Source organism: Neiella litorisoli (genome assembly GCF_014773395.1).
GTDB lineage: Bacteria > Pseudomonadota > Gammaproteobacteria > Enterobacterales > Neiellaceae > Neiella > Neiella litorisoli.
Genome location: NZ_JACXAF010000009.1, coordinates 113664 through 170337 on the forward strand (window position 1 = coordinate 113664; position 56674 = coordinate 170337).

Sequence of the window (56674 nt, forward strand, 5' to 3'; positions counted from 1 at the left end):
TCAATGCGCGACCAGCCATTTCCATTGAGGTTTCGAACAGGCCTGATAGCTTCATCCGCTTGCGGTTGTACTGACGCATCTCAATGGTTTCAACGCCATAATCCGACGCGAGTCGGGCTTCGACATCAACAATAGAGCCAATGGTATCGACCAACCCTAATTCTTTGGCTGTTTTGCCCGGCCAGAACAATGAGGAATAGACCGTGTCTCGGTCTTCGATCTTGTCGCCGCGAGAAGCATCGACCGCATCAATGAAGATGTTGTACAGCGGCAGCATCATTTCGCGGGTCACGATTTCCTTTTCTTCGGTATCGTAGGGCAGGTACGGATCGAGAATCGTCTTGTATTGGCCCATGCCGAGAATACGCTTCTCAACACCGACTTTTTCCAGCGCCTCATTAAAGCCCCACGCATCCATACGGACGCCAATTGAGCCGACAATGCTGGTGGTGTTGGCATAGATTTCATCTGCGGCCGATGCCATCCAGTAACAGGCGCTGGCACAAGCATCACCAATGCTAACAATCACTGGCTTGCGTTCTTCGATTGGGATAGCGCGGTATTCCATGAGTCGGTTATAGACAATTTCGGCATGAGTTGGACTGCCACCGCCGGAATTGGCTGCGACCACAATCGCCCGAGCATGTTCGTCGCCAATCGCCTGATCTAAGGCTTTGACGATCAGTTGACCATCACCGGTAGGCGTACCCTCCATGATGGCGCCTTTGACTTCAATGAGTGCCACATGGTCGGTATCTGAACTTTCCAGCAAGGCGCCGATTGATGAGTTGAAAACTGCAGTAATGATGATCACACCAAAGAACAAGGTTTTGGTGTTGCTCTGCACGATTTTTGCCCGAGCAAGACGACGCAACGTTTGTACGAGTGCTTCGTCGCTGGTTTCGGCGGCTGCTCCTTTGCTTCCGGGTAGCAGGGCTCTGAGACGGCTGATAATAGACATGTTCATCCTTAAAAACTTTTTTGGAAGTTGGACCACAATTGGCCAATCACCAAACCCATACCAATCAGCAGAGCTGGAGCATAGAGAGTGGCAAGCTTAACGGTGACCGCAGGCAAAATGACGTACAACGTTGCGAGAAGTGCCAGTGCCACCCAAATCCGGCTCCAGATCTGGTACCGGTTGGTCGACACATGGCCAAAGGTGTAGCGCTTGATATGCCATTGGTAATAGCCATCGACCATAAAGCCGATGATTAAAGGTGCCATCAGTAGCAGCCAATACAGCAAAACGCTGGCCCGAAAACACACTTGATAAAACAGAATTTGAGAGTTGTGGGCGACGTTGTAGACAATCCCCGAGTACTTGCTGGTGGCATGCGAAAGGCTGTCACTGGACTCATCAGGAATTAACGTGCGCTCAATGGCGTTTTTGACGCCGCTATCGACCATCAAGAACTGGTACCACTCACCAGCTCGATAGGTGATCTTGTGCCAGTTGGACGAGGGCACCACATGACCCAAGTAACTGACCTCTGATTCAACGTAATGCTGAACTTTGGCAGGCTTACAGAAGAAGAACAGCCAGCCCAATATGGCACAGCAACCCACCAGCATCAGCGTGTGGACTAAGGTGACATGTTGCCCTGGTTCGTTACTTACATCTGTCTCTGCCATTGCTTCTATCCTTAGTCGTCAAACGAGAGTACGGCTGATTTACCGATCTGAGGGAAGTTAAAGAACCGCAATTCTTGGCGCGACATGATGTGATGCGAGAGCATCATGCAGATGTCACGGAACATGAGGTCTTGAACGTCTTGGCTCAGGCCAACGTATCGATACTGAATCGATAAGCCCTTGTCTTTAAATTGCGACGCGAACTCCGGCAAGGTCATGCACAGGCAGTCCCATTGTTCGATCTCCGGTCCTAAATCCGAATTGAAACGTTTGTCGGTGCGCTCGACGTAGACTTCCCACTCCAAAATCTTGGGCAGTTGGTAGAGCACGGCACGCAGCAGCGTCTTATAGCGCTCACCAATGGATGTATGGTGAGGCACCTCCTGCCATGCAATCACCGCTTGTGACACCACATATTCAAACATGCTGGTGTCTTCCGAGCATTGCGGTGCAGGTAGCTTGCTGCCAAGAAACGACAGGAGTCGCTCAAAGACATCAGTGACTTGTTTCATGTCCTCGCACATCACTTGATAGTGCCGGTGCATGGTGGCGGATAACGCTTCTCGTACGTCGCTCTGCCTGGCTTGTTGATTGGTCATCTGACCGGTTTGTGTATCCATGTGGTATTCCTAATCTCAAATTCTGTTATCAGTGCAATATGAATGGGATCCGTCCCTTCAAGCGTCTGCCGTCCGCAAGACGCGCCACGTATTGTAAGTTAGGGAGCATTCCTAATAAAACTTTAGGAAAAGCAGGCATCTGCATTCTGTTAAGTCGCTCAGAGTAACCGCCACTGAAAGCCCCTATGTCGTTCGCGGTACTGGAGCCATGGGACACGGTAATTTGCTGATTTAACACTTGCGCCTCGCCAAAGTTGTCAGAGACATATTGTTGGGTGCGATCGTCATTCACCCGCATACTGAAGAAGTTGTTGCACAAACCAAGGAACCGCTGCGCTGTTGCCGGCGAGGTCTTGGCTTCTAAATCTGGAATTGTTTGGGTCGCCAGAAACATCTGAAACGCTGCTGCACGTCCTTGTGCTAGCATGTTGATCAACCCTTCATTGCCCGAGACGGCTGCATGCACCTCATCCACGAAGATGCTTACATGGCGGCCGCCATTGGCTGCATAGTTATAACGGTCACCTGCGACGGCGTTTAGATCGGCTAGGAACAATTTACAGAGGTAACCGGCTGTTACAGGATCGCTTAGGGAGTCGAGTGACATGTAAATCACCCCACCGTTCTGTGCAACCGATTTCAAATCGATGATCGGCGGTCTGTCAGAGTGGCCAAGGTCATCCACTGGTGAAATGAGTTCATCCAATGGGGAAGCTGTGAGCGCCGTAAAGAGTGGCAGCAAGGATGCGGTCATGCGCTGGTAGTGCGATGGGTCGCGTTCGGCTAAATCAATAGCACCTTCCACTTCTTTAGAGGGGTGCATCGCCGCAACACTTGAGCGATAGAAACCAATGAGCCGCTCTAAGTAATGGTCACCCTCGGTAATGGTGTCACGCCATGAATCCCGCAACTCATTATCAAAGTGCACTTCCAACGCCTTCTGGCACAGCTCATTCTTGCCGACGGTCAGTGCTCTGTGAATGCCGGTAATTTGTGGGCGCTGACCAATAAACAGCATCGCCTCGACGATTTGTTCGATAACCTGCCAACCGTATGCTTTAAATGGGTCGTTGTCGCCATCTTTGGTGGCTTGGAGGTTGCTGAGTCGCGCCGCAATCTCGGTGTTGCGGTTAAAGTTGCGCAGCGGATCAATTCGAACCGACTGGGATGGCTCGGACGGGTCAAAATAGTAAAACTTGTGCAATTCGCCCCGAGCGGCCATTTCAGCTTGAATCGCCTTGCGCCAATCTTTGTCTTTCTTAGGGTCCAAGATCACCAACGTGTGGCCGTCCAGATGCAACATTCCCAATGACAGCAATTTCATCAAGGTTGTTTTGCCGGTACCAACGTTGCCGGCAATGAATGTGTGGCCGCAGAAGCTGCTCGCCAGCTGGAAGAGTTGTTTCTCTTGGCCAAGCCCATGGATCCACGGACGACCGCACAGCTTGAGCGTTTCTTCGCGCCAACGCTTTTCAAACGGACGTAACGCAAAGGGCAATTGAATCTCGGTGTAGTCGGTGGTCATGGATGTGACTTGATAGGCTCGGTTGGCATGCTCAGTGCCCCAGGGAAATCCATCACCGATGTAAACTTGTCGCTCGGATTGTTGCTCGGCCAACTTACTCAGTTTGCGCTCCAATCTGCGCTGTCTGTGATCGCTTGGTTCGTTGTGCATTTGCGCATCTAATTCGCGCATTGTTGTTCCGCGACGCGCATTCTCGACGGCGTTGTTTAACTGACGAAGAGCTGACAACGGAATCGTTGTGACTTTGTTACGAAAGAGTTTTATCTGCTGCGATATGAGAGGCCACACTTGATAGATTCGTGCAAAGCCCATCGCTGTCATAAAGATAAAGACGTAGTAGTGCACGCCACCTTCTTTCAAGCTGGCAAACCCACCACTGCTTAATACCATACCTGCGCCGATTAACCAGACATACGCCGCTCGCATCTCCAGCGGCGGACGGAATAGATTTTCTTGGTAAACCGGATCCGATTTACTGGTCATCGAATACCTCCTGATTCAGATATGCGTAATCCCCATCCATGGTCGTGAGGGACTGCAGTGCATCGAATGCTTGCCGGAAAGGGATGGCTCCTTGAATAGCGAGCATGAGTTGCGGCAGGTTCGATGTCCGGTAGCGACCGTTGTTTGTCTCAAGCAGACCTTTATCAATCAGGTCGGTCAGTTGTTGTTTGAGTGACGCTTGGACAGCATCCACCACCTCTGATGTCTCGGACGTCATGGTTGTAACAGGTGATGATGGTTCATCTGCCGTGTCATTCTGCTCAACAGGTGATTCATCAATGTCTTGCTCTGACTCAAGTGAGTCTTGGGTGTCAGTCAGGTTGCTTGGTGCTTCTTGTTGTTCTTCCTGCGCCTGGCCAAGCGCTTGCTCGATATCTAACGCTTTGGTCATCGGCCCGGTCAGGTGGAGACCTTTTAGTGAATGTCCGTCACTGTCCTTGAAGGGCACGAGAAGCGCCATTGGTCTGCTCATGTCGAATTGAATCAGTTCGGCTTGCTTGAGTTGTCCTGTGACATCCGTGGCTTTGACATTGAAAGCGGCTGCAAATGTTTTTGCGATTAAGTAAGAACTCTTACCTTGATGGTAAATGCCGTAGTCGGTGAGTTGCTTTTGTCCCTCTGAGACACGAGTATGGACTTGGTCGAGCATGTCACCTATTGCACCTGCATCGCGGCGATGCCACGGTTGCTTAATGGCGACTGGCTTGGTGTCATCTCCAGGCTGTACGGTCGCCTCCAACTGCTGCGGCTTCTTAGGTTTGCCTCGAACTGCTGTAAAGTTGCCTGCTGGTGGCTTTTCCAATTTTGGCGCCGCTGGTGGTGCTTCGAGCTCCATTTGACTTTGGCTTGGGTTCGCCGCTGGTTCGGCCGGAAGTGGTTCGGATGGGCTGTGATTGTCGCGACCGGACTCCGGTGATTCAGGTTGCTGCGATTTTTGTTTCTTTTTCGCTTGGCGGCGTTTTGAGCGCTCAATCTTGGCTTGCTTTGCTGCTTCACCTTTTCGTTCAAGTTCGCGCTGCTTCTCTAAAGGTAAAATCTCGCGCGCTTCAGCCTCAACGTAATGAACGCCGTCAAAGTTCTCGTTTAGCTTGAGGATGCCTTGAGTATTCGCAGGCAGCACGTCGCCATCAAATAGATAATTCGCCCATGTCAGGCGGACAACAGGTACCCATTTGTCGGTCTGTGGATTTTCTTGAACAATGGTCACTTCTTCTTTGGTGAAGTTGCCATGCATGAATAGGCTGTAACGTGCTTCTTTGTCTTCTTGTTTGGTGATGTCGTTATCACTCAAAAAGTCGCGCATCCATGAAGCGGATTGAGGGCAATTTACACCGGATTTGCCTAAGTAACTCACGATGTCATCCATCGCATGAGGGTAGGCAAGGTACGCTTCATTACCGAGCATATAGACGCGGCTTTTGGTGCCCGGATCGTTAATTTCCCACTGCGCTATCAAGTGGCGCATGGCGCGAATGACATTTGTTCGCAGTGATGCATTCTTCGGGCCGAGGTGCGGATCGTAGACAATCCGTTTGTCAGCGGCGACGCTTCTGGCATCGGCAACACGAAGTGCGTCCGTTAGAAAGTGCTGGAAGTGCTGGTAGTCGTTGAGCGCCACTCCAATTAGTTGGTGTAGGTTGTCGCCCGACTCTATCAAGTAGTTTTTCGCGGCGTCCGGCAACAACTTATCCAATAAGTATGCTGCCTGCGTTTGGTGTTGGTTGTGTCGGCGACCGCGGCTAAAGTGTACCTTGTAGTGGGAGACATTATGCTCTTCGGCCCAGTCCAGCAACGACCCAATAATTGGCTGCCATTGTGGTGCGCGACCTTGTACATCAATCACTCGCATGTCGGTGAACAATTTACCTGCGTCATGCATTAGGCCGACCAGCCACGCTGCATAAACCCATCGAGGGCGCCGAACTCGTTCAATGTCGAGGTAGTTGGTTGCTGTTAACTGCTTGCTGCGGGCATAACGGAGTGCCAACGAGCTCACTTCTATTGAGTGGCGTAGTAGTCCGCCGACAGATTCATGATGGTCATTCTCAGACGCAGGGATGCAGTGTATGTAACTGGTAATGCGCCGGATAACTTCCAGATATAAGGTATCGAAGTTCGCCTGTCCGAGACCGACAGTGTCGTCTAAGTCGGGCGCGTTGTGACGGATTTCGGCAATTAAATCTTGCTGTTTCGACAGCAGAATGTCGACATCGACAACAGGGATGCCGAATGCCAATGGCGGATGACTCAACAAGTCGGCCACGGTCACCCGCTTCCCATGAATGTCGAAGACAATGGTGTCAGCTTCCGCTGCGTCCATCAGCTCGCTGGGCGGGTTGTCATATTGATCAGCCCGTTGCTTCCAGAAATGTCGCTGAATGAACTCGACTGACACTTGCTTGAGTCGCTCCACTACCGTCACGCTCATTTATGCTGCCTGTGAGTCTTTGTCTGACGGAATAGGATCAGCTTCGTCCGGTAGTGCAACAACTTCCTCTGTGTCAGGTTGCGCAGAGACCACCTCAGTATCGCCAGCTAGTATCTTGGGAGCCGCTGTGCCCGACAGTCGTGACATGAGTGCTTCCATACCACCGTCGGTTTTTAATGCAGCCAAGAATTGCTGGACAGAATAGGGGCGGTTTGCTCGCTTGCCTGGCGACGTCACCATGAAGATTTTCTGTTGGATTCGGTTGAATAGCGAAACTAGCTGGTGGCGTGCATGCTCGTGCTGCTCTGTTGGTAATACCGCAGCTAAGTGAAGTAGCTCAATTCGGCTCATCACTTTATCTGCACGTGCCATTAACCCAATTAGCTTCCAAAAAATTGGGTGCGTCACCTCTATCACTAATTTCTGGTTATCTGGGTACTGAACTTCCGGTAGCTCCATGGCTAGCATTTCTTCAGCTTCATCGGCCTGAGCTTCAATGCTGATGATTTCTTCTTCGGCAATAGCGAACACCTGCTTGTCTAAGAATTGTTCAATATCTTGATTGATCGGAAGCGTGTCGCTGGTATATCGAAGCAGTACGGCTGAACGCTCGATTGCGCCGAACAGGGTGCCGCCTTTTGAGTCTAGAAATCGATACAATACAGTCGACTCAAAGTTCTGCGGTTGTAGCAATGCTTTGCGCTTCTCGGGTTGACGGCTGCGTGCTTGGCTGCGTTTTGGTTGCTGTTGAGGACTGTTCATCATCTCTCCTTTCGTTTCGACGAATCTCTACTTTGAACTTGTGAATGGCATCCATCTCGCCTCGAATCGACGCAAGCTTTTGTTCTGTTTGGATGACTTTGCTTAGCTCCCATCGGCGACAGATGCGCTCAAAAAGCTTTTGTGTGTAACCTTTTTTTGTTGGGGTCACATGTCGACCGTATGAGCGATTTACATTCTTGCGAATGCCGCTTCCATCGAATCGCTTCCATGTGATGTACCACTTGTCCACATTCTTTTTGTATTCCATTACGGGCGCGACCGAACCTAAACCTTGCACGTCATCCGCCTTGACGCCGGTCTCCATCAGCTGAACGCGCAACTTGTTCTCTGCTTTCCACCAGACGTAGTACTCATCGACGATGGCTTTAGCGTCAATTCGCAACCGCTCCATGCGCGCTTCAAGCACGCTTGCAATCTCCGGTCTCATATCTGCCTCATTTATCAGTGTGGAAATAGTCTGACGGAGTTGCTGGAACAAAGGCGGTCACTTAAGCGTGTTTTTGCACGTGCCAATTTGCCTAAACCCTACTTTTCGATTTCTGGAGTAGGTGGTGAAGAAAGGAAAGGGTCATAAATTTAAGACTTGAAACTTGTTTCTGCGTCTTTGTTTGTTCGCAGGAATGGGTTTCTGTTTTAGGTGTTCATCTCCCAATAAACGTGTTTCTGCGAACAAAGACCGCAGAACTATGTTTTCTGTTAATTGCAGATGAAGGCTCACCGACTGAAATCTCAGAAGTACAGTTTCTGCGAACAAATACCGCAGGAACCTAATTACTGTCATTTTTGAGTGGTATTGCTGGCTTCTTTCGCTACAGAAAGAGGGGTTCTGCGAACAAAGACTGCAGGAGACGTGTAGCTGTGTGTCGTACCGATTATTCGGTATCAGCAATTCCGCCTAAGCAAATCTACGTGGGTTATTCCGAGGTTGAACTGATTAGGTCATTTATGGAGTCAATTTTGACTGACGATTGACCATTTTTGGGAGTTGGTTTGAATTACTATTCGTACCACTAAACGTCCTTTAGGACTTCTGGCGAACCTCTTAACGCATTTTGGGCTGAAAATAAGCTGATTTGAGAGTGCCAGGACTTCTGTAGAACTTTTAACTGTATTCAGTAGGTGATTTATGGAACAAATTGCACGCTCTATTGACATAGGATTTGGAACACTGTCATGCGTAACCGATCTGCAGAATGGCTTACCAACTGTTGAAACCATGCCGGCAATCGTGTCTCGCAAGCATTCTAACGACAGTCTCGCAGTTGCTAACTACACAAGCGCGAACATGGTGTTCAACATTGATGGGCAACTTGTTGAGGTGGGCAAAGATATCGGGCTGACATCTGGAACGGATGTTTGTCGCGACTTGTCGAGTAGTTATGTGGAGTCGCTTCAATACAAGGCTTTGTTTACTGCGGGGTTAAACTTGATGAACCTGCCAGATAACCGAGTCGATATCTTAGTCGGCGGATTGCCGGTTGAACGAATGAGTGAGAAAAAAGCACTCGAGCACTATATGCAGGGACAGCATAAAGTCGGTGATCGGCTGATCACTGTGGAGCGAGCAATTGTTATTGCTCAACCGCTTGCAGGCTTACTTTGCTATGCGCAACAAGATGGCGGAGAGCGAATGAACCACTTAATGCGAAACCAATGCGTATTGGGCGTTGATCCAGGTTTTCTTACCTTCGATTGGTGCGTGTTGAACCGTGGTAAGCCGGTGGACAGCATGAGTGGCAGCAATGAATTTGGTTTGTCGAAAGTGATTGATGCTGTTTCCTCTGTTATCAAGCAAGCTTTCTCAGTTTCAAGCGTTCCATCCATTGCTATTGAAGACGCTTTGCGAACCGGCAGTCTCCGCATGTTTGGTAAACAATACCCGTTCCCAATCTGCTCCGGCGAGCAACATGATGTCAGTTTCGATGCGACCACGGCTATACAATCTGTCTGTGATATGGCGATGACCGATCTTAAATCTCAAATTGGGAATGGTAGTGGTGTCGACTTAATCGCGCAGATGGGCGGGCCTGCATCGCTGTATAGCCCAGCTCTGCAACGTGCATTCCCTCGACATCAACTCTCTATGGCGAAAAACTCGCTGCAGGCTGTCGTGATAGGTATGCAGATATTTGCGAACAACGAACTATCGAAGCAACTGCGAGCGGTGGCATCATGAGTGGTAACTTAATCCGTTCTAACGTCAAGGTCACCACTGACCATGCTGATCTATTTGAGCACTTAGCGCCAATTAACAAACGAAAACGCGCTGAAGAAATCCGAGCGCTGGCACGAATTGGGTTGCTAGCGAAACGGCAGAATCTAGTGCCCAATGAGATCGATTGTTCAAATTCTGGACAACATCACATAGATGACAACAAAACTGACCAATATGATTGCTGTTCAACCGATAGATCTGATACTGCTAGCGCCTCATTGCTAGATGTGCCGTTTGACCTAAGTGATACGGTCCTAGCATGAGTTGTTTTTGTAGAATAATTATGCAGTTTTTAGGTATAATTATTTTGTCATAGATAGAATAGGTATTGATAGATATTCAAATCGCTGCGATTGGAGTGCTGCAGATTTGACAACATGGAGGTGGCGTCGTGACCACATCAACAGATTCGAATTCTCGTGATTTGGCGTTGGCCGATGGTCTTGATGACAGTTGGACCAACATACTTGAGTTGCAATATCAGCTCATAGTCAACATGCACCAGATGTGCGTTCTAGATCCTGCGGCGGCGTCAGTCATGCTCGGAATGTCTCTGAAAGATGCTCAAGAGTTTGCTGCGATCCCTCACCACAAACTATCCAAACTGATCAATACAACCCACTGGTTTTTACAGTTTCCGAAAACCAATCTCGCCGGCACGCCGATGGGATTTATCCAATATGTCAGTCATGTAGTCGACAACAATTTAGGTCCCTCGATGATGGATCTTGAGTTTGCGCGTCAAAGCGTTAATCCCAGAGCTAAAGGAGTTAGCTGATGACAATGCCATGCGTAATTCAGTCCAAAAAACTGCAATTACAAGTTCAGTTGATTAAGGCCGTGGAGTTCGGCTTGGTTAGTAGTGTATTGCGTGAGTATCACGCGTTCGCTAACAAAAAAGCACTCGCTGTGTTTATGTCATGTGTCGAACCTGCCACTAGTGATGAGGGCCGACGAACTAAATCGAACTCGACAGGATTCTCGTGGATGAAATCAACCCTCGGGTTGTTCTGCGCAACGGTGATTTGTCAGATGTATGCGCAGTGCACTGATGAACACAAGCGCTGGGATCGCCTTGAGTTGGCTGATTTACTCCGCGTGACAGATGCGTTTCGTCGCAAGTATCCGACCTACTTCCGAATGCCTGATGACCCAAAGACCGCTGAAAATATCATCGATATTAACCGTATCTATGCGTGTTTGCGGCACGGCATGATGGGCGCTAAATTCTCGATTGAAAAATGCGACACTCATGGTTGCGATGTCAAATACGTTTCGGTGGCTACTTTTTCACGTAAAAAATGCCCGATGTGTCTGATGAAGGCAAAAATCAAACCGCAAGATGAAGTGGTCGATGGTTCTGCACCGGCGCTGGTCGCCGTAAGTGCTTAGCAAAATTTATGGTGCAGTTTGTCAGTTGCGCCAAGAACGACTCATGTTATCTCTATAGCCAAGATACATACATGAGGTTTGATCGATGAGTATTGTTGGTTCGCTTTTCAGTGCCGTGCTGTTGTTATCCAGTGGCACGGTTACTGTCAGTGTCCCGGTTGTATCACAGCCGCAATGGGAAACGAGTGCCTTCTCCGTTAATGGTCGTGTTGTAGAGCCTGCCTCTGCTGGCGGCGCTCTGATGATTGCTGCGAGTAATTATTTAACGTTGCCCAAGTCATCGTTGAGCTCTCCTCTCGTCGATAAACTAGCACTCCCCCCTATGATTATGGCGACGATTGAATCGCTCCCTGAATATCGTTTATCGATATTGACATTGGAGCTGCCTACCGAGCAGGTGAATTTGCATCGGCCGTCCGCAACGCGAGCGGGTTACATGTGGGAATCTGCTTATCACAAGCTCAGCAATGAGATTGACGGTGTGCGAATTCGCTATGTACGTCAGGTCCAATACAAGCGCGGTGAACAATGGTATGTCGCGGCTTCATGGGATTTACCAATTGCGTCCCGCAGTGGTCGTGGTCGCAGCGCAGCGGTGGGGATGGCTGATGCTCTTGGACAAGATCGTAACCGTCAACGGCTTAACACAGGTTGGATTATTACCATCCCCGATCCAAATGTGACTGAATATCGCATCATCCACGGATATGGTGCATTTGCTGATCGTTAAAGCGGTTATTTTCCCTCGAAAACACATCCATAACTGACCTGATAACACCACTATTTCATTGCAAACTTTGTCCATTACGATGGATTGGAGTATGCAGTGAAATTCTCGATGGCTGCTTTGGGCTTAACGTTGCTGTGCGCATCAGCGCTCGCAACAGACAATTTGACAGCTTATCCAGAGCCTGAAGGCTATTACTGGTACAGCACAGAGCCTACCCCGGAAAAGAAGTCGGAGCCTGAAAAGATCCCACCATCGCCTGCTTCGCCCGCGGCACCAGCCCCACCGACCAAAATTGATACAGCTTGGCTACGTGAACGCTTACCCAAAATGCTTGATGCTGCCATTGATAATCCGACAGACGCCAATATTGCTAGCTACTTTATTGCTCAGCGAGTCGCGGCCGATATGTCCAGCCGGTTCCAGGATGCCACCCGTGAATTTTTCATGTTCAATCCTGAAATGAGTGAAGACAACCGCCGCCCGTCATCAAACTTTGTTCTTAACCAAACGCATGAACAACGCATGAGTGACACCAAGGAAGTCATGGCGGACTTAGGATCTAAAACGGGCCTTTGGGCATTCATGTCGTCGACCTGCGGTTTCTGCCTCAAGCAAGTGCCTGCGCTTCGAATGCTCAAGGACAGCTACAACCTCCCCATCGTTTTGATTTCAATGGATGGCAATATCGTTCCTGGTACCGAAGATTTTGATTGGTCATTTGACAATGGCCTGATGGCCAAGCGCTACCAAGTGCAATACACGCCATCTTTGTTCTTAGTCGATCAGTTCAATGGCACCTCTCAGCCGCTGCAGCCTGGTCTTCGTTCATTTGGCAACATCATGCAAACAATCGCTTATGCGGCGCGGCGCAAAGGATGGATTGATGCCAATCAGTTCAATGCCATGCGACCAGTAAAACAGTACAGCGTCCTTGATGGTAGTGGCGTCATCGAACTGGATGCTGATGTTGCCAGCGATCCAGAGCAGTTCTCAGAAGCGCTCTTGCAGCGACTACAAGGTACGCCTATTCCCGGTACCGCTCCGACCAATTCCCCCACACAAGGGACATTCTAATGAATGCAATCAAACGTTCCTTATTGCAATGCACGCTCTTACTAATGTTTGGCCTAGCCACTCTGCCAGCCATCGATCCAGTTGCTGCTAATCCTATGCAGGAATTGTTTGACGCAGAGATTTCATTTGTCAGTGGATCCTCCTACAAATCTCAAAAGCGCCGTGGAGTCGCATTCGGTAGCGCGCGCTATCGAAACAATCTCGTTCAAGAGAACTTAGTCGCTTTTCGTCCGCCATCAATGACCGCCGGTTGTGGGGGCATTGATTTCTACGCAGGCAGCTTCTCGGTTATTAATGGCGATCAATTGGTTCAAATGGGCCGAGGTATTATGCAAGGCGCTGCGAGTTACGCATTTGGGCTTGCAATGGATTCCATCTGTCCTTCGTGCGCAAAATACATGTCGGACATCCAAGAAATGCTCAACAAATTCAATCTTGATAGTCGCGAGATGTGTCAGAAAGGCGCTGAGCTAGTGACCAATGCGGCCTTCGGAGAAGATTGGCAAACGAAGCTATCAAATAACCGTTTCAATAACTTTGTCGACGGATTCTTAGAGGGAGCATCTCCGGATTTCAACGGCAGCCTCGATAATTTGTTCAATTCTGGCGGCAAGGTCGATTCGACGAACACAACTAGTAATACCATCAACAAGTACTACAACACCAACGTTGTTTGGGATGGCTTGAGCAATGCTAACGTGAATAACTGGTCAGTTAGTCTACCCAGTATCTCTGGCTATGCTTTCCAAGAGTTATTGATGAGTGTTATCGGAACGACAGTACTGACCTATGACGAAACATCAACCGCGGATAAGCAAAATGCCGTAGTAAACACGCATGGCGCAACCATTACCGACATGAGCGACTTCTTCGAAGGCTCAACGAATGACAAGAAACTCGAAATATTAAAGTGCCAGCCGGATACAGCAAATGGCGATCCCACTGGCTACAGCCAATGTCTTGATGTTTCCCCAACAGAAATGTCGTCTTGGGAAGGCTTACGCAAAGTTTATGAAGACCACATTCTTGATGCCACGAATGGGTTAATGAACAAGGTTTATAGCAAGACAATCAGTGCAAGCGAGCAGCAATTTCTGGACCACGCATCAGTCCCCGTAATGACGATGCTCGAATCAGCTGGCTCCGACGAAGCGGCACGCAGAACAATGGCAATGCGAGCCATTGACTACTTGCTGTTACAGGACGCTGAACTTTTAACCTTCTTGGTCAAGCGAGCTGTTGCCTCTAGCATGAGCGGTCAGCCAAAAGATGGTAACGCCCAGCAACATAAAGAGTTCATTCACGCTGCAACCGAAGCCATCAAGAAGATCGAATCATTTCACGCCCAGTACGCTAGCAAGATCCACGATACCGTTTCTTTGGAAACCAATATCGTTAACTACATGAAAATGCTCGAGCAGCGAACTAAATCAAACACCGCCAACTAGAAAGGTTACTCACCCATGAACTGGACATTCCAATCTCTCGGCGATGGCGATTTTATGTATGAGGTCCTACTCGGGATCTCCTACTTCTACAATATCGGCTCCGATTACACAGCAATGCTCTTTCTTGCGTCCTGTTTTGCATTGCTTGGCGGCTTCTACATGACGTTTTTCTCGGGCGGTAAATTTTTCCCAGTAAAAGATTGGGCGATAGGCTTAATCGCTTTCATTCTGCTCATGGGGCCTGCGACGACTCAAAGTGTCGACATCGAAGAAGCAACGACCGGCGCCTATATTGGTCGAGTTGACGACGTTCCGTTGTTGCTTGCTCTGGGCGGCACGATGTTCACCAATTTTGCCTATTCGCTCACTGAGAATTTAGATGTCGCATTAAGTCGGCCATCGGGTAACTCCTTGGCAAGTGGTGCACGTTTATCTGGTACCCGCTCGATGGCCGCACTGCGCTCGTTTTATAATGCTGAGCCGGAAGTTTCATCCCTAGGTAATGATCCGAAAGCCTTCAACTTAAGAGCGTCCTTAATCAACTATCTGGTGTTTTGCGTGGACCGCGATCGCTCTTTAAGCTCGCCCAATCAAGAAACGTCGTTTAGTCAGATTTATTCTGCTCAACCGAAAGATTTGTGGGGTGCAATGCAGGTCAATTACGCTGCTTGGGAAACTCCTGTCCTGCTAAAAAATGTGACATCCGCAACCGGCTCAGTTACCGACAATATCGAATACAAAACATGTCCCGATGCTTACGTGGAGTTATCCAAATACATCGTTAACAACGACACGACTGCCGGTGGTAAGAACCTTGAAGGCGGGCTTCAAACACTACTCGAAACCAAGGGCGGTAATGTCGATTCCCTCGATCAGCTATTGCAGTTCCAACTAAACTCGTTGACGGTCACCGGCGATGCTCATGAATTAATGAAGGCTCGTTTTATTCACGAAGCACTCGACTCAGCCCAAGCTCAATTTCCGGGAGGTAGTGCTGCCGAGTTGGCTGTATTTCAGGCACAGCAACAGCGGCGAGTGCAAATGGCATCTGATTCTGATTTGTGGTTAGAAATGGCGCCAGCACTCATCACCTTTATTGAAGGGTTCGTCTTCTTCCTTGGGCCTGTTATTGGACTCATTTTAATCATGGGTGGTAAGGGCATTACGGCCGCTATTACCTATTTCGGAATTCTACTGTGGGTCAACCTGTGGTCCGTCATCTTAGTGCTTGTGAATCTGTTCACTGAAATGACGCTGGAGAATCGTATTGGTGATATTAGCGCATCGGGCAGGGCGGTATTTAGCTACGGCGGCTTCGACGCCACGATGGCCACAACCGAGACTTACCTGGCTGTATCCCAGACTGCAGCAACCCTTGCTCCCGTGTTAGCACTCTTTGTCCTGTATCGTGGTGTGCACACGCTGCTTCAGGCTGAATCGAAGATGGCACCAGATACACGAGTTAACACGCAGTACTCCGCGCCCGACGTCACTTCTCCCCACACAGCAGGTAAAGGTACTTTCGGAGCAAACACCGCATATACCACGCCAAGTGGCGACATGCTCTACAGTTACGCTGGCTCTAGTCACCATATGCTTGCTGGCATGAGCACCAACAGTACTTATGGTTCAGGTGTGACCCAGCATACGCAACTAGCTGAACAACAAATGAAGGCTGCTACAGGTCGACAAATGGCTGCAATTAATGACTCGCTGACGTTTGGCAAAACCAAGCAGCATCAAATAGAAACAAAAGATGGCGAAGTGGCTCAACGAACATCGCTCGAAGGCGTCAATAGCGATTTTGTGACAACCTACGGTCAAGGTATGACCAAGCAGGAGCAGGAGTCCTTTAATAATGTGATGCGGGCTATGGCTGCGGGGAAAGTCGAAGCGAATTTCCGGCTCCAAACGCCTCAGTTTAGGGACAGCACAGGAGCGGATGGCACGATTGGGGTTGGTAAATTCGTTGCAGGGTTAGGTGGAGGTATTGAGGGACAGGTTAATAATTCTGTCGATATGACACGGTTATCGCAAGACATGGACGTGGTGAACAAACACATCCAAGATACCCATCGAGAAAATAAAGTCGATAGCGCTGGCTATAATCGACTCAAAGAATTGGCAACATCCGACGCTAGAATTGATCGAATAGCGGCAGAGGTTGACCATGAAACAGGAAGATCATATGAGCAGTTATACCAAGAGGGCAAGACAACCGTTGAAGCCGTAGCTGCCGACTCAACCATTCAGTCGCAACTTGGCACTGAGCACCGGCTGGATGGTGGTCTTCAGATGAAAGAGTGGGCGACGGCTGCTCGGCATGGAATGGGCGTCGACAACGTTTTTGATACGACCATTGCCAACATGCGTGACAACGCGGCTCAGTTAATGGCCGACAATCCAATTGGCTCAGCGAACTATGCCGAAGGCCAACGACTCAACGCTATAGCGGATCGTTTGGATACGATGCTGCAAAACAAAGTTGGAACTGACGGCAACGGCAATCTCGATTGGGACGGCTATCTGGACACTGTGCGGCATAAACTAGGCCCTGCTGCGTCTGCGCAAGGCGTCAATGAAAATGGTCTTGTTCACGCCACGGCCTTCCAATCCTTGCTCGATGAACTTCAATCTAAACATACTGCCGGCACTGATGACACCATTACGCAAAACAACCTTGACTTGGCTGGTGTGGGAGCTGTTTGGTCGACAGTCGCTGATATCAATGCTCGAGGGATCCATCAAGATGGACAAAACATTGGGATGTTCAATGGGTTTGGCCGTATAGCAAACGCGAATGCGGAAGTGTTGACCAATGTTGGTCGAGACCACAATCAGATCATCGCCAATGCTAACAACCCTGTTGACGGTGTAGGTGCAACCCCGGCGAGAGATATTAATGAGCAGACCGTCTCACGTGACGCAACAATTACTCAAGCTGACAATGCTGGCTTGCCAACTCGTTTGGCCGATCCGCAAGCTAACATTGAGCAAACACATGCCGATAACCTTGCGAGCCTCGATGCTGCAAGACAACAAAGCGCCGAGGCGGTTGGCCGATTCTTGGGTGGCGATAGAGTCGCGTTGGATAGACAAGATGTTCAAGGTGTTGATCCTGCTCTTCGACGCTCGCTCGAGGCGCTTGGCGAGCACGATTACCTCGCTCAATTTGTTGGCTCGTTTAGCCAGCTATCGCCCGGCGAGCTGATTAAAGACCTTAATAGTGGCTCTCCATCCACGTCCTTAGCGCGAAATGCAGACATGATTAGTAATCTTGCGGCACTCGGCGATGGCCCGCATGGCCAAAATGTGTTGGCGACCGCTATTGATTATGGCCTCGCCTACCCTAACTCCGAAAGCGGCAAGTTAGTCACTTCCCTTGCTATGTGGAAAACCGATCAAGGACAGGAAACGTTGCAGCGTCTCGAAGAGGCAAAATCCACAATGCCTGCGGATGAGGCCGCTCGCGTGGATGCATTTATTGATACGGTTAACGCTGGTGTCGCTGCCTATGACAATGCTATTCAGAATATGGACGATATCTACAATGCCGCGGGGCACGAAGCCAAAGCCCATATGGCTGTCAATGGTTATTCTGCTATGGCGCCCGAAATTGCATCTGACTTTTATGGTGACAAGAAATCATCAGGTGGACAAAACAGTAGAGTCGACAAAGGGTTTGATATGGACTCCCCTCGCGCTGTTGCATTTGCTGACCAATTCGTAGGTACGTTTGCTGAAAAACTAGAAAACTACGGTGTTGATTCGTCGGACTTGAAGATGGAGAACTTAAAGCATGCACCCACATCATTTGATGGCGTGGCGGATTTTGCGACCTACGCACTAGAGCGTCCTGGCGAGATGGAGGCTGTTGCGCTCACCGGGCATACCGAGTTTATGATCCAGTCAAGCAACTTCACTGAAGGTAGCAATGTTGATGTCACCAAGCTCGATACTCAAAGCGGCTGGGAGCGCAATACATCCTCTCGCAGTCGTCGAACCATCTCGGCTGACGAAGATCTAACGCCACAGTATTTAGCCGCAAAAGTCTATACCAGTGGTGGTGACAACTCCGCTCTAATGGACACCGTTATGCAACGATATGAATCCCAATTGAGCAGAGAAACCAATACTGATATTTCCGATGCGTCAGGCCACAACAATCACATTACCGAAAGTATGGAAGTCTTGAGCAATACCGTGCCAGTACTCAGGGAACAGGGGCATACACAGCAAGCCGACCAGCTTCAAGCATTTGTAGATGGCTTTGAACAGCGGCGCGCTGATTACAAGCCATAATCAGTGTGATGAAGTTTGCATGTCGAAGCTTTTTTAACGCTTAGAATAGGCTGGGTGTTAGTAATTTCAATGATATCGTCACACCTTGATAACTAAGGTTGTCGCTGTGCTCTTGTTTGTGGTAATGGTTTGTTATCTCTAGTAAAAAGGATTTTTACGCGATGCTGGCAACAAACACTTTTGTACTCTCTTTTCCTTGGTTTGCAGTACTAAGTGCTGTAGGCGTGTTGGTGACAGAGATGTTTACCTATCTGCTGCTCTATCCCTTTGAACACAACAATTCGGCACCGTCGGCAGGTGATGCCCCCAAGCAGATCGATTCTTCCGATCTTACTGATAATCAATATCTGCGGCGTTATGTCCGGTGTGGTTATATCAGCATTATCATTATCCTGTTTACTATAAGCTATGTTCTGTAGGCCCGTCGCAGGTGCAGCTTCGCTAGCATTGAAAGGACATTTGGTGGTGTCTAAGTTGTCCATCAACGGTTTATCTTGAAGATTCCTTGTGTTCTACATGTTAGTCCCCATGTTAGGTAAGGGATTAGGCGATTCTATAGATTTGAGGGCACTAGCCCACTTTCGTGCCGACGTTGTGAAGATTAATATGAACGAATGGGTGAAACAACATGGATAACAAGGCTCAATTTATCTCGGCCGCAATACATGATTGCCAAGCTACGATTCGAGCCACAGACGTTAAGGTTGGCGCTCTATTGGCTGCGCTTTTTCTCCCGTTTACTCATATTGTAAGCTTATGGGATTCCTTGGAGCGAATCGCAACCTTTTTCGATAGCCATGTGTTTACGGTGCTTTTCTTTGTTGTTTGGTTTGTTGCCATCTACACCCTAATTACCACTATTTCTGCAATCGATAACCCAGCAAAGCACATTGATAATGACGCGGATTGCCAGGGATCTTTCTACGGTTCGGATCTCTACCGATTTCGGCTTTTTGACGCCTTTCACCTCAAGCCGAATGGTCGCGCCACTCAAACTGTCAGCACATTTTCAAGCACCTTTCCAGTTACTGACGAGGACATTTGCAACGAGCTTACGTTTGAGCATATGAAACTCATTTATATCCGAGACATTAAGTTACATCGATTGAACCTGTCACTCCGGTTATCCACTGCTTGGTTTGTCATCAGCGCCATCGCCTTTCTTACCGTTCGAATCAGCTGTGCTTAACCTTATGTTTTGCTGAACGGATTCCTATTACCTGTTGTTAAGAGAACTAATGAATGCTGAATGATGCAGATAAAGAGGAACTACGCACCATCATTGATACAAGCCTTGATAACGCAGAGCGTCACTGGCGTGATGGCGGGTACCGGCTCAAAGCTATTCGAGAGGCAGCGTTAAACGCCAATGATCAGAGCACTAGCTTTGAAGAACAACCCTCACAGATTCCTGGCCATGAGTTCGTCCGAGAGAATGAGACCGTGATTGATGAATTCGTCGCTTTTGTCGCTGATATGCGCGATTCGACCGAGCATTTAATGTGCGCGATAAGCCAGAAACATGCAGAGGTATCTGGCCTCCAGCGTGTTTACTATGAAACTTCAGCTCTATTGCCTGCGCTTGCTTATGTCGTCAACAAACAACAGGGTAGTGTGACCGAATACTTAGGTGATGGTGTGCTTGCCTTGTTTCGAGTGGATCCTGATAATCAGATCGCCTCGATCTATGCGGCGCACGAAGCCGCAAAGAATGCCATTGGAGTTGCTCGCGACTTGGTCAATGACGTATTGAAGAGCCGCTACAGATTGCCAAACATTGATCTGGGAGTGGGGTTTGCGGTCAGCAAAGCAATGGTAACTCTCGTCGGGCTTTCTCCGGAAAAACAACCCAAAGCATTTGGCGAATGCGTGTTTAGAGCGACGAAGCTTTCAGGCGGGCGAAATGTCGTGATATGTGATGACAAAATAAAAGTACGGTGGCCTACATCTAAAAATGGCAGAGTAAGCTTCAAGCTGAGGAGCTTTAATGGCACCAATGGATATATTGTGGGTTCTAGCTCTCCTCGCTTGTAGCCTGTGTATCACTAGCTGGATGCTTTAGGTTAGGGGCTCAACTAGGATACCAACACCCTGCCGGCTTTTGGTTGATAGCCGTGGATTCGTTTATCAATGCGCAAGCTCACGTTATCCAGCGTCACTACTGCTGATTCAATTAAACCAATTAAGCATTCTTCGGTCTGACAGAGGTGTGGAAGCTTAACGATGCTGTGTGGCCCATGCTTCACTTCCCCTAGGTAGCTAGCGCTGCCTTTAAATCCAAAGCGCTGATTCACTTCAGTAATTACAAGGGTTAATCGCATCGTTCCTGCGCGTTGACTCGAGTAATGCTTGCAGTACTGCCTAATAACCTCGGAAACATTCACTTCTTCTACCATTGTGTCTCACTCAACACTACAAAACTGATCCTATTATCTCGAAAACGTTTCGTCATATGGGTCAGTTAGGGTTCCAAAATGAGTTCCAAACGACCTGAATTGAGCGCCGGTTTTTTCAATAATTTACGTATTGAAGCGGGGGGCTCCGTATGCAAACACACTCATTCATTCAACAGGAAATCTATCCTAGACTCACGTCTGAGAAATTGGCATCGGCGAGCCCTATATTCACTGCGCAAGGCGGTTGTGTTTGTCCAATGTGTGGTCAACCTGCGAATTACTTAAGCGCCGTTCATCAACTGGTCTGTGGCGAATGTGGTCCGATTGACTTGATTGATGCTGTGACCGTAATCGAAGGCACTCAGGATAAAGCAATGAAGCTACTTGCCGGCGTTGTCGATGTTGCCATACCGAGTGAGTTGCTGCCCGCTCCGGTAAAGCCCCAAATCACGCGAGTCAACCAGCTTTGTCAATTGCTCCTCCTAGAAAACGAACCAATGTTCCAGTCACTGTGTTATGCAGGCTGGTCGCTTGGCGATGTTGCCAACAGCTATCTCGGATCAACCGGTAGTAATGAGCAACTGATGAACTACAAACGGCGTGGCGAATACCTCCCAGAGATTGACTTCTTAATGCAGCTGCCCCGAGATACGCTAGTCACCGCCTTAGCTGATGGCAAATGCCTTAATGCGGTATTGTTCGAAACCATCCCAATTGCCGCGCCGGTGTCATGGAGTGATCTTCCCAATTATCACTACCACAAACTCCCGACTAAGGACTCGTTTTTCAACGCATTGCCCGTTAACAAACACTCCAAATGGGGCGTGGTCAATTCACATCCTTATGTAGCCCTTTATCTATTAAGCCGCGGTTTCGCCTGCGTATTGCAACGAACTGGAAAGTCGGCCAAGCACAGGCATTGCTTGCCGCAGGACACGATAGCGCAACGGCTGGTGGACTCTAGTCGGATGCGATTGATGCGCGATACCGAAGCGCGAACACTATGGGACTCTCTATCTCATTGCCCCAAATCACCAGCCTCTCGCGATCGCTACTTGGATAAACAAGCATCGTGGATCAGCTATGCGAGTCATTTGCTAGGGCAGGGCGTACCGCCCAGCGCTGCGATGGAGCGCGCCAATGAGCGCTATGGGATTTGTCCGTCATGGACAACTTTGACAACGACTAATTAATGGACACTACTATGAGCCAACAACGCACCTTCGAATCATTTTTGTTTAGCAATCCTGTCTCGCTGCAACTCAAAGCCTCTATGCTCGCAGCGGTCTTACTGTCTATCGCTTCTATTGTTGCGGTGACTGCGTTTGATCAAAGCATGGTGTTCTTGTTTATTGGTATTTCTTTGCTGGTCTTCGCCATCGGTTACGGCTTCTGGTGGGGCGCGAAGCGATTTAATGCAGCAACGGATGAATACAATGGGTATCTGGCATCGCTCGATGAAAGCGCTCTTAGCAATCTGCTCGACCATCCAAAAGTATCACCGCGCACCAAGATGCTGGTGGAGCAATGCATGATGCTTCAGCTCAAGCCCGCATCCTAATTTCTTCACACCAGAGGCCTCGAATGATTCACCTGCGTAAAGCTAAAAAAAGACTGCCGTTAAAACCGACTACCCATATCGCAATTATGAAGAGCTACAACGGCATCGCGCTTTCTGAAGGCGAAGGCAACGCCCTTGAAGCCTTCTTAGAACGGGTTCAGCGTGATGAGTCGTTATCTTTACATTGTTGTATTCCATTGGTGATACGCCAAGGTAAAAACCGTCGTCATGTTGCTCGGGCTCCTTCTCAGCATCATAACGAACAGTGCCCTTTAAATAATCGTCCGCAGCCTATCAAGCGCCGACGAAACCGAGAGCGTCCATCCGACATAATCGTCGATGTGATGAGTGGCACTAGCAGTGTATCACCCGGTGAAACCGAGGGGTCTGGACCAAGAAAGACGAGAGGGGAAAGCAAAACAAAGCGTATTAGCCGCTTGTTGGCGCTGTTACTTCAAGTATTGGACTCAGCTCAACTGCATAAGCTCGATTGCACCAAGCGGTCATTACCTACCACCATTGCTAACATTAAAACGGCAGCACAGCAGTACAGGTTGCCGGCCGACATTACGCTTGATTCAATGTTGCACTTTAATGAGCTGAATCTGCCTCGACTAAAAGAAGCTTTGAGACGGCCACCAAAAGACTGGCCCGCAACCTCAACCTGGCATCAAATCGTGCTGTATTCGTGCGATAAGTTCGAACGTAAGGACGATAAGTTTCTGCTCTACAATGGAAATCGTAAGCCCGTTACGATCTTCAACTACGGCCGAGCTAAACTTTCAAATGCAGGTTTCCTAACCGACAAAAGCGAAGGTCCGTTTCTGTTTATCCTTGTTTTTCAACTCGGGTATAAAGCAACCGATCCGAACGCCTCATTTGTGCAGTTGGCAAAGTGCGCGGTAACGTACATCAACAACAAGTCCGAATGGTGCCCATTGGAAAGCCAGTATGAGTCTGCGATGCACTGGGCTTTGCGAAAAGTTATGCCTGATCTTGCGCCTGTGCGTTTGGAGAAACCACTGTTTGATGATTGTGACGTTCGCCCCGATTTCGTCTTAGTCCGAGATCAGCAGGCTTCCGTTGCGATTGAGGTCGCCGGCATGGATACACCGGAGTACCGCGAGTCCAAAGCCAAAACACACCCTGTTATGCAGCAATTGTTCACACACTTGTTCGAGTGGCAAGCAGCGAACGTCGCTCAGCCATATTCGGAAGCCATCAAGTGGCTAAAACAACAGCATTTACATCAGTTGTTAGCGCGATAACTGGCATCATTCTCTATTTGTAAGCTGTTTTCACTATTGAATCTACAGCCGTTAGACCTGTGATTGTCCAGATCTTCTACTCGAATCCATGCCTCTTGCTAATGCCTACATTTTGTGCAACATTTAGCAGCGAGTACCTTGTCAGTACTCGCACCGCCTACCACGGCGAAGACCGGCTGAGGTCATGACAATGCTTTAATTGGTTAAGTCAACAACTTTCGTTTTCGGAGGTGTATGAGTAGGCGCGTACGCTTTCCTATTATCGGAGTTTGTTGTGATGACTGATCACCTTCGTTTCCCATCTGGTAAAACTGTCGTTCAACTCAAAAAAGACGCGAAGAAAGTTGCAGCAGCTAAACGTATTAAGCTGACTGCTGCTCTGGATGAAATTGCATTCCAGAATGGCGCAGATATGCCTTGGAGTAGGGCTATCAATTGGTTGAAGCGCCCGGCACTCCACGATATCTCTTTCTCTTTGCCAACCAATCATGGCCAGCTGGTCGTGAGTCTAACCCAAGAAAAACCTGTTGCGGTCATTGTTGGTGAAACTGGGACAGGCAAAACAAGTACAGCTCTTCAGTTGGCGTCTGAGGTACTTCGCAATGATGTAAACGTACATTGGTTTGGCGCAACGGTGCATGTGGGAACTGATCCAAGCATGGCTGAACTGCATAGGCTCAAGTCACTTTATTCGGATCAATTGTCCATTGATTACGTCGATAACCCGGCTCATGCGACCCTGACGGAAAATTCCTTGGTTATCGTTGATGAATGGTATCACTCAGGCACTTTGCAAGTTGAGGAATTAACAGACATTGCAGTTAAGAACAATTGCGTGTTGCTTGTGTTGGTGCAAGAGCTGGAACCTTTTGAAAGCGACGTTCCGAATTCATTGGCATTCGCATTATTGCACAGCTCATGCGCTGCTAAGGAAATTGCACACCGGTTAGTGCGAGGCTCCAACCCATCTTTAGCCGAACAACCACAAACGCCCCAACATGGAAGGTTCGACTTCCAGCTCATTACTAAACAGCCGCAAACAAACGAAGCGATATTCAGCCCAACAGCCTTAACGCTTTAGTGGTTCCGCTAATGATCGTTAGGCATAAAGTACCGCAGAAGCCATGGTCTGCGCGCGATTATATTTGCTCGAAGGCAATGCTAAACCTCAACGAAGCTCACACAGTAATAAAGAGGGCATTCTTGTTTGTCGAATACAAAGAAGAAGCGCTACAGACTAAAGATTGTTTTACGCTAGGTGTTATTCTTGAGCGCGATGATGGTGACTTAGAGTTATTCGACGATTCACCACTGACCCTTTCTTGCGATGCCCGTGAGCAGGAGGTGCTTGACGTATGCCGGCACTTGTCAATTCTTTGCCCGATTGGTCAAGTGCTGTTTGCTACGATGCAACTCAACAAGAGCATCTACCAATCCGCGACTGATGCATGCGCTGAAATAATCAAACAACCGGTTCGCTCTCTATCGCTAAGTGGCCAATGGCATGCCTTCTCCGGCTTGTTTAACCGATCTAAAAAACCACTGGCCCATGGTGAACTTAGACTCCAGGATTGGCGCAACCTTGAGCGACTGGCCGTTACAGCCTGCCGAAAGATTCGGCTAATGTCCGTGCCCCAATTTTTAGCTAGAAGCCATGCATACACCGCGGTTTACGCTGGCAAACTCAAAAACAAACGTGGCAGACATGTGCTGTATGTGGCCAATTTTGGTGACAAGCACCTAATTCTCGGTGAATTGCATGAGTCCGAAGAACGCTGGTGGAATGTAGCTATTGTCGATAACGACCAAATGAACCATGTGTTCGCAGTCGTCCACGAGCGCAATTTGGGAGCGGCGATTCGAATCGAACAAGACAATCTTTGTCCTATCGTTTCAAGCGTGACGCATGATGCTGGCCAACGAGCCGTATCGCTCAACTTGTTTATCAACAAAATGCAAAACTACGAGTAATAGAAATGACAGATCAGAAAATTATGAGCATCAAAGGGAATGCTCGCCAATTGGCCTCTAAACCAAATGAGATCCCTTTGATCTACATGAACGAGGCTAATCAGTTTGGTGTTACGGAATGGCTCACTTCTGAGAGTGAATTACATCTTGCGCAGCAGCGAGCGCTAGAAATGGGCAAAGGCGTCTTTGATGGTGCGATAGCTGTCGGCATCACTGATGATAATTCCATTATGTTCTTTGTAGTACGGTAGCAAGCCGCCACTAGAATAAAATAAAGGAATGTAATGCGTGTGGGACTTAGCTATGAACATCTCTCAGTCTCTTTCTGAATAGCTCCACATTAGGCCATTGCGCCAACCATTCTTCAGCATCACCAATGCGACGCCTCAAAGTACGTTCATCCAGTTCTGGAATTCGATATTTAGATAGGCGCTTGTGAAACTTAGCGATAGACGCCGTTTCTTCCGATAATTTGTACCAGTGATAACTAATCCCAATCATCAAATTGACTAAATTAGAGCGAATCATGCTGTGATTTTCGACTACTTTCGCAAAAGTAGAGCTCTGTGCTACGAGGTTTGCAGCCACCCCAATCTTATCTGGCAGCAAAATTTCATCTCTCGCAATCAGAGATACATACTGCCTCACTCTCACCTTCGAGTCTGAATATTTCTGTCTACTAAGTATAACGCTTGGGTTGAGCCAATCTGACATATCTAATTTGATAGTCGTTGGCAATATCATGGCGCAATTAAAATACCTATTAGAAAACTCGTGTGATTCTATATTGGAGGTATTCTGTGAGTAATTAAAGTAATCAGATAATAACTCAATCGGGCAAGGGGTTATGTTAGGGCAGTATAAAGAAAAGGGAATTCCGACTGGTTCTGATGCACATAGAATGTCCTTTTTATGTCGCATCGAACTATCGCAGCTATTTATATCGAAAAGCCACCGTTGTTCTATATTATTTTTGCCGTATATTCCGATAAACTCATCACGAAATTCTATAAGTTGCTTGGTCCAAGCTGAATGCTTAAGCAGGCTTAAATAAAACATTGCGTAATGAGCAAGGATTGTTTTCTCTTTTATGTCCCGCTCAAGCTGATTCCGGACGTCTTGCTGTATGGAGTTAGCGAAATATTTTTCCGCCGGCTTCATGAAGTTTCGCAACTCTCGTTCTCGTTTGTTGAGAGCTGCTGATAGGCGCTTTATGGTCTTAGCATCGCAATACTCAAGCTCATGGTATTCGTCAGGGACTAGGTCGTCAAAAGTGTCATCGAAAGTTTGACGAGTATGGGCATAAAAACGGTGAACCAATGTTTGCAGCACCTTGCCCCACTGGGTTAGGCCTTTGTTACTGAGCAGCGGCTGCTTTGTATCATCTAACGGATCCTCGCCTAGCGACAACTTACGTGCAATCAAAAGAATATGGCGCTGAATACCTGGCGTATCCGACGCAAAATAGTCGTGAGCATGTATGTTGTGATTCGTTACTCCCTCAGTCACTGGTTGATGGTCCCACCACACCATGTTTGTCGTCAATAGGTGATATTCGGTCATCCAACGAAGCTTCGCTAAGATCGGCCTTGTTATGTCCACATCACTTGTATATTGATCGAGCTGCTCACGGATTTGATAGTACGCTTTTAACAGTTCGCAAGGCGAGAGTAGTGAACGGGTATTTTGAGATAGTAGATCCCACGACCAGTGCGGCCAGCATTTCACGATGTGACCCAATTGCTCGGCTATAGATATACAGTCCTCACCTTGTTCCCGAACAAGCTCTATGACATTAGCAGTATCTTCACTAGGCAAAAAAGCTCTTACAACTAGCTCGGACACTTTGTTCAACTTACGGTCCGGCAGTGTTTTTAGCTTGTCCTCGAAGTCATCCAGTTCTCGCTGACCGGCAACATCTCCCAGCATCAAATTGTACGTGATTCCGGCCTCTAACCATGGCCGCAACATGAGTTCATAATCTTCCTTTTTAATACGAAAATCCGTCAATTCACAATCCCGTGCATATTGCAATACATTCTCTTAAAAAAACAACAGATCTACTTGTTTTCGAAGGTTAGCTATCTTCACACTCATCGGCAACGAAGCAACGTTTAACTCAGGTTAACTAAGGACTTTACATGACATTCGTGAATAATTTCTCCAATAGCACAGAGGCTGCTGATCCTACCCTGCGGCTAGGATGTGCAGTAGGCGGGCTGGCTATCTTAAAAAAATATGAGGCCGCTTTGTCAGATGGCACCCGCAAAGGCTCACCCATTTGTGCGAGGGAGCTCCAACAACTGCCAGCACTCAGAGAAAAGCTGACACGCGAAGTTACAAATTCCCTCACCGAGCTGGGAATTTCAATTGAATCAACCACACGACCTATACCAATCGGTCTACAAGAATAGCGATACGGAGGGGCTGGTCGTTCATTACGCATCACTGTATTGGTACGGCCTCTTGAGTAAATGGGCTTTGAGCGCAAGGCGCTGGCCAATACACCGTGAGTAGCATTAATTCTTACTGGCCACGAACTAACAATTAGTCAATCCGCAGGATAATTAATGATGAACAGTATATGTGATTTAGGTAGCTACAAAACACCTTTTAAATTTGCAGTAGAAGGAGTGGAGTCGGCCAGAGAATATCTAACTGACGATAACAGGCTTCCGCCAGAATGGGATGACCCCAAACAGGTCGAATTAATATTTAACGCAGAGACGTGCTTGGAGTACTTTAACATCAAGTCCGACGAAGTGATGTTGCCCCGCGCTCGACAAGTTTCCGATACTCCCTGGATGCTTGAAATGACATCGGATCTAATTCATTACGGAACGAATCCGCACAAAATGCGCGTCATGGCGAACGTATCGGGCGATGAGCTTTGGGCCGGCACTCCTCATATTTATTGCTTTACCACATTGATAAGCATAGGTAACTGGGACATCGCACACACCTGCGCTATTCATTTCAGCGGCCAACTCCTAGACGACTCTGCAATCGGAACTCAATATCAAGAGGTTCTGGCTGTTCACTTTCCTATTGTTCATAAAGGGCTCAAAGGCTCGGTTGACGAAGACTTGCTTCGTCAAAGCAAATCCCAAGTCAGAAAACGTCTAAGTGCGTTCCAGCTGCCTGTGTTTTTCGAGGGTGATGATGCTCATGCGACACTGAACATCTACCGAATTGTCGGCGCAGATTGATGATCTTTTCCAACACTCAAACCTACTTAATCAACGAAAAAAGGTAAATGTCATGGCCAATGTAGAATGTCCACATTGTAAAAACACATTCAAAGGCTCTCCACTGAAAGGAGTTGCAGCGGCAACTGCTGGCGCTATTGTTGGAGGAAAGGTAGGGGCAGGGTTCGGTATTGCTGGTGGGCCGCTAGGAGCGATATCTGGACTGATCCCCGGAGCAATTGGAGGAGGAGTTATCAGCTATTTAAGTTCCAATAAGTTCTATAAATGCGACATCTGCACTCGGTACTTTATGTTATGAGTCAGTCAACAATCACAGACGCCTATGCGACCGAAGCACTAACGATGACTCACCTAGAGCCACACCTTTTGCTTCCTTCAGGACAGTCCTTGGCCAGTGTAAGAGCTAAAGCTGAACGCCTCGTGGAGTTGAATCACGCTAACGCGGAGTACTTAGAGCATGGCTTATGCCTAAGCCATGGTTTAGAGGGTGTAAGCAACTTTGGCGCAGGGTTTGACCAAATGGTGCTTCACACATTTGGCTGTTCATCTTCAAGCTTTGGATTATTGAAAGTGAATGGCAATGTTGCCGGGTATTGGCTTGACTCGATGCAGAGACGCTGCGCATGTGAATATGATAGTGCTCTAGCGCCTATTGCTGAATCATCAGTTATTGCCGACTTAGTCGAAATTCTAAAGCTACGCCATCAGAAACGGAAACAACAAGAGCGCTGCCTCCAAGGGCTAAAAACGATGCTTAGACTGATAAATATTGATGGAGTGAAAACTAAACCTGAAGGTTTGCATCTCGATGATGTTGTTAGCCCTCGACAACTCTGTTTTGACTTGCGCAAACTATTGGCCGGCCCTACCGATCGAAGCGATTTCACTATGCGCTACGCGCTAGCAAGCTGGATCAACCCTCTCAATACAAGTCGTATTCTGATGCTCAATGCATTAACAACAGCTGCAAATGATGGCTCTCTGAACGACACTGACTGGCAAAATGAAGATGACCGCTATTTTGTTGCGCAAAAAGCGGAGTACAACGCGAGCTTTGGCGCGATTCGTCGCAACCTCAACAGTGAGAGGTTCAATATTATCTGTGCAATCACTTGTTGCCCCGCGGCGTACGGCCCTAGAGAGTACGTAGGTGTCTAATGAAACTGAGCGGATCATCAGGTGAGCCGCAACTTATATTGGTGTGACCACCGTGCTCTGCATTATTGGCACACCAGTCCGATTACAGCGTTTCGACCGCTGCTCGGAGCGCGTTGTCTTGACGTTGATCATAGCGCTTTGTGGTGCTCACATCCGCATGCCCCAGTAGGTCTTGTACGGTAAATAGATCGACACCCTGATCCAGCAGTCGCGTCGCAAACGTGTGGCGAAAATCGTGCGGCGATAAGTTAGGGATACCAAGCAACGTGCCGCATCGTTCAATCAGCTCGCGGACTGTATTGACCGTGCTTGGATCGCCAGAAGGGTGTTTATCGCCATTGCGATTAACTCGAAACAACAGCGGCCCTGGTTGCTTACCGCGAACGGATAGCCATCGCTCGATATAGGGCATCAACTGAGCCGAGAAAAAAGCTTTTCGCTCTTTATTTCCTTTGCCGAGCACAATGGCATATCGCTCGGGGATATTTATTTTATCCATGTTTAAATTTGCTATTTCAGCCTTTCTTAACCCGCAATAATAAAGCATGGAAATAATGCATTGATCACGTGATGATTTATATTCTGATTGCTCGGTAAGATTCTGGATAATATCGTTGAATTGCTGTTTTGTTATTGTGTTTGATGTGGTTATTCGGCGTCCTGTAATCGATTTAACTTCTCTTATTTGAAGGTAATGGTCAGCGTCAATCAATTTTAATTGCCACGCTTTTTTAATCACGCCTTTAATTGCGCTCAAATAAACGTTGATCGTCGAAGGGCTATGCTCTAACTCGATAAAACCCTGCTTGATGCGATCCACATCGATGGCGGTCAATTGCGACCATGGAAAGGTTTGATGATCCCGGGCTCCGAGTAGGCGAGCAAGCGCATTGAGCGTATAAGTCATGTTCTCAAACGACTTCTTGGATTGAAGGCTGGCCAAGTACGCATCTGATGGCAATGTCACACTGTCAGTGCGAAGCAAAATGGATTGGCCATGATTGAGGCGGAGTTGGTCGGTCATCATGAAGTCTGCTGTAGTGACATTACACCGCAAAATATACATTTTGTGCTGTAATGTGGCAAGTTCTGTAACGTGAGTGTTCACGTTTACGAAAACTGCTATTGTTGTTGAGTAAGCTGCGCTTTGTGCGAGCTATCGTGATGTCTTATTTCAGATTAAGTTGGTGATTATGCCTCGCAATCCGTACGACCAAGAGTTATTGGAATTCATGTTATCCCGTGGCGATGAACTGCTGCGATACACGATTTTGAATGCCGAGCAGTTTCTGGCATCGCTGCGAGCAATGTCAGACTTAACGAGCTGCTCAGCGGAGCGATCGCGGAAGCTTGAGGAGTTGATTCGTACGCATTTTGTCGATCCCAAGGATATTACCCGTCTGCTTAATAATCGACGGAGTTGGCGGCGTTCTAAGCGTGGCCAGCGACCAAAATTAGTTGCAGTGACCGTTCAAACCAAAGAGCGCATTGCCGCCTTAGTCGATTTGTTTGGTTATGATTCTGAAAGTGATCTGCTGGTTGAGTTGCTGAATGCCGTAGGAATGGATCCCGAAACGCTGTCAGATAACACTATCGCCGGCGTACAGGTTTGCGTTCCTGTAGTGTTGCGTGATGAACGGACGGCTGACCAGCTGGTGGCGACATTAAAGAATCAACTACCCAGCCCATATTGTGATCTGCTTGGCTAGCTACTCGTGGTACATAATTTCATCGTGTCTGACGCTGTTGCGTAGTTACTACCGTAATCCCGAGCGTTTCGCAGTGTGGTGCGGTATTCAGTAATTAGTTTGATCGCGGTCTTCATCTGCGCGTTGAAGTTAATCGTGTTCTGTTCTGCGCCCTTTGCCATCGGGACATTATTTTCATTCTGTTTTGCTATAGTCGCTGCCGATTCGACAGGCTCTGTGACTGCGCTCTCTGCATTTAGTTCAGCGACACGGGTTTGCAATGTTTGCATCACCGCCCTAATGTCTGGCCTTGAGTTAATGCGAGCCTCATATAAAGCGATGTAGGCAGCATTAGTCGCATCGAGTATGTTTAGCCCTATACCATCAACACCCATTTCATACTTTTTAAGCAGATCAAGAACGCTATCGTGGTTGCTGATAATACTCTCGGTGGCGCTTCGTAATTGCTCCAGTCGTTGCTCGTGCCCTGCAGGTGCTACGACACTGCTCCAATCGATTTTTGATAAGTCAGAGTGGCGCTTCCCCAATGCGTCTCGATACTCATGAAACGTCGTAATTGTAGGTTCGCGTGGCAATACTAAGGTTCGCGTGGTCAAAATACACTGCATCATTGAGGCAGTATTTTTTAGCGCTATCTTGAGTTCCGCTGGATTGTTGTATTGCTTGATGCTCGCGAGTCCCGCTATCGTCAACCCACTGGCCTTTAGTAGATCTTCATGGGCGCCAAACGTGGCGGCTGCAGCAGCCACCAACGAACCGGCCAGCATCGACATATCTAATATGGCTTCATTTTCATCGGCTTCATTGATTGCGCTCAATAGGTTTTTTTGGAATTGAGCTGTGTATTCGTAGGATAAGCACGGTGATAGGCGGTTGCTAATACTCTGTGACGCCGAGCAGTAATCTTGGAGTGTTTTGAGTTTCTCGTATTTATCCTTGGTGTCAGCATTCTCAGCCGGATCAAGGTTGGGAGGCACAGTTGCGCAACCTAATACCACAGTTGTTGCGCAAGCTAAGGTCAGTCCCTTGAACATGGTGATATTCCTTCCTTGTGGTCACTTTTTGACCTTAGTAGGAATATCACCTTCTTGCAAGTTCGTACCCGTCCACTCTAAAGCAGGGGAATGATCGGTGCTGTCACGACTTTTTCGCAGTGATCATCGGCTAGGACATATTGATATTCATCATTGGTGCAGGTTCGCAAGGCTGGCTCTGTCACTGTCGTAACGCAACTATCGCCAGATTCCACCATTCCTGCTGGGCAGCCATTGTCCGATGGCGGTTGCCGGTCAATTTGTAAGCATGAATAACCGCTCAGCGTACCGCCATCAGGACAGACCCACGTCGGCGGTTCCTCCAGCCAGAATTCACATAGGTTGGTCGAACTATTGAATTCCCATGGCGTCGTATGACATTGCTCGTGAGGCATGGTTCCACCGGTCGTCTTTACGCATTTTTCGGCGGTAAATCCTCCATATCGAGTCTCAAGTTCCCATCCGGAGGGGCATGTTCCGGATTTATCTATCGGACTGCCAACAAAGCAATAATTGCGCCCTCCATCGTGGGGGTGGCTTTCAGGGCAGCTACCGTCTAGATTTTTCGGCGTGGCCCCTGCCCGACAACCACCTTCTGGTTGCCGGCCATATCCCTCTGGGCAATCGATTTGCCGGATCTCAAAACATAGCTCACCATTATAATCATCGGTATTCAACGAATTATGGCCGGATGGAAACGCTCCAGACGCACAGCGGTACTTATCATAATTGTGATTGCCAAAAATATACTGGCGCCAGCCTTCACATTGGCCGGAACGTGAATTGTAATCAACTCGCCCGCAATCTGGTGATGCACTATATGATGTATCCGAAACGCATTCGTTGGCTTGTTCATCAAGCGTATAACCTTCAAGACAGCTCGATGGAACCGCATCATATCGAGTGACATCTTCGCATAGTGCTGCGTTTCCTTGGACGCTGGTGCCGCCATCATCACAGTAGTGATCTTTGCTCGCGGTGAGTGTTTTCTCACACCGTCCCGTGGCGTCGTTGTACGTGTAATCGTTCACTGAACAACCGTACGCAATGGGTCTAGTGTTAGCCTCTTTTAAGCAGTTCTCGTGATAGGCATCGAGAAACCAGCCAGTATCACATGAACCTGGTGTGTTATTCGTGGGACCGTTTTTGCACCAGTGTGTCGTAAGTCCGGTGTTGGCTTGGTACCAACCTTCTGGGCAAGGTTCATCTAAGTCAAGTTGAATGCGGTCGACATCGCAATCGCCGACATAGCCGGGATGGTATCCTTCAGGGCAGTTTACTGTGCCAATCAGGTGGCATTGCTCACGAGGAGGATTTGCATAGGAGTCGCGTGAGTAACCAGGCGGACAGTTTGTAGTCACATAGGACGTCGTCGACGTCTTCTTTTCGCAGCTGTTACCATCGGTGTTTGAGTATCCGGCGGGACAGCGATAGGCGGCAGCAACCACAGTGCGCTTCTCGCACTCATCGCTTTGTTCGAGATAGGTGTCGTTACCTTCGCAGTTACTGGTTTTACTAATAGCCATCTCGCGTGAACACTTGTCACCATTCAGGAAATAGCCGACGAATAGTTCGCAACTCCAGATCGCAGGCTGAATATCGATGCTTTTGCAAATGGATTCATCGCTCAACTCGTAACCTGATGGACACCAAGTTGCTTGTACTGTGTCAATACCCACCTTCCATGACGCAATGCCTTCGACATGATCGCTGTTTGGATAGATCGGGATCTTGAAGTACCCCGGCGTCAGGATTTCAATATCGACCAGCTGGGTGATTCCGGGGGGGATCGAGCGGCCATTTACCACAATGCCAAATGGACTGTCTTCGGCGACTCTTACTCGCAGTGTGTTGATGCCTCTGGCGAGTAACCCTTTGCTATCTTTGATGTCATTAACCTCAATAAAAGCCATTGGCGAGCCATCTTGGTAGACAAATGATTGCGCGAAACCGAAGGTATCTTGTATTCCCATGTCGATATCGGATGCCCACGTTGTTCCTATCATCAATGCAGTAAGAACTGCGACTATTTGGCGAAACATACTGACTTCTCCTTGTTAGATCGCGACAAATGGCTCAGTGACCAGCATCTCGCACTGACCCTCAACGCGGTTGTAGATGAGCCCTTCGTTGCCGCAATCGGCACGTGCACTAACTGTCACCGTTTTGCGACAATAACCGTTATGCTGGTCAGCATAATCAGTCGGACAACCATCTTCTTGTTTCTGAACATATACATAGCGCCAGCAATTTTGCTTATCCAAGGTATAGTTTTCGGGGCACACGTAGCCGTGTGGCTCGGTGCTGATCAGTTCACAGTGCCCGTCGACTTCAGATTTACCGTCGTAACAATGTTTGGTGGCTGCTACGGTATTGGTTTGTTGGCAGTAGCTTCCAACAAGGGCCCACCCGTGATCACAAGTTAGCGAGTAAGGCGTCGTAACAAGCTGGCTACATCGTTCGCCATCAAGAGAGTAAGCACTTGGACATGTTTTATAGGCGGGTTTACTGAGTATTTGCTCACAACTTGTGCCCACCAGCGACCAGCCTGTATCACAGCTGTATGAAATTGCGCTGCTAGCGGTATGAGTACATCCAGATTCGGTTGTCGCCCAGCCACTAGCGCAAGATGGAGTCGCTGCGACAGTATCGAGCTTTCTGCATTGCTCTCCGGATAGAGACCACCCGCTGTCGCAACTGACCGAGTACGCCATGGTTCTGAGCTTTGAGCAGCTAGTCCCATTAAGTGTCCACCCAGTTGGACATGTTTTGGTGGCAGTAGTGGTTAACGTTCTCAGACAGTTAGTACCACTCAGGGTCCAGCCACTAGAGCAACTGTACGTATAAGAATCGTTGTTGATGATCGTTTTTTGGCACTGCGTACCGTTGAGGGTGTAGCCCGATGAGCAGGTTTTCGTTGCTGCGATCGTATTAGTTCTTGAGCAGCTGGTGCCATTGAGGCTCCAACCACTGCCGCACGCATAGTCATAACCATCGGTCACTGTTTTTGTGCAGGTGGAGCCGGACAGGCTATAGCCGCTTGGGCAGACTTTACTTGCAGTCGCAGTGTAGGTTCGTGAACAAGACGTACCAGACAATGACCAACCAGAAGCACACGAATGGTCATAACCATCGGTCACTGTTTTTGTGCAGGTGGAGCCGGACAGGCTATAGCCGCTTGGGCAGACTTTACTTGCAGTCGCAGTGTAGGTTCGCGAACAAGACGTACCAGACAATGACCAACCAGAAGCGCACGAATAGTCATAACCATCGGTTACTGTTTTTGTGCAGGTGGAACCGGACAGGCTATAGCCGCTTGGGCAAACTTTATTTGCAGTCGCAGTGTAGGTTCGCGAACAAGACGTGCCAGACAATGACCAACCAGAAGCACATGAGTAAGAGATACTTCTCAAGGTGAAACGTTCACACTCTCCGCCATTGAGTGCGTAGCCGTTCGAGCAAGTAGCTGTCGCGGCTGAGCTGATAATCTCTTGGCAATAAGTTCCATTTACTAGAGTGCCGGATGGGCAAGATAGCCCTTCGGCTGGGTATAGTTGGACCAAGTCGCACATGGTTCCATTGAGAACCATTCTGACGTTTGGGCAGCTATATGTCGGTGTCTGAGTGGTTCTTTTTGCACAGAAGTCCCATGCGAGGCTGTAACCACTAGGACAGCTTTTGGTCGCTGCTTCTGTGCTTGTTTTGGAGCAGGTGGTGCCTGATAGGGTGTAGCCGCTATTACAGCTCAGGCTATAGGCCGTCGAGACTAATTTTTGACAAGTCGAGCCGGAGTCCGAGTAGCCACTAGGACAGCTTTTGGTCGCTGCTGCTGTGCTGGTTTTGGAGCAGGTGGTGCCTGATAGGGTATAGCCACTATTACAGCTCAGGCTATAATCCGTCGAGACTAATTTTTGACAAGTCGAGCCGGAATCAGAGTAGCCACTAGGGCAGCTTTTGGTCGCTGCTGCTGTGCTGGTTTTGGAGCAGGTGGTGCCTGATAGGGTATAGCCGCTATTACAGCTCAGGCTATAGGCCGTCGAGACTAATTTTTGACAAGTCGAGCCGGAGTCAGAGTAGCCACTAGGACAGCTTTTGGTCGCTGCTGTCGTCGTTGTCTTAGAGCATGTGGTACCTGATCGCGTGTAACCACTACTACAGCTATAAGTGATCGATGTAGTCACGACCTCTGATTTGGTACAGTTTGTCCCGGTATCTGCGTAGCCATTTGGACAGCTTGCCGCGGCAGTGGTTACCGAGCCTTTGGTGCAAGTTGTTCCGCTAAGTGTCCACCCCGATTCGCACTGATATGCGACGGTTTGAGTGTCAGTCCTTTCGCAGCGATTACCATTGAGCGAATATGATGCGTCGTCACAACTCCGGTCTGCTGCTACCGTATAGTTCATTTCACATGAGGTGCCACTGAGTGTCCAGCCGCTAGCGCATTTGTACTCATATGGCTGCGTCGTGATCTTTTGGCAAACGGAACCGGTGTTGGTCATGCCAGTCGGACAGCTTTCATCGGCCGCTACGGTATTTGACTGGGTGCAATTCGTTCCGCTGAGAGTCCAACCTGTGTCACACGTATAGCTATAGGCGACCGTGAGGGTGTCCTCACACCGCTCACCGCTCAGACTTCCGCTTGAACACACTTTGTCTGCAGCAACGGTGTCCGTTTTCGAGCACTGCGTGCCATCGAGCGACCAACCAGTCTGACACTGGTAATCAAGCGGTGCGGTATCAATACGCTGACAATCCGAGCCGGCATCGATGAAGCCTTCAGGGCAAGTGGCTGTCGCGGCTTGAACATCTTGTTGACGGCAATCGCCCCCACCATAATCGATCCAACCAACAGGACAGGATGTGGGCATCGGCAACTCATGGATCTGAATGCATTCATCGCCTTCTGCGAGGACAAAGCCCGCTTCGCATTGCCATGTAACAGCTTCTACCAACAGTTTTTCGCAGTGATCACTCTGCTCGTTGTACCCTGTCGCAGTGAAACCATCACGGCACCAGTCGGCAATAATGTCATCAATGGTTGCTTCCCATTGGAGCCGGCCGGTGACATTATCGCTAGCAGGATAAATCGGCAGCTTGACTCTGCCGGGGGTGGTGACATTGATGGTTACAGGCACTTCATGCCCTGGCCAAATCGTGGCGCCATTAACGACAATGCCGTATGGCGCATCAGCGCCTAGGCTAACGCGCATAATGCTTTCGCCACGCGCAGGGGCTCCGCTATCATCCGACAAACCCGTACCCTCGATATACGCCATCGGTTCGCCATTGGCATAACTAAATGAGCGCGGTTTGCCGAAGGTCTCTTGCGTACCCATGTCGATTTCATTGGCTGCTACGACGCTGTGCAGGCACAGGAGCAACAGAGCTGTCAGACGATAGAGCATTGCTTTATCCTTAAAGTCCACTTGTCATTGCAACAGACCCTACGCCAATTCGAATGCAATTAACGGTCATCTATCGAGCCAATTTTTCCGATAATTGATGCATTGAGGTATTTCGTAAGGCTCTGCTCCGTAGGCAGGTCAGATTTGTCCGTATTTGACGCTTGCCGAGTGCAGCAATGTCGGATCGCGACACCCGTCAACTAATTGGTCGTACCGAGACAAAAAGCATTGCTGTCTGCCACAGACGCACGTTAAGTTTCTTAACAGCGACAGTCTTGGAGGATTCGCATGTACTTGAATTTAACCCCGTTGAATGCAGACGAGCTGCCCATTCGTCAGTGCTTTGATGTCGACCAACCAATGCGTCCGGTATTGCATGACATTCTTCGTCGTGCGGCACGCCCGAACCCGGATGTCTACGAAGTCGTCCAAGACCTGTTGGCCTTGGCCCTTTGGGTGCCAATTCACAATGGCAAGAATTTATTGGCATGGCCTGTAAGCCATCTGATTGTGGAAGAAGGGTTCGCCTTGTTACCTGAACTTGTCTCTGCGTGCTCTGAGCACTCCATCAAAGTCCAGCTATATGATGGTCAAACGGTTAATCCGCTTGTTGATGGTCACAACGGAGCGACGGTCGTTCGGCTGGCCGGTTAGGCCATCAACTCAGTTGTCTTGGCACTCCAGCAAGTTCTTGCTTGAAGCGTTACAGTCGAATATTCCGTTCACTGATTTAACCCCAAGCAATATCCGGAAAGCATGCCCATTCCGGTCCTTACCGCCAGATATATACTAAGGTTCCATGTTGCTCCCAAGTGTAAACCCCACTCCGATCTAAAACCGGAGACACCTGCGAAGCCGCCTTTTCTATTTATTTTTATTTTTTATTATTTTTTGGTTTTGTTTCGGGGCGGAATGGTGTGAGCCAGGGAGAGTAGTGGTTGTTTCCTACTTGGAACCTTAGTATACAATTATGGTGTAGATGGCCAGTGAGGCGAACCTGATGGATACAGTACAGGCGATTAAATTAGCGTTTTACGAAGTGAACGAGGCGGTTAAGGCTCTGCGTGAGTACGTACTTGAGCAGCCTGTTGTGGCCAGTCACTTTTTTGAAATTCCGCCAGTGGCTCGCGAAGGTATTCGCAATGTCACCACCGCGATTAACGTGACACCGGTTGCCATGCCCATTGCGGTGAGCGCTTGTACCCGCGCTTATGGTCGTTTCTTTATGGCCAACGATCTGTCGACAAGCTATTCCGGTTTGTATCCAGGTGTCGTGCAGTTGCCTGCTGCTTGCCGTGACGACTTGGCTGCATTGCTCTTGCAAGTTGAGCACAAAAAGCATCAGTTCAAAGCACTGATCACCGGCGCTCGCAAACAAGGTCAAGCGCGCTGGGAGTTAGTGCATGAACAAGCCTTTGCCGGCGAGCTGCTCATGACCTTGCATGTCTATCGCCAGATACCTGCCCTACTCAATGACAGCATCATTCAGTCTGTTGGCTGGACCTGGAAGCGCCAACCGGTCAGGGAAAAAATGCCGCGAGGTGAAATGACCACACGGATCGCCATCCAGAAAGAGACTACCGATGATCCGCTGTTAGAGCAGGTGTTTGCCGACGCGATCACGGTGCTCAACAGGTTTGCCGAAGACCGAATGGTCTACAAGTTTTACCCTGATGTATTGGTGCCCATGGTTAATGTGAAACGCCAAGCCCCAGTACCGGCCAATGTGCCCGCCAAACAGATGAAAGCAGGTCACTTGCCGTTGTTGATTTGTTCGGACGCTCCGATCCGCTATAACCTCATGCGCAGCTACGTGCCCAACGGTGGACGTGTCAGGAACGATGGTCGAGCTGCTAAATGGCGGTCTGTGTATTCGCCATTGTCACTCTACGTGGCGGATTAAGCATTTCTTACCACCGAGTATGATCGACTTCAGGTGCGGTTGTAGCTTGAGCGGCTGATATTGGCGAAGTTACACGCCTTGAGCACACTCAAACCAAAGCCAACCAAGGATTGGGCACAGTCTTTTTTTGCTGCTGTCATCATTGCCGAAAACTCCAATCAAATCTGCCTCAGCTTAGGGGAAGTGGACAGATCGTGATAGTTAAGGAACGGCACTTATCCTATGTTGTTAAATGCTTTTCTGATAAGTTCAGGAGCGAAGGAATCCACTCAGAATAAGGAATTGTTTATGTTCAAAAAACTCTTAACCGGACTCGCCATGATGTCGCTAGCGACACAAGTGTTTTCCGCTGGTCGCGCAGAGAATGTTACGATTAGTGCCATTAAAGTCGTCGATAACGCTGTTTTCATTAAACTCGACGGGAAAGTAAGCGACCAACCAAAATGTGCAACCAACGTTGCCTACCCGTTTGCACTCTATACCGCAGGCGATATTTCGGCCAAGGTGATAGTGCTCAGAAGCAATGAACAACGAAAGCAAAGTAACCATTACCGGCTTAGGAAAATGTGTATCCACTAAAAGTGACGCGTTTCTCGATTATTACGACACTGGAAGTGAAGCGATTTGGGCGGTAATTGCTAGCGCACCATAATAATAATCGACAAGCCGCTGCCCTTCAGCGGCTTTTTACCCCTCTTTTTTTGCTAGCGGCCGATGAACGGGCTGACATCGACGATGTCCACCTCGTCTTTTTTTAGCAAATAGTAGTCACTAACCTTTTTCACTTCCGCGCCATACTTGTCCTTGATGCTGGCATGAATCTTAGTATGACGGCTGAGTACACTCGTTAGAGACCTTCCGCCATTGAAAAACTTCAATGGATATTTCGTTCCAACCACATAGAGATACTTTCGCTTTGACGTTTCATATTCAGCAAGCTCAAAGAAGTCTTTGAAAATGCCGTTTTGCCTGATGGATTCAGAGCCACCTTGCCAGTCAATGAACTTGTACTCAGCAATTCGTAAATTGGTTTCCAGATCGAATCTTCGCCCTGTGTTTCCCGCCCCAAGCGAGACACTTTCAACCAGCTCCCCCTCATCAAGTATTCCGTCCAGAGATTTGAGTATGCCTGCTGCGTGAATAATGACGTTGATCTGTCCGGCCAATCGTTTCACGCTCAAGGCAGAATCCATAAAACGGTCGTTAATCTGATTGGTAGCACAAAAGTCCGCAATGTTGTCCTGAGATGCACCGATGACGTCACTTTCAATCTTGGCTAGGCTTTCCGTCAGTGAGTCGCCTTGAAACCGCTCTAAGGCACGCAATGCCTCTTCAATTGTCATGATCTATTCCGTTGATTGGTAAGTCACTGTAGAGGGCGGCAGGCATTCTGGAAAAATCCGCCAAAATTTATATAACTTCATGATTATAGGGGTTTCGTACTCACTCAAAGTCGAATTTATACGGAGAAGCACCATAACATTCAATAACTCATATTTATCAACTGTGAGCTTTTGCAAGAGAACAGGTGCTCCCAACATCTCGAATGGTATGTATATACATAGTATGTACTACAGTACGAAATCATAATGTGATGATCGATTCCGTTGAATAGCAGTGAAGGCCTGCAACTCGACAGACAGGCCTCCGTTTCCAGCGACAACTCAGTCAAAGCAGCGCAATAGGGAAGCTTCGCTACTTAACAGCTCCATGGTGACCAAAACCCACGTAACCGACAAACGGCCACAAATCTGCCCCAAACTGCACACTTCGGAGCATTTCAGCGTTTAAGGCCCAAACGGCACATCAACACCTATTTCAGCACCGTTGAGCAGAGTTCGACATCGTTCAGCATGAGCCACAGCACAACCCGGCATAAAAAAGACACGTAACAGCATGAAATAACGTGAAATTACCTAAATATGACGTAGTAAAAAGCCGCCCTTTTCAGCTAAATTACTAAGCATCGAAATGAATCGAAGCAATGAAATTGAGAGCGCACCAATGAGCAGAACCAAAGACCAATTTATCCAAGAGTTTGGCGGATTCGATGTTAGGGAAAATACAGTTATTACCCACGAAAGACTAAAAAAAGCAGCTGAACTGCAACGCGAGCCCTTAACGGCGGAGTCGTACAGACAAAATAGTGATCCAAAGAAATGGGGGATCGGCATGTAAGGTGTGTGGGTTTCACATTATCGACGAGTGTATTTGCCCATCATGAATCATATCTCTGCCTACTTAACTCAGAGCAGGCGGCAGCGAAGGCAAATGGCCCGCAAATGCGGGCGAGTGGATTGACTACCTTGGTCTAGAACCATGACGCTGTTAGCTATCCGCCACCCCAAGCTTTTGAAGGAACTCAGGGCCATATTTATATTGGCTGTTAATGCTGCTTAGTGAACCTGGGGCGTAAGGCTTAAATGGCTCGGTATAACTGCGGCGAATAAATGCGGTTGAACCGTTACGAAACTCAACATACAAACGGTCATCAGACATTACCGATAAAACCAGCGCGACCGTATCTACATGTAACTGGATATTGTACCCATGCCGGCGATGTGTTCTTGCAATCACAACATATTCGGGCTCTTTGGCGACACCGAGTGCATCGCAGAGCGCATCTTGCATCGTTTTTCTGTCACTCTTTCGGCGCAGATCAAGAGATTGATTGACAGCTAAAATCGTTTGGATGGTTTGCCATTCTGCCAAGAGATCGTTTCCTTATTGCCCTAAGAGTGGGTATCGAGTTGTTGCTCCCAACGCATAGCTATGGTGGCGTTTTGCAGATCAGACACTGAATCTAGTGTGTTTGAAATTAGCGCCTTCTTTCCCTTGGCCGAACGGACCAACAACTCGCAGTATGGACGCATTGCTTGACTCTCTAATCTGTCATGAATCGCTTTGGATACAGCATTCATCTGCTCGGACGTCAGTGTGCAGCACTTGCTATCAACATCAAGCTGCTCAGGCGTAATGCGTGTTTTGTAAAGATTACGAACGACAGGTTTCCAGTCATACGAGACGGTTCGTGCTTGCACAGTAACAGCAAGCTCTTGATTATCTTGAGCCTGCATCAACAGGAAATGGATATCCGGGACAGTTTCCTCGTCTAATGCCAATCGTTTGGCTCTGAGTTTAGTTTTATGGTTGAGCCCTTCTCCCCAAGAGGAGTTCAACGCCATCTTTTCAGTCAGCACAGTAATGGCAAGTCGTTTGCGATCATCCATCACCGCAACGCAATATTCGTGCTTCTCAGGAATGAAAATGAGATGGCCAGAGCGAACACTCTTTGCATCGAAACTATGACCAGTACCTTTTAGCCAAACAAATCGGCCTTGCTCCAACATTCCCGTAAGCCAATCGGTGTCGACGCCAAACCTTGTTTCTAAGCGCTCGCTGGCATGGTTGTGTACTGATACATCATTTGCCATAACTCCTCCTTGAATGGCAACTCTTAGCAACTAGTGGGGGCGGGAACCATTAGTGTATTTGTCATATTCAAGGCGCCCTGTGCAATTGGAGAACTGTCGTCCTAACAATGCTTTTCAAATTCTTTGCGGTGTATGTAGTGGTTACTAAATCGATTATTTGCCTCTACTGCTTGCAGCTGCGCATTGCTTACGAAACCTTCAGCTCCAACCATTCATGGGATTGTTCACCGCATTTGCCATACACATACTGCATCACCAAACGCGCGGCAGGTTACGACTGAATTCCTGCCTCCACTGATAGAAAAGGTTTGTCATTAAGAGGAATATGCCTCGCACACCAACTGACTTGGGCCATAGTATGCAAGATTCCGACTTGTCTAATCGGTCTTGATCCAAAGAGGATTGTAGGTATCTGAATCTTCGTGTTGCTTGGTCAACCTTTGATCCTTTCCAACCTGTTCTTTACAGAGTGAATCCATTTTACTTACTGCTTCAGAATAACCCTTAAGTTCAAAACTAATCGGCTGTTGATTTCCGATTTTTACAAGAACATTTTTTCCGCTGGATAACTGCTGAGCGAGCTTCTCAATATCGCCTTGCTTGTTGCTGTTAGTAGAACCTTCTTGCATGACTAAACGCAAATGCTCAACCTCTTTGTTAACTTCTCCGAGCTGATAGAAACTGAGCGTTTGATTAGAATCAACCCTGAATTTCAGGTTTCTAAGAAGATTACGGCTCCAGCCCTCTTTGGTGTCATGTATTACGACTCTGGGAGCGAGGTATTTTGCATATTTTTTGAAACCACAGGTCAAAGAAAGATATTTCCCATCAACTTGTTCGGACTTAAACGACGTGTATTTCTGGTCTGTGAATGGATCAGTTTTTAAGTTTTGCTGCCACTGAGCAACGGCAGAGTTGCTAACGAATACGAATATTGCAGGAACGATTAAACGTTTAAGCATGGTTACCTCTAAATGTTAAGCAGACGTTTTTGCTACTGCACTGAACCAAACATCTTCAGACCATTTTGCTGTGTTTTGACTTGTTCTGGCTTCTATTGAGCTTCCGATTAGTCCGTATGCTTGTTGAAGCACTTGATCGGCGCTTTCCCTATATGAACTCCTACTCATTTTAAGAGATTTGCCTTCAAGGTTTTTGATATAGATGTATTTTTCATCCTCTGAAACTTGGGACAGGATGCCAAAGTGATTCCATTTATAACCGCTCATATGGTTGCCTTAGTCCTGTTCGGACAGTTTTTCAACGCTAAATGTTGATTTGTAATCATCAAACACCATGCCGCATTCGTCATTTTCAGTAGCCATCAGTGCGCCAGTGGTAGCCAACATTAAAGATTTTAGGACTAGCTCTTTCTGGTCTTCAGAAGACGAAAATCGTGCCTCTAAAACATTAATGACTTCATCAACTGCATCGCTTACATCTGCCATTTGAAACCCTTTCTCTTAAAAATCCAAAATTCCGGCGATTCTGGCTTCGCTAACCAGAGCTTCAACATCAAAAACAGGGGTTGGGTCTAAGTCGCCTGAATCATCTTCTTTCAGCAAAATTTCGAATTGCCCACCTTCCAGACCTTCTAAAATCCAGTTGATTAGCTGCAACTTCTTTTTCTGGTTGAGGCGCATCGGTATTCCTTAGTCTATCGTTCGCTGATTTTTAGCTGCGGATTGTCATCTAGGAACTGCAAGCTCTTGTTGAGCTGATCTGCTAGTTCGCGTGCCGCCTCAATGCTGATTTCTTTCCGCAGTGTTGGTTCTGAACCGATGTAATCACCTCCCCGACCAAACTCAAGCAATACGCTTTTGACGACTCGCTTGCCGTTCTGGTTATCTTCAAGTAAAGACGCTTCTACGACCTTAACTGGTAAGCCTTGCCCCATTAGTTTTCCTTTAATCCTGATGCTGGCTGACAACTGCCATTGCTTTTGATGCACTTGCAAATACATCTGCCCACTCTGCGAGAGAAAAATCTTTTGCTAAATCTTCAGGGCGCACGTTTCCCGAAGCTAACGGGAAAAGTTCACTCACCGTTCTACGTTGTTTAATTTCTCTAATAAGATCTGTTGCAAATTTCTCTCGGCATTTTGGGCAAGGTACAAACTGAGTATTTTCCCAATCTGTTAATGGTTCGGGACTATACGGCACCCGATGATCCATGCCTGCTATCCACCAAGCCACGCAGCAGTTGGGATAACCAAAAGCCCTGCCCAGAATGGCATACGACTCGAATTGATTGGGCGAATCTAGCTGCATATCGGGGGAGTCCTTACTCTGAAATTTCCACGTTGACGTTATAGCCTGGCAGATCAATGCCGTTGCTATCCAACGATTCAATAACATAATCTACAATGTCGCTCTGCGACATTTCCCCAAGACCTGCTTCGATCAGCTCTGCCTTAGATGTTTGAATGATGATTTTCATAAATACCCGATTCCCTTGCTATCTCCAACTAGCAAACAAAGCTAACAATTCTCTATTTTTACTGTGCGCACGATTCCCGAACAACAGATTGTTTTCAAATTGCACTTGCTCAATACTTTCTTTTGACACCTTATATTTCGGCCCATCTTCTATTTCGAAGCACTCATAGGTATCGCGTTCCCCCACAAAGTTACATTCCCAAAAGAAGACCTCCTGTAACTCCTCTCCTGACTCAAAATCTGCCCAATAACTACCAACCATAAGTCCGCTTCCATCCTTATGCTTATCTAGCCAAGTAATGAGTGTTTTCCCATTTTCATTGTCCGCAAATGACGGCCTAATAATCATTGGTTCACACAGGTTTTCTGTCCGACTGCTAACTAACCGCTCGTAATAGCCTACTTCGTCGTTAAGCTTAAGGTGTTCTATTCTTTCTTCATAGCCATCCAGAAGCTTATCCGCCATGGCTTGAGGTACATATTGAGAAGAGTAGTTCCAACGCTGAAGTTCGAGTTGATCCCGCACCCAATAATCACTCATTACTTCGCCAACATGTATGCAAGTAATGATGGCCTCTAACTTAAGGCGCTCTTGTTCGATAGAGGAGTGTCTAGAGTTATCGCCCAAAACAAAAGGGCTAATCAAGAACAATAGTAACGATAACGTCATCAACGCTCTAAACATTGGGGGTTCCTTGTTAATTATTAGGCTGATAGTTAATAGTTAAATGAGCCACGCTCTCTTAGATCGAATAGTGCCGCTTTAATGATTTGAGAATTCGCATCATCTTTGATTGGAGATAAAAACAATGTTAGTGCGACTTCTTCAACTGCCCGCGTCATGCCTAGCGCCTCGATTTGCGTTTGACTTAAATAGCAACAAACCGCCTGCTGCAAATCCGCTTGGCTATATGACTCACGCTCAATATCTGCTCCTTTAGACACGCTGCTCTGATTGAGCACGTCGACGTCACATTTGACGTGCTTGCCAGTGATTGCGTGTGCAAACTGCTCGGCAGTGAGAGTGACTTTACACACGCCATCACCTTCACGATTTTCGACTTTCATGAAAAACTCGCCGTTCGTGGATTTGCTGATCATTACAGCACCTTGCTCTTGGCCCATTGCCGGTTTCCTTGTTCGCTAATCTTCAAAAAGTTTTTCTGCACCAATCAACGGGATCAGTCGCATTAACACATCATCCATCACACCACTTTCAGCAGTCGTGATCAGCTTGGCTTTTCGGTCAGCCCATGCCAACGTTTGAATCAAGCTAGCGGCAACCACCGACGGTTTATCTAAATTTTTCACCGGCACCTCAGTTGGGCCACCTCGGACGCTGGTACTAATTGGACAGATGATCACGAGGCCGGTGCGCTTGTTATATTCTTCGCTCGACAAAACAAGAGCTGGCCGACATTTGCCAATCTCTCGCCCTTTAGTTGGCTCAAAATCAAACCAAATTATGTCGTTGCGTTTGGGGGTAAATCCTGCCACTACTCGCCAAGCTCCTTGCCTGATACTGTCGCCAATTCATCCGCATGAGCCGTAAAAGCATCCAAGCCATTAACCAACTCTGCCTCGCTAAATGGAAAACGTTTCTTAGCCTTTGGTGCAGGCGCAATTACAAGCTTTCCAGCTTGAATCTGCACATCAATCTCAGCACCTTCGGAAAGCTGCAACTGTCGAGCAAAAGCAGCAGGAATAATACTTCCCAAACTGTTTCCGATTTTTCGCACTTGGGTTCTCATTGAAGCACCTGTATGAACATTGTTATTACATTAGTGATTGTACGGACTTTGAGTGGAGTGTCAACATTGTTATAACCTTGATTCCCTATTCAAAATTGTGGGCTACTACAATTAACCACAAACAACTAAATTGGCTTGGTGTGTTAATGCCCTGCAAAGTCTATTTGATAGTTAATGACCTAAATGGGTTCATAAAAATTGGTATCAGCTTCGATCCTCACAAACGAAAAAAAGCACTTGAAAGCGCTTGTGGCTATCGGCTGCGGTTACTTTCCGCTAGAACTCCGAAACGAGAAGCTAAAGAGGTAGAGAAAGAGCTTCATTTACTCTTTGGTGAAAACCGGCAGCTAGGAGAGTGGTTTAGCATAAGCGAAAGCGAAGCTAAGGCCGCATTATTGAAAGCTTGCGGCAATGGCATAAGCTGTACCACTAACACTAAAAGTTGGTGGCAACGTCGACATTTAAGGCGCAGGCGTTAAATCTTTATTGGCGCTTTAGTTTGGTAAATATTTTGGTGTGCAGCGTCAAACGCGACCAAATCCAAATCAGAATAAACTAACTGTGACTCAATACAGGTGTGACCTAAAACCCCCTGAATTGTTTCTTGATCTACTTGTTTTCGTCGTAAGGCATCAGTAACGCTACGCCGCCCTGAATGGCTTGAGCATTGTGGAAACCCAAAATGCTGATGCAGTTTGGAAAGGTGAGTTTGTAAGTTTGTGAAAACCAAATAGTCTTTTCCTTTTGACACCTTTCGAGTCGGAGCCCAATGCCCCCATGCGCCAGCATAAAATCTCGGAAACACGGGGCTATCGGGGTTTAGCCCTCGATAGCGTTTAGACGTTGTGGCCATAATGCTTTTTTCTAAACGGAGGTTAAGCCATGCTTCTAGCGCATTACGTTGTTGATGGACGACGACCGGAGCAATAGTGGGCAAACTTCCTTTTGTGGCTGCGGCACGAATCCGTGTCATCGCACAAAGCTGACCGTTCGGATACAAAGCTTCTTTAATCAACCACCCAGCCACTTCTACAGCACGAAAAGCAGACCCATAGCACATCCATAACATGCACTGATCACGCGCCACCAGCACCGGATCTTTATCCTTTAGATCTAACCGCATTAATAGGGTTTGAAATTCTTTCGGTGTGATCACCCCCGCCTGCTTTGGTCTCCAGCCAGAGGGAGGGTGAAGTATTTTGCTGAGTGATCCGACCAAGGCTATTCCCCCAATTTCAGTAAAAGCCTTTCTCAAAGCGTTTTTGAACACTCAGATAACAATAGTCAATGAAACTGGGGGGAGTAAGGAAACGCGAGAGTATGAATCTTTGCTAGCCCATAAGTCACCCACGAATTAATTCCCGTTAACGTCGCCGGGCAGTAATAACAAACCCAACAGTCGAGGTTCCCGATTCATGATCTTCGGAACCCTTAAAGGCAACGTAGGCATGGATTGGCGTGACAGATACAACATCATATCCATCCTCTGCTAGCGCGTTTGCTTCTAATTCAATCGTTTCTCTAGCGGTAGCAAAGTCAATTTTCAGCCCGTACTTTAGGCCCTTTAGCGTCTGATCACTTTTGACACGCTCACACCCAAGATCAATGGTCCGGCAAACCACCCGCGGCTTTGCGTTGAGTTCCTTTAAAAGCAGCGTTGTGGCCTGGGTTTTCATGTTGGTCACTTTGCTTTCCGCAGAAAGGTAACCTTGATTGAATAAGGCTTGAAGCTGTGACAAAACCAATGGGCCTGTTATGCCACTGGGTAAACTATCCAAAACCATGTAGGTTGGCTCTCCCACTGGCGCAGAGATATTTAGGTGCGAGATCGTATTTGGGGCATGCTCAAGCGCTGCTATGGGTTGCTCTTTATAGCTTGGTTGGACTGATGGTGGGAGATCGTAGTGTGGCACTTCCACGGAAGGTGCCACCTGCTCACTGACCGCATTATCTGCTGTTTGCACAATACTGCTATGGGATAAGCGATGGACAATGTCACTTAATGACTTATGTCGAGCAAGAACAAGAGAGGCTGCTGCAAAGTCATCGCGGCTGAGCATTGTTTTTTTCGCTAACATGGTGCGTTCGTCAATCTCCCCCTCTAAAACCATCTTGCGTATCGTATTGCTATCAAACGGCCCTTCGCATGCGCCACTTGGTTGCTTGACATAAAGGCGAAGATTATTGCTGGTCAAGGCCATTTTTTCCCCCTAGCCGTTCGTCCTGTTCAAACCAACGTTTTGCACCAAGCAAGTAGCCTATTCGCTGGCCAGCCAATGCAAGGCGCTCAACTAATCGACTATTCAAGGTATCTAACCGCTGGCCTTTGGCATCATTGAGCAGCAACCGAGCCTGTGCAACGGATTCAGATGCCAGTGTTTGCAAATCAAAACCGGCATCCGTCTGCAACTCGATATCCAAGGAATACGACTCAAGGTTATCGGGCAACGATGGCCAATGACCGGAGCGTAACGCCTGCTCAAAGCTTAATTTGCAACTCACCGCATCCTCTTTTAAGCAAAGCTGTTGCTCCATCGGCTGACGCGCACAACTGCTATATCGAAGGACATTGAATGGATGGTGAGCTTGGATCACCAAGTAACTGACGAGCATGAGGCTGACGGCCCGACCGCTGGTATCACGATCATCGCCGGCCGCTTGGGCAAAGACGTTAATGGCTGCAAGGTTGGGAGCATAGCCATTGTCTCCGCATGAGGTGTACATCGCTTGACGCGCTACCACCAACGCGCCGCGCCCATTGGTGAGCTCTTCCAACGTTAACCCGCTATAACGCCGAGCAAGTTTTGGCATCGTTGCGCCCAGTAATTCATACAGCTTAGCGATAGGTTGTTGCTGTTGCCGATCGAGCCACACCATCGTCCATGTGAGCCAGCTACTATTCGGGTGCGATGCCTGTATGTCACTCAGTTCAGGCTGCTGAGTCATCGGCTGGCGCAAGATCTGCTCTAGTGCACTCCGCCGAAACCCATTGAGATAATTATTGGCTGTCTCAGCACTGAGAACGACGGCGTCTTCATGCCATTTGGCATAAGTTGTTTGGCTCAGCAGAAGGAAACTGACCATCACTGCAACTGGCCAACACCTACCAATCATAGCTTTTCTCATAAAGCACCACCTGCTGGTAAGCTTCCATCACACGATACAGGTACGTCACTCTAACTCTTGGCGTTCTTGAGTTGTAATCACCAACGCCTTCCCACAGCGACCCGTCGCGCTGTTGGATCTTGCGGTCAAGAAACCACATGGACACTTGAATGCTGGCGCATGGATCAAACACTAAGGATTTGGCATCGATATCCGGAAAATGCTGCTGGATCAGAGGCAGATTCATGGTGTTTATCTGGGCAACACCTAAGTCATAGGTGCCATTGGTATTGGCTTTAATCGTTCCTACGCGGCCGCCTTCGACCATCAACATCGCCTTGGCAACCGCTGGCGGGATCTCATACGCCGTGGCGTGCTGCTCAATGCAGCGCTCCATTATCTGCGGATTGGGTTCATAGGGCTCGACGCCCAACGCCAAAAGCATGTCAATCATAACTGTGCCAACGACCCGTTTGCTTCAACGACCATAGCATGCCAGCACGTTGGCCAAAGGTTGGGTCAATTACCCCAGCAAATTGTTGAATAGTTCACCAATTAGTCAGGCTTCATTTTGCTGTAATAGCCTCATAGCAAGGAGTTGATGATGGAAATCGGCCAAACAGTCTTATTTGAAATTGAGTCCGGCAAGGAATTTCGCGCAACCGTCACCAGAATTGACATCACCACCAACGAAGCATGGGTTGAAGATGAACGAAAAACACCATGGCGTGGGCCGCTGGATAAACTGCGGCCTTTTAAACCTGAGCCTTCTTAGCGCGACGGCTCTCGCTGATTACGCCTCTGTGGATCCCCTTGGGGCATCAGTGGCGCATCGGGTTGCAAACGATCTGCAACGCCATTTGGACAGTCAGTGCCAATTGCAGCTAACCAAGCATGAGATCATGGCCAATGCACCTGCGTTCGGTCAGCTCGCGGCCATCCTGCTATTTATCGACGATGAACAGCTTTATGCCCGTCAATTGGCAAAAGTTTCGTGCCCAATCTTGTCGTTTGCAGACGCCGTTCAAGCCCCAACACTAAAGGAGCCAACCTCATGATGCCTTATCACCACCGGCTGATCACTCATAACACCATCGTTAAGGGGGTCGCAGGTTTCTTCCTGATCTTGGGCATCATTGGTACCTGGCTGTACTTGGTCAACTACACCCACTACGGTACGCATTCATGGACGGTACTCGCGCCATGGGCAGTCGTTGCAACACTGGCAGGGCTTCGCGTTGTCATCAATCGGAAAGGTGAATTTTTATCCAAACAGTTGGACTGGTATGGTTTGCGTATCGGCCGGCGCTCGCAAGTCCGACTGACAACACCAGTTATTGAACTCACATCAATGAGCCGTCAAAAAGAGCTAGGGTGGCAGATCGGATACAAGTCACCATGGTTCATTGAGTCAGTCGCCCCCGACGATCACCATAACCATTGTCAGCGCCTTGCTCTGTTATTGGATTATCCCGTGCAACTCCCCTGTGAGCGAGTAACTGAAGTAGCGTTACAACCGCCCATGCTCAACCAGTAGCGCTTCATACCGGCCACTGCAACCGACAGGTGTTTTCGCTCGTTTTAATAGTGCGAGAGGTGGAGGCGCATTGCTCACACCTCTCACGGCACCACATGCTGGCGGGCAGGAAAAGCAGCAACCGTTTCAACTGATATCTCTTTTGGCAAGATGGCTAGTAGAGTCACCTGCTTGTTCGAGCAAACTGCAAACGTTCGACGACTTGCTACATTCGGATCATAAAGGCTGCCACCAGCAACCGCCAATGCACTCGTGGTGTAGCCACCAATATTGACTTTGATCAGCCCTTCATCAGCTCCCTGCAGAAGCGCACGATACATCCCTAAGTAATACAAATCTGCGTCGGACAGTGGTTTGTGTGCGCCAAGCTGTTGCTCAAGCTCTTCGATGCGCCATTTGTAGAAATGTGCAACATGGCAATCTTGGGTGTAGCCGTCTTGACCTGCTTTGGTCTCTATTCCTGCCACCGAAAGGATGGACAAGATTGGCTGATCATCGAATGTCCAGCTTACGGGAATTGACCAACGAACCCGATCAGAACCATGGACAGTAGCATCAAGCTCTCCGGTAGTGGCACCAGCAGCGACCATCATGTGATCAACAATCGGCATGATAATGTGCCGCCGAGCGATGTGTATCGCTAGCTTATCCTGTTGCGCCACCAGCGTGGCTTTGTCCTGCGCTTCACCCAATGCCTGAGCAGATGAAACAGCCGTCGGAACGGTTAACACTGACGACATTGAATCGCGAGGTTGAATATCGTGATACGCCAAAGGTGACGACGATGTCGCCGCATTCGGGTTCGTTTGGCGAAGCGCTGCATTTTCAATGCGAAGCGTTGCTACTTCTTGTTCTAGCTGCGCCTGCCGCATGGCTTGTGATTCATTCTGCACTAATGCGCTGTGATAGGCCTTGGCAAGTGAATCATCATAGTGCGCTGTCGCGGTTGCCACGTGGCGATAACGCCCGTCTGCAATTTGCTCACTGAGATAGCTCGTATTATCAAGGCGCACCAAATAACTCGCTATTTGATGCTGAATGCTGGCCAACTGTCCTTCGTTGAGCCGTTTAACATCCACAGCCAAAGTCGTGATCGCCTGGCTTGCTTGGCGGCGCATTTGGTCATCGAGCGTGGCTCGCTCTGAGGTGGTGATGGTAGTATTTGTGCTATTGAGCTGTGCTTGAACCACCAGCTCAGCAGCATGAACGGAGCTGCAAAGGCACCACAGCATCGTCCATAAAAAATGCTTCATGACAATCTCCGATTTTGGGAATCTGCTTCTATTTCAACATACCTACAGATTCCCGCAACCGACCGATTTATTCGCTATCAAAGTCCTGTGCTTGAACCTCTCGGACCAAACGTACATAGCGGTGCTGATTCACGTCTCGGACAAATTCAGCGCCACTGACGAAATCGATGACTCGACCATTCAAGCTGTCATTGACCTTATCATCCGGTGTGGACGAATACGTGACAGCATTTGGGGTGCTCGGAAACACGGTATCGTTAATAGCGGGACTGTAACAGCTGCGCTCAACAATGGTTTCCAATTCCTTGATGTTGGGCAGACGCCATCCGTCAAATCCACCGTAGCTCTCCGCCTCAGTACCGGCATAGCCATTCATGGCCTCCTCCCATGACTCGAAATGCGTAGGCTGACCACCACAGGAGCGATTATCTGCGTTCCATGTTTGCCCCACGGTGCAACGTTGCCACATCAAACCTGTGCGAGCATCCACCACAATACCGTCATGGCTGAAGACATACTGTTCCAGCTGATTACTCGGTGCGATGGTGGTTTTACAGATCTGAGCCATCGCCGATGAGCTGATCAGTGTCACTGCTAACAAGGTGCAAATTCTGAATTTCATGACTCTCTCCTTACTCTGACGCTCGCATTGCGCGAACAGGGTGCGCAATCCCTTTATGGCATAACTTGGTCTCTCCGGTCGCACTATCCACACACCAGACGGACCCTTCATTATCTGCCACCGGGGAGCTGGTTAGATAAGCCCCTGTTTGAGCCGGTTTCGCGAATGTTTCAGCTTCCGACCAGACTTGCTCAAACTGACCATAGGTACCAGTTACCCAAATCGTCTCGGTCAGCGAAGAGGCGCCAAACATTCTTGCGTCGTTCGGCATAAATTCCGGATCGAGTAAGTCAGAATTGTTGATTTCTAGGTTCATTATCGACTTCAACTCACTCGCGTTCGGGAGGCGCCAATCATTGAAGCCACAAATCGCCAGAGCATTCATCGCTTCGATGTACTCTGCAGTCGTGCAGAACCGTACATCGACATATGAAGCCATGTCGCGCGTCGGGAAGGCACAATTTTCACTGATCGGCGTACTGAAATTGGTAAAGCTATCACCCGTAGCGCCTTTGCTGCCACCGTTATTGGTGTCGTCGTCACTGTACCAATAGTAACCATAGTTAGCCGCTCGCCAGTTAAGATGTCCGCTCGCCTGTGCACTAAACGCCGGATAGTCCGGTGTAGAGCGATAATCAACCATGGTGCAATCAGCATCGTCTGATCCATCTCGACAGTAGGCTTTTTCGAACTCCGGCCTAAAGTACAACCGCCATTCATCATCGGTCATTCGTGAAGGAAGCATTTGCGGTGACTGTTTCACCTCCGCCACAACGCCTGACACGTTATCTTGAATGCATACCCATGAGCTGGCCGAGTTGGGCAACACGTTGCCGTGAATATCTAACTTGGTGAATGAAAACCCTGCCGTGCCATCTGAGCTACTGGGCTCCGTCGCATCGCGACCATGCAAAGCATCCTCTAGCGGCTCACCAACAAGGGTTTGCACCCCTGTATCGTTGACTTTGGCTCGGCCAGTGATCACCAGAGAGTGACTTGAATCTTCACCAATAACGCTCAATTGGGGTGCGGTTAACTCAAATACAACCGTCTTGCCCCCTCTGGGCACGCCATCATCAATGATGGTCACTGGCACCGACAGAGATTGAGTCAAAGGTGGAATCGTCACAATGTCGCTGGGCAGTTCAAAATCAGCGCCTCTGCGACCCGTCCCACTTGTGTTGAGTCGGACTTCTGTAGTCAATGCGCTAAGGTGGCTCATTTTTACTTCCAAGAGCGCCTCCCCGCCCGACACGCTGACAAGCGATTCTTCCGCCACAAACTCTAAAGCAGGCACCGGATCGTCGTCTCGAATGGTGATAAACACTTCACTGTTGGTGCTTGTAATCACCATCCCTTCACTGGGTGAGTGCAATTGCAATTTCAATCGGCGATCTTGTTGCAATATATCGTTGCCAATCGTATTCACTGAAAACGTCGCTTGCCGTGAGCCTGTTTCGAAGATCACCTCTTTGTCAAAACCGACATAGTCAACGCTCTCAATGGCCGAGTCGTCAACTGTTCGCACATTGACTCGATACTCCGTTGTAGCCACCGAATCCAATCGCAAACCGACAATTAATTCTGAAAACTCATTTAGCTTTCCTTCGGTGACATTGTCGCCACTCATCGAAACCCGAACTTCGGGGATCGGTGTGGCTTCGACGGTCAACTCTTGCTCTAGCGTATTTTTTGCCCCGTCATCATCTTCAACGGTCAGCTTTACCATATAGACACCTGGCTCAGCGTAAGTGTGCTGAACGCTGGAGCGCGTTGCTGACTCACCATCACCAAACTCCCACTCATAGCTGGCAATCCGGCCGTCACTATCGCTCGAATCACGACCATCAAAACTGACATCTTGATAATTGGCATCGATACTAATCGTCGCGACAGGAGCCACATTCGAACCTGTTGGATTGGTCGAATTGCCGCCACCATTACCTCCGCCTCCACCACCGCATCCAGTTACCACCCCAAGAATGCTGATGGCCATGACGCTCATAAGAAACTTGTTCATTGGTCAATCCTTTTGCATTAATTTCTCGAGTCATACTAGAGAGGCAACCAGCGGATTGAGGTCAGTTATCGCTTCGATTAGGTACAAAGGTGACGCTTTTTTACGCTTGCCGGAACTGAGGCGTGGCGTGGATGGGCGATTGTTCTCTATGGGATGCATTTCCGGCAAAAACAGCGTATTAGTTGACCTAACTTTTGAGGACTGCAGGAGTATTCTAGAGCCACGGTGATCGACGGAGTGGACA

62 protein-coding genes (1 of these 62 running past the window's edge) are annotated in these 56674 nt (G+C 48.4%); 28 read left to right on the forward strand and 34 right to left on the reverse strand.

From position 1 onward, the window contains the following. The 7 genes in view from IC617_RS08595 to mobI are tightly spaced (at most 28 nt apart) and all read right to left on the reverse strand, a layout consistent with a single transcriptional unit that may run on beyond the window. Positions 1-961 carry the 5' portion of a S49 family peptidase gene (locus IC617_RS08595; RefSeq protein WP_191144589.1) on the reverse strand. The gene continues 62 nt to the left of window position 1, outside the view, so only the first 961 of its 1023 coding nucleotides appear in the window; the start codon lies at positions 959-961; its stop codon lies off the left edge, out of view. 8 nt (positions 962-969) lie between these two features. Continuing rightward, a complete protein-coding gene (locus tag IC617_RS08600) occupies positions 970-1635 on the reverse strand; it encodes an IncC plasmid conjugative DNA transfer DtrJ family protein (protein WP_191144590.1) in 666 nt (221 codons plus the stop codon). A gap of 11 nt (positions 1636-1646) precedes the next feature. Beyond that, the gene (locus IC617_RS08605) at positions 1647-2255 is read right to left on the reverse strand and encodes a hypothetical protein (protein WP_191144591.1); all 609 of its coding nucleotides are present in this window, start codon (positions 2253-2255) and stop codon (positions 1647-1649) included. A 28-nt stretch (positions 2256-2283) separates the two neighbouring features. Then, positions 2284-4263: a conjugative transfer system coupling protein TraD gene (traD, locus tag IC617_RS08610; protein ID WP_191144592.1), complete on the reverse strand. Its 1980-nt coding sequence runs from the start codon at positions 4261-4263 to the stop codon at positions 2284-2286. After that, the gene (gene mobH, locus IC617_RS08615) at positions 4253-6712 is read right to left on the reverse strand and encodes a MobH family relaxase (RefSeq protein ID WP_191144593.1); all 2460 of its coding nucleotides are present in this window, start codon (positions 6710-6712) and stop codon (positions 4253-4255) included. The genes traD and mobH overlap by 11 nt, the downstream gene beginning before the upstream one ends. Further along, positions 6713-7474 carry a hypothetical protein gene (locus tag IC617_RS08620; protein WP_191144594.1) on the reverse strand — a complete coding sequence of 254 codons (762 nt, stop codon included), beginning with the start codon at positions 7472-7474 and terminating at the stop codon, positions 6713-6715. Continuing rightward, positions 7383-7973, reverse strand: a complete 591-nt coding sequence (mobI, locus tag IC617_RS08625) for a conjugative transfer protein MobI(A/C) (RefSeq protein ID WP_191144595.1) — start codon at positions 7971-7973, stop codon at positions 7383-7385. Before mobI ends, IC617_RS08620 begins: the two co-directional genes overlap by 92 nt. Before the next feature lie 648 nt (positions 7974-8621). Here mobI and IC617_RS08630 point away from each other — a divergent pair. The 11 genes from IC617_RS08630 to IC617_RS08680 all read left to right on the forward strand — a co-directional run bounded on the left by IC617_RS08630 (position 8622) and on the right by IC617_RS08680 (position 20690). Next, entirely contained in the window at positions 8622-9671 is a 1050-nt protein-coding gene (locus IC617_RS08630; RefSeq protein WP_191144596.1) for a ParM/StbA family protein, read from the forward strand. Next, complete coding sequence (locus IC617_RS08635) at positions 9668-9973, forward strand: hypothetical protein (protein WP_191144597.1); 306 nt, start codon at positions 9668-9670, stop codon at positions 9971-9973. Before IC617_RS08630 ends, IC617_RS08635 begins: the two co-directional genes overlap by 4 nt. A 128-nt stretch (positions 9974-10101) precedes the next feature. Continuing rightward, complete coding sequence (locus IC617_RS08640; RefSeq protein ID WP_191144598.1) at positions 10102-10488, forward strand: hypothetical protein; 387 nt, start codon at positions 10102-10104, stop codon at positions 10486-10488. Continuing rightward, on the forward strand, positions 10488-11102 hold the full coding sequence (locus IC617_RS08645) for a hypothetical protein (RefSeq protein ID WP_191144599.1): 615 nt from the start codon (positions 10488-10490) through the stop codon (positions 11100-11102). Before IC617_RS08640 ends, IC617_RS08645 begins: the two co-directional genes overlap by 1 nt. Before the next feature lie 85 nt (positions 11103-11187). Then, the gene (locus IC617_RS08650; RefSeq protein ID WP_191144600.1) at positions 11188-11832 is read left to right on the forward strand and encodes a hypothetical protein; all 645 of its coding nucleotides are present in this window, start codon (positions 11188-11190) and stop codon (positions 11830-11832) included. A gap of 96 nt (positions 11833-11928) precedes the next feature. Next, positions 11929-12906, forward strand: coding sequence for a conjugal transfer protein TraF (gene traF / locus IC617_RS08655; protein ID WP_191144601.1), 978 nt, complete (start codon positions 11929-11931; stop codon positions 12904-12906). Beyond that, a complete protein-coding gene (locus IC617_RS08660; RefSeq protein WP_191144602.1) occupies positions 12906-14354 on the forward strand; it encodes a conjugal transfer protein TraH in 1449 nt (482 codons plus the stop codon). The genes traF and IC617_RS08660 overlap by 1 nt, the downstream gene beginning before the upstream one ends. Before the next feature lie 15 nt (positions 14355-14369). Continuing rightward, positions 14370-18656, forward strand: a complete 4287-nt coding sequence (locus IC617_RS08665; protein ID WP_191144603.1) for a conjugal transfer protein TraG N-terminal domain-containing protein — start codon at positions 14370-14372, stop codon at positions 18654-18656. 161 nt (positions 18657-18817) lie between these two features. Beyond that, on the forward strand, positions 18818-19075 hold the full coding sequence (locus tag IC617_RS08670) for a hypothetical protein (protein WP_191144604.1): 258 nt from the start codon (positions 18818-18820) through the stop codon (positions 19073-19075). Positions 19076-19284: 209 nt separating this feature from the next. Beyond that, complete coding sequence (locus IC617_RS08675; RefSeq protein ID WP_191144605.1) at positions 19285-19845, forward strand: hypothetical protein; 561 nt, start codon at positions 19285-19287, stop codon at positions 19843-19845. A 53-nt stretch (positions 19846-19898) separates the two neighbouring features. Then, positions 19899-20690: an adenylate/guanylate cyclase gene (locus IC617_RS08680; RefSeq protein ID WP_191144606.1), complete on the forward strand. Its 792-nt coding sequence runs from the start codon at positions 19899-19901 to the stop codon at positions 20688-20690. A 41-nt stretch (positions 20691-20731) separates the two neighbouring features. Here IC617_RS08680 and IC617_RS08685 read toward each other — a convergent pair whose 3' ends face one another. Next, the gene (locus tag IC617_RS08685; RefSeq protein ID WP_191144607.1) at positions 20732-20977 is read right to left on the reverse strand and encodes a hypothetical protein; all 246 of its coding nucleotides are present in this window, start codon (positions 20975-20977) and stop codon (positions 20732-20734) included. A 224-nt stretch (positions 20978-21201) separates the two neighbouring features. Between IC617_RS08685 and IC617_RS08690 the strand changes: the two genes are divergently transcribed. The 6 genes from IC617_RS08690 to IC617_RS08715 all read left to right on the forward strand — a co-directional run bounded on the left by IC617_RS08690 (position 21202) and on the right by IC617_RS08715 (position 26103). Continuing rightward, complete coding sequence (locus tag IC617_RS08690) at positions 21202-22245, forward strand: hypothetical protein (protein WP_191144608.1); 1044 nt, start codon at positions 21202-21204, stop codon at positions 22243-22245. A gap of 11 nt (positions 22246-22256) precedes the next feature. Beyond that, on the forward strand, positions 22257-22613 hold the full coding sequence (locus tag IC617_RS08695) for a hypothetical protein (RefSeq protein WP_191144609.1): 357 nt from the start codon (positions 22257-22259) through the stop codon (positions 22611-22613). A gap of 23 nt (positions 22614-22636) precedes the next feature. Continuing rightward, positions 22637-23881 carry a DUF8535 domain-containing protein gene (locus tag IC617_RS08700; RefSeq protein ID WP_191144610.1) on the forward strand — a complete coding sequence of 415 codons (1245 nt, stop codon included), beginning with the start codon at positions 22637-22639 and terminating at the stop codon, positions 23879-23881. A 277-nt stretch (positions 23882-24158) separates the two neighbouring features. Then, entirely contained in the window at positions 24159-24962 is an 804-nt protein-coding gene (locus IC617_RS08705) for an ATP-binding cassette domain-containing protein (RefSeq protein WP_191144611.1), read from the forward strand. Positions 24963-25084: 122 nt separating this feature from the next. Further along, the gene (locus IC617_RS08710) at positions 25085-25852 is read left to right on the forward strand and encodes a hypothetical protein (protein ID WP_191144612.1); all 768 of its coding nucleotides are present in this window, start codon (positions 25085-25087) and stop codon (positions 25850-25852) included. A gap of 5 nt (positions 25853-25857) precedes the next feature. Beyond that, the gene (locus tag IC617_RS08715) at positions 25858-26103 is read left to right on the forward strand and encodes a hypothetical protein (RefSeq protein ID WP_191144613.1); all 246 of its coding nucleotides are present in this window, start codon (positions 25858-25860) and stop codon (positions 26101-26103) included. A gap of 46 nt (positions 26104-26149) precedes the next feature. Here IC617_RS08715 and IC617_RS08720 read toward each other — a convergent pair whose 3' ends face one another. Continuing rightward, on the reverse strand, positions 26150-27862 hold the full coding sequence (locus tag IC617_RS08720) for a hypothetical protein (protein WP_191144614.1): 1713 nt from the start codon (positions 27860-27862) through the stop codon (positions 26150-26152). 560 nt (positions 27863-28422) lie between these two features. On the opposite strand from IC617_RS08720, the gene IC617_RS08725 reads away from it, so the two are divergent. Continuing rightward, a complete protein-coding gene (locus IC617_RS08725; protein WP_191144615.1) occupies positions 28423-29061 on the forward strand; it encodes a hypothetical protein in 639 nt (212 codons plus the stop codon). Between the two features lie 342 nt (positions 29062-29403). Next, a complete protein-coding gene (locus IC617_RS08730; protein WP_191144616.1) occupies positions 29404-30219 on the forward strand; it encodes a hypothetical protein in 816 nt (271 codons plus the stop codon). An 82-nt stretch (positions 30220-30301) separates the two neighbouring features. Here IC617_RS08730 and IC617_RS08735 read toward each other — a convergent pair whose 3' ends face one another. After that, positions 30302-31246, reverse strand: coding sequence for a tyrosine-type recombinase/integrase (locus tag IC617_RS08735; RefSeq protein WP_191144617.1), 945 nt, complete (start codon positions 31244-31246; stop codon positions 30302-30304). Between the two features lie 166 nt (positions 31247-31412). On the opposite strand from IC617_RS08735, the gene IC617_RS08740 reads away from it, so the two are divergent. Further along, positions 31413-31928: a hypothetical protein gene (locus IC617_RS08740; protein WP_191144618.1), complete on the forward strand. Its 516-nt coding sequence runs from the start codon at positions 31413-31415 to the stop codon at positions 31926-31928. On the opposite strand, the gene IC617_RS08745 is transcribed toward IC617_RS08740, so the two are convergent. The 3 genes from IC617_RS08745 to IC617_RS08755 form a co-directional block, all read right to left on the reverse strand. Next, positions 31925-32962 (reverse strand): hypothetical protein, encoded by a 1038-nt coding sequence (locus IC617_RS08745; RefSeq protein ID WP_191144619.1) that lies wholly within the window; start codon positions 32960-32962, stop codon positions 31925-31927. The two genes, IC617_RS08740 and IC617_RS08745, sit on opposite strands and share 4 nt — an antisense overlap. Positions 32963-33039: 77 nt before the next feature. Further along, a complete protein-coding gene (locus tag IC617_RS08750) occupies positions 33040-35004 on the reverse strand; it encodes a hypothetical protein (protein WP_191144620.1) in 1965 nt (654 codons plus the stop codon). 15 nt (positions 35005-35019) lie between these two features. Then, the gene (locus IC617_RS08755; RefSeq protein WP_191144621.1) at positions 35020-38367 is read right to left on the reverse strand and encodes a hypothetical protein; all 3348 of its coding nucleotides are present in this window, start codon (positions 38365-38367) and stop codon (positions 35020-35022) included. A gap of 288 nt (positions 38368-38655) precedes the next feature. Here IC617_RS08755 and IC617_RS08760 point away from each other — a divergent pair, with 288 nt between their 5' ends. The 3 genes from IC617_RS08760 to IC617_RS08770 all read left to right on the forward strand — a co-directional run bounded on the left by IC617_RS08760 (position 38656) and on the right by IC617_RS08770 (position 40849). Then, complete coding sequence (locus IC617_RS08760) at positions 38656-39021, forward strand: hypothetical protein (protein ID WP_191144622.1); 366 nt, start codon at positions 38656-38658, stop codon at positions 39019-39021. A 346-nt stretch (positions 39022-39367) separates the two neighbouring features. Further along, a complete protein-coding gene (locus IC617_RS08765; protein WP_191144623.1) occupies positions 39368-40270 on the forward strand; it encodes a DNA replication terminus site-binding protein in 903 nt (300 codons plus the stop codon). A gap of 288 nt (positions 40271-40558) precedes the next feature. Beyond that, a complete protein-coding gene (locus IC617_RS08770) occupies positions 40559-40849 on the forward strand; it encodes a hypothetical protein (protein WP_191144624.1) in 291 nt (96 codons plus the stop codon). 125 nt (positions 40850-40974) lie between these two features. Here the strand turns inward: IC617_RS08770 and IC617_RS08775 are convergent, their stop codons facing one another. Continuing rightward, positions 40975-41613, reverse strand: coding sequence for a hypothetical protein (locus tag IC617_RS08775; RefSeq protein WP_191144625.1), 639 nt, complete (start codon positions 41611-41613; stop codon positions 40975-40977). Between the two features lie 661 nt (positions 41614-42274). Between IC617_RS08775 and IC617_RS08780 the strand changes: the two genes are divergently transcribed. Then, positions 42275-42448, forward strand: a complete 174-nt coding sequence (locus IC617_RS08780) for a hypothetical protein (RefSeq protein ID WP_191144626.1) — start codon at positions 42275-42277, stop codon at positions 42446-42448. Between the two features lie 150 nt (positions 42449-42598). Here IC617_RS08780 and IC617_RS08785 read toward each other — a convergent pair whose 3' ends face one another. From IC617_RS08785 to IC617_RS08845, 13 genes are all read right to left on the reverse strand, one after another. Then, complete coding sequence (locus IC617_RS08785) at positions 42599-42982, reverse strand: hypothetical protein (protein WP_191144627.1); 384 nt, start codon at positions 42980-42982, stop codon at positions 42599-42601. 20 nt (positions 42983-43002) lie between these two features. Further along, positions 43003-43704 (reverse strand): hypothetical protein, encoded by a 702-nt coding sequence (locus IC617_RS08790; protein ID WP_191144628.1) that lies wholly within the window; start codon positions 43702-43704, stop codon positions 43003-43005. Positions 43705-44081: 377 nt separating this feature from the next. Continuing rightward, on the reverse strand, positions 44082-44666 hold the full coding sequence (locus IC617_RS08795) for a hypothetical protein (protein WP_191144629.1): 585 nt from the start codon (positions 44664-44666) through the stop codon (positions 44082-44084). A 15-nt stretch (positions 44667-44681) separates the two neighbouring features. Continuing rightward, positions 44682-44933: a hypothetical protein gene (locus IC617_RS08800; RefSeq protein WP_191144630.1), complete on the reverse strand. Its 252-nt coding sequence runs from the start codon at positions 44931-44933 to the stop codon at positions 44682-44684. A 9-nt stretch (positions 44934-44942) separates the two neighbouring features. Continuing rightward, positions 44943-45152 carry a hypothetical protein gene (locus IC617_RS08805; protein WP_191144631.1) on the reverse strand — a complete coding sequence of 70 codons (210 nt, stop codon included), beginning with the start codon at positions 45150-45152 and terminating at the stop codon, positions 44943-44945. A 15-nt stretch (positions 45153-45167) separates the two neighbouring features. Further along, a complete protein-coding gene (locus IC617_RS08810) occupies positions 45168-45347 on the reverse strand; it encodes a hypothetical protein (protein WP_191144632.1) in 180 nt (59 codons plus the stop codon). A gap of 14 nt (positions 45348-45361) precedes the next feature. After that, positions 45362-45601 carry a hypothetical protein gene (locus IC617_RS08815; RefSeq protein WP_191144633.1) on the reverse strand — a complete coding sequence of 80 codons (240 nt, stop codon included), beginning with the start codon at positions 45599-45601 and terminating at the stop codon, positions 45362-45364. A 10-nt stretch (positions 45602-45611) separates the two neighbouring features. Next, complete coding sequence (locus IC617_RS08820; RefSeq protein ID WP_191144634.1) at positions 45612-45974, reverse strand: hypothetical protein; 363 nt, start codon at positions 45972-45974, stop codon at positions 45612-45614. Positions 45975-45987: 13 nt separating this feature from the next. Continuing rightward, the gene (locus IC617_RS08825) at positions 45988-46143 is read right to left on the reverse strand and encodes a hypothetical protein (RefSeq protein ID WP_191144635.1); all 156 of its coding nucleotides are present in this window, start codon (positions 46141-46143) and stop codon (positions 45988-45990) included. An 18-nt stretch (positions 46144-46161) separates the two neighbouring features. Continuing rightward, positions 46162-46827 (reverse strand): hypothetical protein, encoded by a 666-nt coding sequence (locus IC617_RS08830; RefSeq protein WP_191144636.1) that lies wholly within the window; start codon positions 46825-46827, stop codon positions 46162-46164. A 32-nt stretch (positions 46828-46859) separates the two neighbouring features. Next, positions 46860-47267, reverse strand: a complete 408-nt coding sequence (locus IC617_RS08835) for a hypothetical protein (protein WP_191144637.1) — start codon at positions 47265-47267, stop codon at positions 46860-46862. An 18-nt stretch (positions 47268-47285) separates the two neighbouring features. Continuing rightward, the gene (locus tag IC617_RS08840) at positions 47286-47639 is read right to left on the reverse strand and encodes a type II toxin-antitoxin system PemK/MazF family toxin (protein WP_191144638.1); all 354 of its coding nucleotides are present in this window, start codon (positions 47637-47639) and stop codon (positions 47286-47288) included. After that, positions 47639-47893, reverse strand: coding sequence for an AbrB/MazE/SpoVT family DNA-binding domain-containing protein (locus tag IC617_RS08845; protein ID WP_191144639.1), 255 nt, complete (start codon positions 47891-47893; stop codon positions 47639-47641). Before IC617_RS08845 ends, IC617_RS08840 begins: the two co-directional genes overlap by 1 nt. Before the next feature lie 146 nt (positions 47894-48039). Between IC617_RS08845 and IC617_RS19065 the strand changes: the two genes are divergently transcribed. Continuing rightward, the gene (locus tag IC617_RS19065; RefSeq protein WP_191144640.1) at positions 48040-48372 is read left to right on the forward strand and encodes a GIY-YIG nuclease family protein; all 333 of its coding nucleotides are present in this window, start codon (positions 48040-48042) and stop codon (positions 48370-48372) included. Here IC617_RS19065 and IC617_RS08855 read toward each other — a convergent pair. From IC617_RS08855 to IC617_RS08870, 4 genes are all read right to left on the reverse strand, one after another. Then, positions 48369-49163, reverse strand: coding sequence for a tyrosine-type recombinase/integrase (locus tag IC617_RS08855; RefSeq protein ID WP_191144641.1), 795 nt, complete (start codon positions 49161-49163; stop codon positions 48369-48371). The two genes, IC617_RS19065 and IC617_RS08855, sit on opposite strands and share 4 nt — an antisense overlap. A 94-nt stretch (positions 49164-49257) precedes the next feature. Beyond that, positions 49258-50094, reverse strand: coding sequence for a hypothetical protein (locus IC617_RS08860; protein ID WP_191144642.1), 837 nt, complete (start codon positions 50092-50094; stop codon positions 49258-49260). Continuing rightward, a complete protein-coding gene (locus tag IC617_RS08865) occupies positions 50075-51019 on the reverse strand; it encodes a hypothetical protein (RefSeq protein WP_191144643.1) in 945 nt (314 codons plus the stop codon). The genes IC617_RS08860 and IC617_RS08865 overlap by 20 nt, the downstream gene beginning before the upstream one ends. Next, entirely contained in the window at positions 50997-51452 is a 456-nt protein-coding gene (locus tag IC617_RS08870; protein ID WP_191144644.1) for a lytic transglycosylase domain-containing protein, read from the reverse strand. Before IC617_RS08870 ends, IC617_RS08865 begins: the two co-directional genes overlap by 23 nt. A 150-nt stretch (positions 51453-51602) precedes the next feature. On the opposite strand from IC617_RS08870, the gene IC617_RS08875 reads away from it, so the two are divergent. Genes IC617_RS08875 through IC617_RS08885 form a run of 3 tightly spaced genes read left to right on the forward strand, consistent with a single transcriptional unit; the run spans position 51603 to position 52535 of the window. After that, entirely contained in the window at positions 51603-51773 is a 171-nt protein-coding gene (locus IC617_RS08875; protein WP_191144645.1) for a hypothetical protein, read from the forward strand. A gap of 49 nt (positions 51774-51822) precedes the next feature. Next, positions 51823-52056 carry a hypothetical protein gene (locus IC617_RS08880; protein WP_191144646.1) on the forward strand — a complete coding sequence of 78 codons (234 nt, stop codon included), beginning with the start codon at positions 51823-51825 and terminating at the stop codon, positions 52054-52056. Beyond that, on the forward strand, positions 52053-52535 hold the full coding sequence (locus IC617_RS08885; RefSeq protein WP_191144647.1) for a hypothetical protein: 483 nt from the start codon (positions 52053-52055) through the stop codon (positions 52533-52535). Before IC617_RS08880 ends, IC617_RS08885 begins: the two co-directional genes overlap by 4 nt. An 83-nt stretch (positions 52536-52618) precedes the next feature. On the opposite strand, the gene IC617_RS08890 is transcribed toward IC617_RS08885, so the two are convergent. From IC617_RS08890 to IC617_RS08900, 3 genes are all read right to left on the reverse strand, one after another. Beyond that, complete coding sequence (locus IC617_RS08890) at positions 52619-53788, reverse strand: hypothetical protein (protein ID WP_191144648.1); 1170 nt, start codon at positions 53786-53788, stop codon at positions 52619-52621. A 67-nt stretch (positions 53789-53855) separates the two neighbouring features. Next, the gene (locus tag IC617_RS08895) at positions 53856-54410 is read right to left on the reverse strand and encodes an Lcl C-terminal domain-containing protein (RefSeq protein ID WP_191144649.1); all 555 of its coding nucleotides are present in this window, start codon (positions 54408-54410) and stop codon (positions 53856-53858) included. A gap of 10 nt (positions 54411-54420) precedes the next feature. Next, complete coding sequence (locus IC617_RS08900) at positions 54421-56430, reverse strand: PKD domain-containing protein (RefSeq protein ID WP_191144650.1); 2010 nt, start codon at positions 56428-56430, stop codon at positions 54421-54423. Positions 56431-56674: the final 244 nt, after the last annotated feature.

What these genes read in the sequence shown, in the direction of transcription:
- IC617_RS08600 (WP_191144590.1), bottom strand. Translation starts at nt 1,635, where the DNA reads ATGGCAGAGACAGATGTAAGTAACGAACCAGGGCAACATGTCACCTTA.
- IC617_RS08605 (WP_191144591.1), bottom strand. Translation starts at nt 2,255, where the DNA reads ATGGATACACAAACCGGTCAGATGACCAATCAACAAGCCAGGCAGAGC.
- traD (WP_191144592.1), bottom strand. Translation starts at nt 4,263, where the DNA reads ATGACCAGTAAATCGGATCCGGTTTACCAAGAAAATCTATTCCGTCCG.
- mobH (WP_191144593.1), bottom strand. Translation starts at nt 6,712, where the DNA reads ATGAGCGTGACGGTAGTGGAGCGACTCAAGCAAGTGTCAGTCGAGTTC.
- IC617_RS08620 (WP_191144594.1), bottom strand. Translation starts at nt 7,474, where the DNA reads ATGAACAGTCCTCAACAGCAACCAAAACGCAGCCAAGCACGCAGCCGT.
- IC617_RS08630 (WP_191144596.1), top strand. Translation starts at nt 8,622, where the DNA reads ATGGAACAAATTGCACGCTCTATTGACATAGGATTTGGAACACTGTCA.
- IC617_RS08635 (WP_191144597.1), top strand. Translation starts at nt 9,668, where the DNA reads ATGAGTGGTAACTTAATCCGTTCTAACGTCAAGGTCACCACTGACCAT.
- IC617_RS08645 (WP_191144599.1), top strand. Translation starts at nt 10,488, where the DNA reads ATGACAATGCCATGCGTAATTCAGTCCAAAAAACTGCAATTACAAGTT.
- IC617_RS08650 (WP_191144600.1), top strand. Translation starts at nt 11,188, where the DNA reads ATGAGTATTGTTGGTTCGCTTTTCAGTGCCGTGCTGTTGTTATCCAGT.
- IC617_RS08660 (WP_191144602.1), top strand. Translation starts at nt 12,906, where the DNA reads ATGAATGCAATCAAACGTTCCTTATTGCAATGCACGCTCTTACTAATG.
- IC617_RS08665 (WP_191144603.1), top strand. Translation starts at nt 14,370, where the DNA reads ATGAACTGGACATTCCAATCTCTCGGCGATGGCGATTTTATGTATGAG.
- IC617_RS08670 (WP_191144604.1), top strand. Translation starts at nt 18,818, where the DNA reads ATGCTGGCAACAAACACTTTTGTACTCTCTTTTCCTTGGTTTGCAGTA.
- IC617_RS08675 (WP_191144605.1), top strand. Translation starts at nt 19,285, where the DNA reads ATGGATAACAAGGCTCAATTTATCTCGGCCGCAATACATGATTGCCAA.
- IC617_RS08680 (WP_191144606.1), top strand. Translation starts at nt 19,899, where the DNA reads ATGCTGAATGATGCAGATAAAGAGGAACTACGCACCATCATTGATACA.
- IC617_RS08685 (WP_191144607.1), bottom strand. Translation starts at nt 20,977, where the DNA reads ATGCGATTAACCCTTGTAATTACTGAAGTGAATCAGCGCTTTGGATTT.
- IC617_RS08690 (WP_191144608.1), top strand. Translation starts at nt 21,202, where the DNA reads ATGCAAACACACTCATTCATTCAACAGGAAATCTATCCTAGACTCACG.
- IC617_RS08695 (WP_191144609.1), top strand. Translation starts at nt 22,257, where the DNA reads ATGAGCCAACAACGCACCTTCGAATCATTTTTGTTTAGCAATCCTGTC.
- IC617_RS08700 (WP_191144610.1), top strand. Translation starts at nt 22,637, where the DNA reads ATGATTCACCTGCGTAAAGCTAAAAAAAGACTGCCGTTAAAACCGACT.
- IC617_RS08705 (WP_191144611.1), top strand. Translation starts at nt 24,159, where the DNA reads ATGACTGATCACCTTCGTTTCCCATCTGGTAAAACTGTCGTTCAACTC.
- IC617_RS08715 (WP_191144613.1), top strand. Translation starts at nt 25,858, where the DNA reads ATGACAGATCAGAAAATTATGAGCATCAAAGGGAATGCTCGCCAATTG.
- IC617_RS08725 (WP_191144615.1), top strand. Translation starts at nt 28,423, where the DNA reads ATGATGAACAGTATATGTGATTTAGGTAGCTACAAAACACCTTTTAAA.
- IC617_RS08730 (WP_191144616.1), top strand. Translation starts at nt 29,404, where the DNA reads ATGACTCACCTAGAGCCACACCTTTTGCTTCCTTCAGGACAGTCCTTG.
- IC617_RS08735 (WP_191144617.1), bottom strand. Translation starts at nt 31,246, where the DNA reads ATGATGACCGACCAACTCCGCCTCAATCATGGCCAATCCATTTTGCTT.
- IC617_RS08740 (WP_191144618.1), top strand. Translation starts at nt 31,413, where the DNA reads ATGCCTCGCAATCCGTACGACCAAGAGTTATTGGAATTCATGTTATCC.
- IC617_RS08745 (WP_191144619.1), bottom strand. Translation starts at nt 32,962, where the DNA reads ATGTTCAAGGGACTGACCTTAGCTTGCGCAACAACTGTGGTATTAGGT.
- IC617_RS08750 (WP_191144620.1), bottom strand. Translation starts at nt 35,004, where the DNA reads ATGTTTCGCCAAATAGTCGCAGTTCTTACTGCATTGATGATAGGAACA.
- IC617_RS08755 (WP_191144621.1), bottom strand. Translation starts at nt 38,367, where the DNA reads ATGCTCTATCGTCTGACAGCTCTGTTGCTCCTGTGCCTGCACAGCGTC.
- IC617_RS08760 (WP_191144622.1), top strand. Translation starts at nt 38,656, where the DNA reads ATGTACTTGAATTTAACCCCGTTGAATGCAGACGAGCTGCCCATTCGT.
- IC617_RS08765 (WP_191144623.1), top strand. Translation starts at nt 39,368, where the DNA reads ATGGATACAGTACAGGCGATTAAATTAGCGTTTTACGAAGTGAACGAG.
- IC617_RS08770 (WP_191144624.1), top strand. Translation starts at nt 40,559, where the DNA reads ATGTTCAAAAAACTCTTAACCGGACTCGCCATGATGTCGCTAGCGACA.
- IC617_RS08775 (WP_191144625.1), bottom strand. Translation starts at nt 41,613, where the DNA reads ATGACAATTGAAGAGGCATTGCGTGCCTTAGAGCGGTTTCAAGGCGAC.
- IC617_RS08780 (WP_191144626.1), top strand. Translation starts at nt 42,275, where the DNA reads ATGAGCAGAACCAAAGACCAATTTATCCAAGAGTTTGGCGGATTCGAT.
- IC617_RS08790 (WP_191144628.1), bottom strand. Translation starts at nt 43,704, where the DNA reads ATGGCAAATGATGTATCAGTACACAACCATGCCAGCGAGCGCTTAGAA.
- IC617_RS08795 (WP_191144629.1), bottom strand. Translation starts at nt 44,666, where the DNA reads ATGCTTAAACGTTTAATCGTTCCTGCAATATTCGTATTCGTTAGCAAC.
- IC617_RS08800 (WP_191144630.1), bottom strand. Translation starts at nt 44,933, where the DNA reads ATGAGCGGTTATAAATGGAATCACTTTGGCATCCTGTCCCAAGTTTCA.
- IC617_RS08805 (WP_191144631.1), bottom strand. Translation starts at nt 45,152, where the DNA reads ATGGCAGATGTAAGCGATGCAGTTGATGAAGTCATTAATGTTTTAGAG.
- IC617_RS08810 (WP_191144632.1), bottom strand. Translation starts at nt 45,347, where the DNA reads ATGCGCCTCAACCAGAAAAAGAAGTTGCAGCTAATCAACTGGATTTTA.
- IC617_RS08815 (WP_191144633.1), bottom strand. Translation starts at nt 45,601, where the DNA reads ATGGGGCAAGGCTTACCAGTTAAGGTCGTAGAAGCGTCTTTACTTGAA.
- IC617_RS08820 (WP_191144634.1), bottom strand. Translation starts at nt 45,974, where the DNA reads ATGCAGCTAGATTCGCCCAATCAATTCGAGTCGTATGCCATTCTGGGC.
- IC617_RS08825 (WP_191144635.1), bottom strand. Translation starts at nt 46,143, where the DNA reads ATGAAAATCATCATTCAAACATCTAAGGCAGAGCTGATCGAAGCAGGT.
- IC617_RS08830 (WP_191144636.1), bottom strand. Translation starts at nt 46,827, where the DNA reads ATGTTTAGAGCGTTGATGACGTTATCGTTACTATTGTTCTTGATTAGC.
- IC617_RS08835 (WP_191144637.1), bottom strand. Translation starts at nt 47,267, where the DNA reads ATGGGCCAAGAGCAAGGTGCTGTAATGATCAGCAAATCCACGAACGGC.
- IC617_RS08845 (WP_191144639.1), bottom strand. Translation starts at nt 47,893, where the DNA reads ATGAGAACCCAAGTGCGAAAAATCGGAAACAGTTTGGGAAGTATTATT.
- IC617_RS19065 (WP_191144640.1), top strand. Translation starts at nt 48,040, where the DNA reads ATGCCCTGCAAAGTCTATTTGATAGTTAATGACCTAAATGGGTTCATA.
- IC617_RS08860 (WP_191144642.1), bottom strand. Translation starts at nt 50,094, where the DNA reads ATGGCCTTGACCAGCAATAATCTTCGCCTTTATGTCAAGCAACCAAGT.
- IC617_RS08865 (WP_191144643.1), bottom strand. Translation starts at nt 51,019, where the DNA reads ATGAGAAAAGCTATGATTGGTAGGTGTTGGCCAGTTGCAGTGATGGTC.
- IC617_RS08870 (WP_191144644.1), bottom strand. Translation starts at nt 51,452, where the DNA reads ATGATTGACATGCTTTTGGCGTTGGGCGTCGAGCCCTATGAACCCAAT.
- IC617_RS08875 (WP_191144645.1), top strand. Translation starts at nt 51,603, where the DNA reads ATGGAAATCGGCCAAACAGTCTTATTTGAAATTGAGTCCGGCAAGGAA.
- IC617_RS08885 (WP_191144647.1), top strand. Translation starts at nt 52,053, where the DNA reads ATGATGCCTTATCACCACCGGCTGATCACTCATAACACCATCGTTAAG.
- IC617_RS08890 (WP_191144648.1), bottom strand. Translation starts at nt 53,788, where the DNA reads ATGAAGCATTTTTTATGGACGATGCTGTGGTGCCTTTGCAGCTCCGTT.
- IC617_RS08895 (WP_191144649.1), bottom strand. Translation starts at nt 54,410, where the DNA reads ATGAAATTCAGAATTTGCACCTTGTTAGCAGTGACACTGATCAGCTCA.
- IC617_RS08900 (WP_191144650.1), bottom strand. Translation starts at nt 56,430, where the DNA reads ATGAACAAGTTTCTTATGAGCGTCATGGCCATCAGCATTCTTGGGGTG.